This is a genomic window from Salmonella sp. 2020_1395 (genome assembly GCF_043848115.1).
Classification (GTDB): Bacteria; Pseudomonadota; Gammaproteobacteria; order Enterobacterales; family Enterobacteriaceae; genus Salmonella; species Salmonella enterica.
In genome coordinates, this window is the sequence record NZ_JBCMFH010000007.1 from 1 (window position 1) to 57,671 (window position 57,671).

Annotated in this window: 52 protein-coding genes and 1 rRNA gene (1 of these 53 running past the window's edge); 33 read left to right on the forward strand and 20 right to left on the reverse strand. The window is 53.1% G+C overall.

What is annotated here, in order from left to right; all coding sequences use genetic code 11:
- Positions 1-2 precede the first annotated feature (2 nt).
- The 3 genes from rrf (at position 3) to ACH0WD_RS12685 (ending at position 2,365) form a co-directional block, all read left to right on the forward strand.
- Positions 3-118: ribosomal RNA gene (gene rrf / locus ACH0WD_RS12675) — 5S ribosomal RNA — on the forward strand.
- A gap of 386 nt (positions 119-504) precedes the next feature.
- Positions 505-960, forward strand: a complete 456-nt coding sequence (locus ACH0WD_RS12680) for a DUF4385 domain-containing protein (protein ID WP_000985658.1) — start codon at positions 505-507, stop codon at positions 958-960.
- Positions 961-1,063: 103 nt separating this feature from the next.
- Positions 1,064-2,365: an MFS transporter gene (locus ACH0WD_RS12685; protein ID WP_000807814.1), complete on the forward strand. Its 1,302-nt coding sequence runs from the start codon at positions 1,064-1,066 to the stop codon at positions 2,363-2,365.
- Here ACH0WD_RS12685 and ACH0WD_RS12690 read toward each other — a convergent pair.
- From ACH0WD_RS12690 to trxC, 5 genes are all read right to left on the reverse strand, one after another.
- Complete coding sequence (locus tag ACH0WD_RS12690) at positions 2,362-2,685, reverse strand: YfiM family lipoprotein (RefSeq protein WP_001264468.1); 324 nt, start codon at positions 2,683-2,685, stop codon at positions 2,362-2,364. The genes ACH0WD_RS12685 and ACH0WD_RS12690 overlap by 4 nt on opposite strands.
- Positions 2,686-2,727: 42 nt before the next feature.
- Complete coding sequence (pssA, locus tag ACH0WD_RS12695; RefSeq protein ID WP_000949286.1) at positions 2,728-4,083, reverse strand: CDP-diacylglycerol--serine O-phosphatidyltransferase; 1,356 nt, start codon at positions 4,081-4,083, stop codon at positions 2,728-2,730.
- 114 nt (positions 4,084-4,197) lie between these two features.
- A complete protein-coding gene (gene pat, locus ACH0WD_RS12700) occupies positions 4,198-6,858 on the reverse strand; it encodes a protein lysine acetyltransferase (RefSeq protein ID WP_000082651.1) in 2,661 nt (886 codons plus the stop codon).
- 53 nt (positions 6,859-6,911) lie between these two features.
- Complete coding sequence (gene tapT, locus ACH0WD_RS12705; protein ID WP_000183644.1) at positions 6,912-7,592, reverse strand: tRNA-uridine aminocarboxypropyltransferase; 681 nt, start codon at positions 7,590-7,592, stop codon at positions 6,912-6,914.
- 72 nt (positions 7,593-7,664) lie between these two features.
- Entirely contained in the window at positions 7,665-8,084 is a 420-nt protein-coding gene (gene trxC, locus ACH0WD_RS12710) for a thioredoxin TrxC (protein WP_001098732.1), read from the reverse strand.
- Positions 8,085-8,287: 203 nt separating this feature from the next.
- Here trxC and ACH0WD_RS12715 point away from each other — a divergent pair, with 203 nt between their 5' ends.
- Positions 8,288-9,325 (forward strand): tRNA/rRNA methyltransferase, encoded by a 1,038-nt coding sequence (locus ACH0WD_RS12715; protein ID WP_000997368.1) that lies wholly within the window; start codon positions 8,288-8,290, stop codon positions 9,323-9,325.
- A gap of 115 nt (positions 9,326-9,440) precedes the next feature.
- On the opposite strand, the gene ung is transcribed toward ACH0WD_RS12715, so the two are convergent.
- Positions 9,441-10,130 carry a uracil-DNA glycosylase gene (ung, locus tag ACH0WD_RS12720; RefSeq protein ID WP_000179975.1) on the reverse strand — a complete coding sequence of 230 codons (690 nt, stop codon included), beginning with the start codon at positions 10,128-10,130 and terminating at the stop codon, positions 9,441-9,443.
- 318 nt (positions 10,131-10,448) lie between these two features.
- Here ung and grcA point away from each other — a divergent pair, with 318 nt between their 5' ends.
- On the forward strand, positions 10,449-10,832 hold the full coding sequence (grcA, locus tag ACH0WD_RS12725) for an autonomous glycyl radical cofactor GrcA (RefSeq protein ID WP_000627811.1): 384 nt from the start codon (positions 10,449-10,451) through the stop codon (positions 10,830-10,832).
- Positions 10,833-10,893: 61 nt separating this feature from the next.
- Here the strand turns inward: grcA and eamB are convergent, their stop codons facing one another.
- Positions 10,894-11,481, reverse strand: a complete 588-nt coding sequence (eamB, locus tag ACH0WD_RS12730) for a cysteine/O-acetylserine transporter (RefSeq protein ID WP_000188414.1) — start codon at positions 11,479-11,481, stop codon at positions 10,894-10,896.
- A 102-nt stretch (positions 11,482-11,583) separates the two neighbouring features.
- Here eamB and ACH0WD_RS12735 point away from each other — a divergent pair, with 102 nt between their 5' ends.
- Complete coding sequence (locus tag ACH0WD_RS12735; RefSeq protein WP_001747585.1) at positions 11,584-12,483, forward strand: LysR family transcriptional regulator; 900 nt, start codon at positions 11,584-11,586, stop codon at positions 12,481-12,483.
- Between the two features lie 17 nt (positions 12,484-12,500).
- On the opposite strand, the gene srmB is transcribed toward ACH0WD_RS12735, so the two are convergent.
- Positions 12,501-13,835 carry an ATP-dependent RNA helicase SrmB gene (srmB, locus tag ACH0WD_RS12740; RefSeq protein WP_000219174.1) on the reverse strand — a complete coding sequence of 445 codons (1,335 nt, stop codon included), beginning with the start codon at positions 13,833-13,835 and terminating at the stop codon, positions 12,501-12,503.
- Positions 13,836-13,965: 130 nt separating this feature from the next.
- Here srmB and trmN point away from each other — a divergent pair, with 130 nt between their 5' ends.
- Positions 13,966-14,703, forward strand: a complete 738-nt coding sequence (gene trmN, locus ACH0WD_RS12745) for a tRNA(1)(Val) (adenine(37)-N(6))-methyltransferase TrmN (RefSeq protein WP_000083343.1) — start codon at positions 13,966-13,968, stop codon at positions 14,701-14,703.
- On the opposite strand, the gene nadB is transcribed toward trmN, so the two are convergent.
- Entirely contained in the window at positions 14,688-16,310 is a 1,623-nt protein-coding gene (gene nadB, locus ACH0WD_RS12750; RefSeq protein ID WP_000989185.1) for an L-aspartate oxidase, read from the reverse strand. The genes trmN and nadB overlap by 16 nt on opposite strands.
- A gap of 263 nt (positions 16,311-16,573) precedes the next feature.
- On the opposite strand from nadB, the gene rseD reads away from it, so the two are divergent.
- The 12 genes from rseD (at position 16,574) to acpS (ending at position 26,184) form a co-directional block, all read left to right on the forward strand.
- Positions 16,574-16,738 carry a rpoE leader peptide RseD gene (gene rseD / locus ACH0WD_RS12755; protein ID WP_014344135.1) on the forward strand — a complete coding sequence of 55 codons (165 nt, stop codon included), beginning with the start codon at positions 16,574-16,576 and terminating at the stop codon, positions 16,736-16,738.
- A complete protein-coding gene (gene rpoE, locus ACH0WD_RS12760) occupies positions 16,735-17,310 on the forward strand; it encodes an RNA polymerase sigma factor RpoE (protein ID WP_000003307.1) in 576 nt (191 codons plus the stop codon). Before rseD ends, rpoE begins: the two co-directional genes overlap by 4 nt.
- Before the next feature lie 31 nt (positions 17,311-17,341).
- Entirely contained in the window at positions 17,342-17,992 is a 651-nt protein-coding gene (gene rseA / locus ACH0WD_RS12765; protein ID WP_001168374.1) for an anti-sigma-E factor RseA, read from the forward strand.
- Complete coding sequence (gene rseB / locus ACH0WD_RS12770; protein WP_000812021.1) at positions 17,992-18,948, forward strand: sigma-E factor regulatory protein RseB; 957 nt, start codon at positions 17,992-17,994, stop codon at positions 18,946-18,948. The genes rseA and rseB overlap by 1 nt, the downstream gene beginning before the upstream one ends.
- Positions 18,945-19,424 carry a SoxR-reducing system protein RseC gene (gene rseC / locus ACH0WD_RS12775; RefSeq protein ID WP_000589087.1) on the forward strand — a complete coding sequence of 160 codons (480 nt, stop codon included), beginning with the start codon at positions 18,945-18,947 and terminating at the stop codon, positions 19,422-19,424. The genes rseB and rseC overlap by 4 nt, the downstream gene beginning before the upstream one ends.
- 250 nt (positions 19,425-19,674) lie before the next feature.
- Complete coding sequence (gene lepA / locus ACH0WD_RS12780; protein ID WP_000790154.1) at positions 19,675-21,474, forward strand: translation elongation factor 4; 1,800 nt, start codon at positions 19,675-19,677, stop codon at positions 21,472-21,474.
- Positions 21,475-21,490: 16 nt separating this feature from the next.
- Entirely contained in the window at positions 21,491-22,465 is a 975-nt protein-coding gene (gene lepB / locus ACH0WD_RS12785; protein ID WP_000002559.1) for a signal peptidase I, read from the forward strand.
- Positions 22,466-22,738: 273 nt separating this feature from the next.
- On the forward strand, positions 22,739-23,419 hold the full coding sequence (rnc, locus tag ACH0WD_RS12790; RefSeq protein ID WP_001068341.1) for a ribonuclease III: 681 nt from the start codon (positions 22,739-22,741) through the stop codon (positions 23,417-23,419).
- Positions 23,416-24,321: a GTPase Era gene (gene era / locus ACH0WD_RS12795; protein ID WP_000102230.1), complete on the forward strand. Its 906-nt coding sequence runs from the start codon at positions 23,416-23,418 to the stop codon at positions 24,319-24,321. Before rnc ends, era begins: the two co-directional genes overlap by 4 nt.
- An 11-nt stretch (positions 24,322-24,332) precedes the next feature.
- A complete protein-coding gene (gene recO, locus ACH0WD_RS12800; RefSeq protein WP_000399380.1) occupies positions 24,333-25,061 on the forward strand; it encodes a DNA repair protein RecO in 729 nt (242 codons plus the stop codon).
- A gap of 11 nt (positions 25,062-25,072) precedes the next feature.
- Complete coding sequence (gene pdxJ, locus ACH0WD_RS12805; protein WP_000818962.1) at positions 25,073-25,804, forward strand: pyridoxine 5'-phosphate synthase; 732 nt, start codon at positions 25,073-25,075, stop codon at positions 25,802-25,804.
- Positions 25,804-26,184, forward strand: a complete 381-nt coding sequence (gene acpS, locus ACH0WD_RS12810) for a holo-ACP synthase (protein WP_000986043.1) — start codon at positions 25,804-25,806, stop codon at positions 26,182-26,184. Before pdxJ ends, acpS begins: the two co-directional genes overlap by 1 nt.
- Before the next feature lie 111 nt (positions 26,185-26,295).
- Here the strand turns inward: acpS and ACH0WD_RS12815 are convergent, their stop codons facing one another.
- The gene (locus ACH0WD_RS12815) at positions 26,296-26,556 is read right to left on the reverse strand and encodes a YfhL family 4Fe-4S dicluster ferredoxin (RefSeq protein ID WP_001196291.1); all 261 of its coding nucleotides are present in this window, start codon (positions 26,554-26,556) and stop codon (positions 26,296-26,298) included.
- Between the two features lie 37 nt (positions 26,557-26,593).
- Positions 26,594-27,520: a LysR family transcriptional regulator gene (locus ACH0WD_RS12820; RefSeq protein WP_001022463.1), complete on the reverse strand. Its 927-nt coding sequence runs from the start codon at positions 27,518-27,520 to the stop codon at positions 26,594-26,596.
- Between the two features lie 115 nt (positions 27,521-27,635).
- Between ACH0WD_RS12820 and ACH0WD_RS12825 the strand changes: the two genes are divergently transcribed.
- The gene (locus ACH0WD_RS12825) at positions 27,636-28,832 is read left to right on the forward strand and encodes an OFA family MFS transporter (RefSeq protein WP_001276364.1); all 1,197 of its coding nucleotides are present in this window, start codon (positions 27,636-27,638) and stop codon (positions 28,830-28,832) included.
- 21 nt (positions 28,833-28,853) lie between these two features.
- A complete protein-coding gene (locus tag ACH0WD_RS12830; protein ID WP_000684021.1) occupies positions 28,854-29,771 on the forward strand; it encodes an oxidoreductase in 918 nt (305 codons plus the stop codon).
- Positions 29,772-29,809: 38 nt separating this feature from the next.
- On the opposite strand, the gene ACH0WD_RS12835 is transcribed toward ACH0WD_RS12830, so the two are convergent.
- Positions 29,810-30,658 carry a MurR/RpiR family transcriptional regulator gene (locus ACH0WD_RS12835; RefSeq protein WP_000995695.1) on the reverse strand — a complete coding sequence of 283 codons (849 nt, stop codon included), beginning with the start codon at positions 30,656-30,658 and terminating at the stop codon, positions 29,810-29,812.
- A 115-nt stretch (positions 30,659-30,773) separates the two neighbouring features.
- Here ACH0WD_RS12835 and murQ point away from each other — a divergent pair, with 115 nt between their 5' ends.
- The 4 genes from murQ to tadA are packed head-to-tail and all read left to right on the forward strand — an operon-like array spanning position 30,774 to position 34,254.
- Positions 30,774-31,667: an N-acetylmuramic acid 6-phosphate etherase gene (gene murQ / locus ACH0WD_RS12840; RefSeq protein WP_001048541.1), complete on the forward strand. Its 894-nt coding sequence runs from the start codon at positions 30,774-30,776 to the stop codon at positions 31,665-31,667.
- A 10-nt stretch (positions 31,668-31,677) separates the two neighbouring features.
- The gene (locus tag ACH0WD_RS12845) at positions 31,678-33,039 is read left to right on the forward strand and encodes a PTS transporter subunit EIIC (RefSeq protein ID WP_000361660.1); all 1,362 of its coding nucleotides are present in this window, start codon (positions 31,678-31,680) and stop codon (positions 33,037-33,039) included.
- 3 nt (positions 33,040-33,042) lie between these two features.
- Complete coding sequence (yfhb, locus tag ACH0WD_RS12850; protein ID WP_000253558.1) at positions 33,043-33,678, forward strand: phosphatidylglycerophosphatase C; 636 nt, start codon at positions 33,043-33,045, stop codon at positions 33,676-33,678.
- Positions 33,679-33,702: 24 nt separating this feature from the next.
- On the forward strand, positions 33,703-34,254 hold the full coding sequence (tadA, locus tag ACH0WD_RS12855; RefSeq protein ID WP_001134564.1) for a tRNA adenosine(34) deaminase TadA: 552 nt from the start codon (positions 33,703-33,705) through the stop codon (positions 34,252-34,254).
- 50 nt (positions 34,255-34,304) lie between these two features.
- Here tadA and mltF read toward each other — a convergent pair whose 3' ends face one another.
- Positions 34,305-35,849: a membrane-bound lytic murein transglycosylase MltF gene (gene mltF / locus ACH0WD_RS12860; protein WP_000734249.1), complete on the reverse strand. Its 1,545-nt coding sequence runs from the start codon at positions 35,847-35,849 to the stop codon at positions 34,305-34,307.
- The gene (locus ACH0WD_RS12865) at positions 35,850-36,080 is read right to left on the reverse strand and encodes a hypothetical protein (RefSeq protein WP_001667158.1); all 231 of its coding nucleotides are present in this window, start codon (positions 36,078-36,080) and stop codon (positions 35,850-35,852) included.
- 24 nt (positions 36,081-36,104) lie between these two features.
- On the opposite strand from ACH0WD_RS12865, the gene purL reads away from it, so the two are divergent.
- The 5 genes from purL (at position 36,105) to glnB (ending at position 44,587) form a co-directional block, all read left to right on the forward strand.
- Positions 36,105-39,992 carry a phosphoribosylformylglycinamidine synthase gene (gene purL / locus ACH0WD_RS12870; RefSeq protein ID WP_000970051.1) on the forward strand — a complete coding sequence of 1,296 codons (3,888 nt, stop codon included), beginning with the start codon at positions 36,105-36,107 and terminating at the stop codon, positions 39,990-39,992.
- 649 nt (positions 39,993-40,641) lie between these two features.
- Positions 40,642-42,072, forward strand: coding sequence for a two component system sensor histidine kinase QseE/GlrK (gene qseE / locus ACH0WD_RS12875; RefSeq protein ID WP_001747773.1), 1,431 nt, complete (start codon positions 40,642-40,644; stop codon positions 42,070-42,072).
- Between the two features lies 1 nt (position 42,073).
- Complete coding sequence (qseG, locus tag ACH0WD_RS12880; protein ID WP_001054248.1) at positions 42,074-42,838, forward strand: two-component system QseEF-associated lipoprotein QseG; 765 nt, start codon at positions 42,074-42,076, stop codon at positions 42,836-42,838.
- Positions 42,838-44,172 carry a two-component system response regulator GlrR gene (glrR, locus tag ACH0WD_RS12885; RefSeq protein ID WP_024132353.1) on the forward strand — a complete coding sequence of 445 codons (1,335 nt, stop codon included), beginning with the start codon at positions 42,838-42,840 and terminating at the stop codon, positions 44,170-44,172. Before qseG ends, glrR begins: the two co-directional genes overlap by 1 nt.
- A gap of 76 nt (positions 44,173-44,248) precedes the next feature.
- Positions 44,249-44,587: a nitrogen regulatory protein P-II gene (gene glnB, locus ACH0WD_RS12890; protein WP_000717694.1), complete on the forward strand. Its 339-nt coding sequence runs from the start codon at positions 44,249-44,251 to the stop codon at positions 44,585-44,587.
- Between the two features lie 48 nt (positions 44,588-44,635).
- Here glnB and dtpD read toward each other — a convergent pair whose 3' ends face one another.
- From dtpD to hmpA, 5 genes are all read right to left on the reverse strand, one after another.
- Positions 44,636-46,096, reverse strand: coding sequence for a dipeptide permease DtpD (gene dtpD / locus ACH0WD_RS12895; protein WP_000856793.1), 1,461 nt, complete (start codon positions 46,094-46,096; stop codon positions 44,636-44,638).
- A gap of 55 nt (positions 46,097-46,151) precedes the next feature.
- The gene (gene cadA, locus ACH0WD_RS12900) at positions 46,152-48,296 is read right to left on the reverse strand and encodes a lysine decarboxylase CadA (RefSeq protein WP_001100652.1); all 2,145 of its coding nucleotides are present in this window, start codon (positions 48,294-48,296) and stop codon (positions 46,152-46,154) included.
- 82 nt (positions 48,297-48,378) lie between these two features.
- Positions 48,379-49,710, reverse strand: coding sequence for a cadaverine/lysine antiporter (cadB, locus tag ACH0WD_RS12905; RefSeq protein WP_000100008.1), 1,332 nt, complete (start codon positions 49,708-49,710; stop codon positions 48,379-48,381).
- Between the two features lie 360 nt (positions 49,711-50,070).
- A complete protein-coding gene (gene cadC, locus ACH0WD_RS12910) occupies positions 50,071-51,612 on the reverse strand; it encodes a lysine decarboxylation/transport transcriptional activator CadC (protein WP_001747772.1) in 1,542 nt (513 codons plus the stop codon).
- 181 nt (positions 51,613-51,793) lie between these two features.
- The gene (gene hmpA, locus ACH0WD_RS12915) at positions 51,794-52,984 is read right to left on the reverse strand and encodes an NO-inducible flavohemoprotein (RefSeq protein WP_000883139.1); all 1,191 of its coding nucleotides are present in this window, start codon (positions 52,982-52,984) and stop codon (positions 51,794-51,796) included.
- Between the two features lie 324 nt (positions 52,985-53,308).
- Here hmpA and glyA point away from each other — a divergent pair, with 324 nt between their 5' ends.
- A complete protein-coding gene (gene glyA / locus ACH0WD_RS12920; RefSeq protein WP_000919178.1) occupies positions 53,309-54,562 on the forward strand; it encodes a serine hydroxymethyltransferase in 1,254 nt (417 codons plus the stop codon).
- Positions 54,563-54,757: 195 nt separating this feature from the next.
- On the forward strand, positions 54,758-55,897 hold the full coding sequence (locus ACH0WD_RS12925) for a 3-phenylpropionate MFS transporter (protein ID WP_001173729.1): 1,140 nt from the start codon (positions 54,758-54,760) through the stop codon (positions 55,895-55,897).
- On the opposite strand, the gene csiE is transcribed toward ACH0WD_RS12925, so the two are convergent.
- Positions 55,892-57,169, reverse strand: coding sequence for a stationary phase inducible protein CsiE (gene csiE, locus ACH0WD_RS12930; protein ID WP_000982963.1), 1,278 nt, complete (start codon positions 57,167-57,169; stop codon positions 55,892-55,894). The genes ACH0WD_RS12925 and csiE overlap by 6 nt on opposite strands.
- A gap of 125 nt (positions 57,170-57,294) precedes the next feature.
- Between csiE and ACH0WD_RS12935 the strand changes: the two genes are divergently transcribed.
- Positions 57,295-57,671: the 5' portion of a DUF1007 family protein gene (locus tag ACH0WD_RS12935; RefSeq protein WP_000805728.1), read on the forward strand. It continues 262 nt past the right edge of the window; only the first 377 of its 639 coding nucleotides appear in the window; it begins with the start codon at positions 57,295-57,297; the stop codon falls past the right edge of the window.

The following is a 57,671-nucleotide window of genomic DNA, read 5'->3' on the forward strand; positions in this document are numbered from 1 at the left end:
TGCCTGGCGGCAGTAGCGCGGTGGTCCCACCTGACCCCATGCCGAACTCAGAAGTGAAACGCCGTAGCGCCGATGGTAGTGTGGGGTCTCCCCATGCGAGAGTAGGGAACTGCCAGGCATCAAATTAAGCAAAAGGCTCAGTCGAAAGACTGGGCCTTTTGTTTTATCTGTAGTCTGTCGGTGAGCACTCGTTGCGCAGCAACGGCCCGTAGGGTGGCGGGCAGGACGCCCGCCATAAACTGCCAGGCATCAGACAAGTGAAGAAGCCCGTCCGTCTGGACGGGCTTTTTTGCGTGTGTGGTAACTGTAAAATCGTAGGCCTGATAAGCGCAGCGCCATCAGGCAACCGGCACCGTCGGATGGCAGCTCCGCCTTATTCGGCCTACAGGAATTATCCCGCCTACGAAGTTGGTGCTCTTGTAGAACCGATAAGGGCACAACCCACCCAATCGTTAACGATGAACTATCCTTTACACGTGCTTATATAAGCAGTGAGGATTTTCATTGGCTATCAAACCTTTTAACTACCAGCAGGACTTTTCCAGCATCGACTTCCGCCAGCAGCCTGAATTGTATCAGGTTGGACGAGGCGAGCAGGGGGTGCTACTGGTTGAACCCTACAAAAGCGAAATTCTTCCTTTCTGGCGCTATAAAGATAAAGCATCGGCGATGAAATCCGCAGAGCAAATCTACCAGTTGTTCGAAGCTTACCGGCAGCAGGATGATTTCGTTGGTATGGACATGGCGCGTAAATTTATTCAGATGGGATACACCCGCGCCAGGCGATACGCTAACTATAAAGGCGGTAAAAAGTATGCAGAAGACGGCAGCCTGAATACACGGGGTAATGATCCTATTAAGGCCGCGGCGGCAACGGTTTTCAAAGGTTGGTGGGATAAAATTCGTCAGGACGAAGACTATCTGAAACGGAAACGCCAGCATCAGGCACGGTGGGGATAAAAATTAGCAAACAAATAATTAACACTTTATTTACTTTTTGGTCTCGCGTAATCTGAATCTCCAAAATGAAAGGCCGATTAAGCCTGGCAACAAGGAGAACAGTATGGCAGAAATTATTCAGCGTATAGATAAAAACAACGCTGAGGCTCCGGAGATGCGGCGACGCATATGGGCTATCGTGGGGGCCTCTTCCGGAAACTTAGTGGAATGGTTTGATTTCTACGTCTACTCTTTCTGCTCGCTCTATTTTGCACATATCTTCTTTCCTTCTGGTAATACCACTACTCAGCTTTTGCAAACGGCAGGCGTCTTTGCCGCCGGTTTTTTAATGCGGCCTATCGGTGGTTGGCTGTTTGGACGCATTGCCGATCGACGCGGGCGCAAAGCCTCAATGTTGATTTCGGTGTGCATGATGTGCATGGGGTCGCTGGTGATTGCCTGCTTACCTGGTTACGATACCATCGGCACCTGGGCACCGGCGCTGCTACTTATTGCAAGGTTATTTCAGGGACTCTCGGTAGGGGGAGAGTATGGGACCAGCGCGACATATATGAGTGAAGTTGCGCTTGAAGGTCGTAAGGGATTTTTCGCGTCGTTTCAGTACGTTACGCTTATCGGTGGCCAACTACTGGCATTGCTGGTCGTTGTGATTTTGCAGCAGGTTCTGGAGGATGCTGAGCTTCGTGCCTGGGGATGGCGTATTCCCTTTGCGCTGGGCGCCGTGCTGGCGGTTGTGGCGTTATGGCTACGTCGCCAGCTGGATGAAACCTCGAAGCATGAGACTCGCGCATTAAAAGAAGCCGGTTCGTTGAAAGGTTTGTGGCGTAATCGCAAAGCCTTTTTGATGGTGCTTGGTTTCACCGCGGCAGGCTCGCTGTGCTTTTATACCTTCACCACCTATATGCAGAAATATCTGGTAAATACAGCAGGTATGCATGCCAATGTCGCCAGCGGCATTATGACGGCTGCGCTGTGTGTTTTCATGTTGGTGCAGCCGTTATTCGGCGCGTTATCCGATAAGATTGGCAGGCGCACCTCTATGCTATGTTTTGGCGCACTCGCGACGCTTTTCACCGTTCCAATTCTCTCCGCGTTGCAGAATGTGACGTCGCCTTATGCCGCATTTGCTTTAGTGATGTGCGCGCTATTGATTGTGAGTTTCTATACCTCGATTAGCGGGATCCTGAAAGCGGAGATGTTTCCGGCGCAGGTTCGCGCCCTGGGCGTCGGTTTATCTTACGCGGTAGCAAACGCGTTATTTGGCGGCTCTGCGGAATATGTCGCGCTGTCGCTAAAATCTGTCGGTATGGAGAGTTCGTTCTTCTGGTATGTTACCGCGATGGCCGTTCTGGCTTTCCTGGTTTCGTTGATGTTGCACCGTAAAGGAAAGGGCTTACGCCTTTAGTATCGCGCCATTTGCCAGATAGCGTAACCGGTTGTCGCGCCAGCGACATCCCAGACAAAATCTTTCCAGCTCCAGCCGCTGCCTTCCGGGCGGCTGTCCCAGAGTTCTTTTGAGGCTCCGAGACTCAAAGAAAACATCAGCCCTATCGCTGCGCTGCGGTCAGGGCTTACTCCCTGGTGACGCGCATACTCATTACCGGCTGCCGATAGCGTCGCTGATGCCATAAAATGCTGGGCTTTATCCTGACCGCTCCAGTGGTCGTTAGCCAGATGGCTGCACCCGGAGAGAAACAACACCGCAAAAGGAATCAACACGCGCACGCTCACTCCTAAGAGAAAACCCCGTACAGGACGGGGCTTCGATTACAGGATACGGCTAATTAATCTGTCGATGCGGATCCGGCGCAGGCGGCGAATCAATTTACGCACTTTTATCGGATAGTCGGCAATGCTCTGCAGGTCACGATAATGTTTTACGATGGTTGTGTGCGTTCGGATAAGTTCCAGCTCTTTTTCCCGCTGAGGGGCAAGCTCCTGCTTAGGATCGTGGATCAGAATGGCGTTTTCCAGATCCAGACGCCAGGCGCGGGGATTCAGGTTGTTGCCGGTGAGTAGCATCCATTTATCATCTACCCACATCCCTTTCAAATGATAGGTATTGTCGTCATCTTTCCACAGACGCACCACAAGCTGATCGGTATTGACGTAATACTGTAAACGGCTCAGGAAGCGGCGCAGGTTAATCTCATAGAGATAGGGCAGCGCGCCAATGATCTTGAACGGTTCATCTTCCGGAATGTAAAAATCATTCGCGGTTTTATCGCCAACAATGATTTCGACTTTCTTTCCGTCGCGCAGTAGCTGAATAATGTTCCGCACCAGTACCGCTGGTAGATTGAAGTAAGGGGTACAAATGGTGAGCTTATGCTCCGCACAGGGCATGAGATGGAAAATGGTTTTGTTCAGCAGACTGGATTTTCCAAGCCCGACCAGCGGCGTAACGGAGAGTTGCTCGTCATTAGCGTCACCCTGAAAATGATATGACGCATCACGCAGCTCCTGACGGTATAAGCGGATATCGTTTTTAATCTCCGGGCTTTTCGGACGCTGGGTATTATCCAGACGATTCACACCACGGCCATTCATCAGATTTTGCGTCACCCAGTCAAACATGATGTCTGCCATTTGCCGATTGCGAATCAGCTGGTAGCGATCGTAGCGATATTTGTCATGCTGATGGAGATAGACATCGTTCAGGCTGGCGCCGCTGTACAGGACGCTATCATCAATGATAAAGCCTTTAAAATGCAGTACGCCAAGCGCTTCTCGCGTATTAATCGGTACGCCGTAAACCGGGACATCAATGCCGGGGTTTTCCTGCGCCAGTCGGCAATACCAGTCTGCATTGGTATTCGAGGCTGCTGCGCCAATGCGCCCGCGTTGCGCGCGATGCCAGTCGACCAGCACCCTCACGTCCAGTTCAGGACGCTGCCGTTTAGCCGCATAGAGCGCGTCGAGTATACCCTTACCCCCATCGTCCTGTTCCAGATACAGGGCAACGATACAAATACGCTGCGTCGCGCTGGCGATTTTCTCCAGCAGTGTCTCCCGAAAAGTAGCAGGAGTATAAAAGAAATCTACATCATCAACTGACTGAGAAATCTTAGGGAGTTGGGCAAGGTGTTGTTGATGTTTATTACGCTTAAATTTTGACAACATCACAGTGCATTTCTTCTCTGTTCATTGAAGGGTCCTCTGTGCTATGCAGACGACATAAGCGAGCAATAATAACATCAGTACCCGTTAAAGTGGTCAACATTTCCAGTACATTACTCACGATTCATCACATTTGGCCAGATTCAGCGTCAATCCCACGATGCCCTCTTCGAGCTGAATATCGACCTGAAATCCCAGTTTTCTGGCCAGCGCGACCATGCCGCGATTGTTCGGCATCGTAATACCGTTTAGCCGCTTCAATCCGTGATCGCGAGTATAGGCAATCAATTTCTCCATTAAACGGCGTCCTAAACCCAACCCTTTGAGATCTGAACGCACCAATACGGCAAACTCGGCATCTACGTTGTCAGGATCGGAGATCGCGCGCGTTACGCCGAGGATCTCTTCAGCGTTGTCCATCCGCCTCACGGCCACAAAGGCCATTTCTCGATCGTAGTCGATCTGCGTCATGTTGGCTAAATCTTCATGGGTGAATTCGTTGATCTCGCTGAAATAACGGTAGTAAAGATCCTCTTTGGTGACCTGTGCGATGAATTGTCGCAGTTGGGGCTCATCTTCCGGCAGGATAGGACGGAACAGGCAGCGATCGCCATTTTTCATCTCCACCCACTCTTCAAGCTGGTTGGGATAGGGGCGTACCGCAAGTCGACTTTCGTTATCGCCATCAAACGGGGCAATATCCAGCGTCACATCCAGCGCGGTAAACTCACTGGCGGAAGCCAGCAGCGGATGGATATCCAGACGCTGAATTTCCGGGCAGTCGACAATCAGGTTTGAAACCTGGACCAGCAGCTGGCTTAAACCGACAATATCCAGCGGACGCAGCGCGCTACGGGCGCGAATTTTCCGCTGTTTAATGCCCTGAATCACCAGATAGCGCGCCAGATTCATGTTGAGCGGCGGCAGCGCGACGACCGCCTGCTCTTCCGGACGCCACTCTACGCCGCCTTCACCCAACATAATCAAAGGACCAAACACCGGATCGTGCTCGACCACCACTCGAAGCTCCTGCGCGCCGGCGCGGTTAGCCATGCTTTGTACCAGCAAACCGTGAATCCGCGCCTGCGGCCAGGCCATCTTTACACGATCGAAAATGGCGTTCGCGGCCTGTTGTACCTCGCTTGCGGTCCGCAGGTAAAGCATGACCCCCTGAACTTCAGATTTATGCGGAATGTCGGGCGAGCGCAGCTTGAGAGCTACCGGATAGCCTATCTGTTCGGCGATATGCACCGCTTCAGCGCTGTCGCTGGCAATCCAGGTTGGGAGCGTGTGCAGCCCATAGGCGTGTAAAATCGGCTGTACTTCATGGGTATCCAGTGAGGCGGCGCCTTCCGCAATCGCCCGCTGTAACAGATTATGCGCCTCAGCGGTATTGGACGTCAGGTTACTCGGCAACGCTGGCGTTTCCCGCAGTTGCTTCTGGTTACGCCGGTATTCCACCATATGCATAAACGCGGTAATCGTGCCTTCCGGCGTACGGTAGGTTGGTAATCCGGCTTCGCTGAATAGCCGTCTTGCCTCCTGAGACGAGAACTCGCCGCACCAGTTTGTCAGCAGCGTAACAAACTTGCCTCTGGGGTGGCGCTTAATCGTCTCGATCAGAGCATGGGCGCTTTCCGTACCCGGCGCGGCAGCGCTGGGAGAGTGGATAACCATAAGCGCGTCAAAATCCTGACTGGCGAGCAGGATATCCAGCGTTTTGACGTAATGTTCGCTGCTGGCGTCATCACACAGATCCAGCGGATTGGCAATATCAATGTGCGGGGGAAGCGCCTGCCGTAGTTGCAGGCAGGTCTCTTCGCTCAACGTCGCCAGCTTGCCGTTACGCGACCACAACTCATCTAACGCCAGCGCGGCAGGCGCGGCGCCATTGCTGATAATCATCAGTCTGTCGCCGCGTAGCGGACGCATATGGCTCAGTGTTTCGACGGCGGAAAAAAGCTCGTGCGTATCCTGGACTCGCAGCAGGCCTGCGCGCTGGATGGCCGCATCCCACGCAGGGTCCATTCCCGCGCTGGTATTAAGTAAACGCTGGGCAGCCGGGCTTCGGCCGCTTTTAATCACCAGAATCGGTTTGTTACGTGAAGCGCTACGGGCGGCGGAAACAAAACGGCGGGCGTCGCTTAACTGTTCCAGATAGAGCAAAATCGCGCTGGTCTTGCTGTCGCGCGCCAGATAGTCCAGTAGTTCATCGACATCAATATCCAGGCTATCGCCCAGCGCGATAAAGTAGGAAAAGCCCATTTCACGCTGTTGCGCCCAGTCAAGAATAGTATTGGAAACGGCGGCAGACTGGGAAATAAAAGCGAGCTTGCCCTGTTTAATCGGGACGGGAGAAAAGCTGGCATTCAGCCCTTGCCACGGCGCGAGGAGCCCAAGACTGTTTGGACCCAGCAGACGCATTTTATAATGCCGGGCACAGGCAAGAAGTTCTTCATGTTGCGACGTGGGAGCAGAAAGGATAATGCACGTTTTACACCCTTTCGCGCCAAGCGCGTCCAGTAACGCCAAGTTACGGCTGGCGTTAGTGCATAAAATAGCCAGATCGGGGGTGAAAGGAAGACTGGCGATATCCGGCCAGGCCATGACGCCTAAAACGGCTTTCCAGGCGGGCGTCACGGGAAGGACGGGGCCATTGAATCCGCCCGCCAACAAGTTACGCATCATCAGGTAACCCGCGCGGTGGGGCTTCATTGATGCGCCAATCACCGCGATCGATTTTGGTCGCAGTAGCGCTTCCAGTCCTTGCTGGCTCATACCGGTTTCCCTTACACAGAAGTGACCGGATAATTTTAAACGCTTTCGCTATTTTATGCTGTGACGTTTCCCGGATGTTGCGTTTTTCCTGCCAGATAGCGCGTTTTGAAACGGGTGAAATGTTCACCTAAACTGGTTGCCGCCTCGGTATCTCCCGCCAGATCTAACAACGCTATGGCGACTTCGGCGGTGCAATATTGCCCTTCGGCATGGATTTCACGCAGACGATAAGCGGAAAGACGCGATAAATCGACGGAAATGACCGGCAGATGATCCAGATAAGGGCTTTTACGAAACATTTTACGTGCTTCGGGCCAGGTGCCGTCCAGCATAATAAACAGCGGCGTTTTCCCGGCGGGCGGGGTGGAAATGACCTCGCGCGCTTCGCCGGCGTAGGACGCAGGAAAGACCACTATCGGTTGATAATCCGGATGCTGTACCAACTCCAGCAACGCCTGTGGCGGCTCGGTACGCGACCACTGAAACGCCGCGGTATCCGGCAAAATATCGGCTATCAGCCGGCCGGTATTGCTGGGTTTCATCGGTTCAGTGTCAAACATGACCAGACAAAAACGGCTTTTCGCCTGAGAAGGCGTTAACGTATCACACAGGCAAGATTTTAGCGGCAGCAGGCAGCGTTGACAGCGGCGAACCCGATTGCCTCTGGCAAGAAAAGGGCGAGTAGCGCGCGCAAGCCGTTCGGCGCGTAACTGAAGGACAGCGTTATTGGTCATAGAAAGCGTTTGCGGAGAAAAACGCTATTGTGGCAGAGGTGAAAACGGGGCACAAGATGCGCCCCGTGGCGTTTACAGCGCTTCGTTCAGCCAGCTGTCGAAAGGCGCTTTAGGCACTGCGCCATTAAGCATATCGACCACCTGTCCATGTTTAAAAATCATAATCGTCGGGATGCTGCGGATACCGAAACGGGCGCTGAGTTCCCGTTCCGCCTCGGTATTCACTTTGACGAAACGGACTTTACCGCTGCGCTCTTCTGCGACATCCTCGAAGATTGGCGCAAAGTTACGGCAAGGGCCGCACCAGGGGGCCCAGAAGTCGATTACCACTGGAAGATCGTCCTTCAACAGTTTGTCCAGCGTTTCGCCGGTCGCATTAATGACTTCTCCGTCAAACAACTCATGACCGCAGCGTCCACATTTTGCCGCGTCCTGAAGCCGATCGTCGGGGATGCGGTTAATGGCCTGACAATGGGTACAAACGGTGTTCATAGCTAACCTCTGAATACGTCGGAAGACGTCCCGCTACGCGCGGGATGTTTCTATAATGTTACATATTATCGAGGAGTCTGTGCTAAACAACAATGTGTTTTATTCAATGAGTACAATAGTCGCAAGCTTTTAAACGAAATCATGGCTAACCGGATGCACATCGGGTAATCTTCGCGCTTCGCGCAGCGCTGGTGGAGAAAAGCATGAACGATGAATTAAAAAACAAAAGCGGCAAAGTCAAAGTGATGTATGTCCGTAGTGATGATGACTCTGATAAACGCACCCATAACCCGCGTACCGGGAAAGGGGGAGGCCGCCCAGCAAAGTCTCGCACTGACGGTGGACGTCGCCCCGCCCGTGATGAGCGAAATAATCAGAGCCGTGACCGTAAACATGAAACTTCGCCGTGGCGCACCGTGTCCCGCGCGCCAGGCGATGAAACGCCTGAAAAAGTCGATCATGGTGGTATTAGCGGTAAAAGTTTTATCGACCCTGAAGTTTTGCGTCGCCAGCGTGCGGAAGAGACACGCGTCTACGGCGAAAATGCCTGCCAGGCGCTATTCCAGAGCCGTCCTGACGCCATCGTGCGCGCATGGTTTATCCAAAGCGTGACCCCGCGTTTTAAAGAGGCGCTGCGCTGGATGGCGGCGAATCGTAAAGCCTACCATGTGGTGGATGAAGCCGAACTGGCAAAAGCTTCCGGGACTGAGCACCACGGTGGCGTGTGTTTCCTGATTAAAAAGCGTAACGGTACGACCGTTAAGCAATGGGTAAAGCAGGCGGCGGATCAAGACTGCGTGCTGGCGTTGGAAGATGTCGCTAACCCGCATAATCTGGGCGGCATGATGCGTAGCTGCGCGCACTTCGGCGTGAAGGGCGTGGTGGTACAGGATGCGGCGTTGCTGGAGTCCGGCGCGGCGATTCGTACTGCGGAAGGCGGGGCGGAGCATGTCCAGCCGATTACTGGTGAAAGCATTGTTGACGTACTGGATGATTTTCGTCAGGCGGGGTACACCGTGGTGACGACGTCCAGCGATCGCGGTCAGGCGCTCTTTAGTACGACCCTGCCGGAAAAGATGGTGCTGGTCTTAGGCCGTGAATATGACTACCTGCCGGAAGCGGCGCGCGAACCCGACGATCTGTGCGTGAAAATTAACGGCACGGGGAACGTGGAAAGCCTGAATGTGTCGGTTGCGACAGGCGTGCTGCTCGCCGAGTGGTGGCGACAGAATAAAGCGTAAGGGCTGCAGCCCGGTGACGCAACGCGCGCCGGGCCGATTATGTACTTCCTACCGCCCGGTCAGACAAGGCGCTTTCGCGCCGTTATCCGGGCGATAAAACGGCGAGTCGCCAACGTTATTCACTCTCAGCCGGTAATACTGGCGTCCAGTCGATAGTTTTCTCGCCGTGTTGTTCCAGCCATTGGTTCGTTAGCGCAAAATGGTTACAGCCAAAAAATCCGCGGTGCGCAGAGAGTGGCGAGGGATGCGGAGCTTTCAGAATATGGTGGCGCTGTGGATCAATAATCGCGCCTTTCTTCTGGGCGTGCGAGCCCCACAGCAAGAAGACGACCCCTTCGCGGTGTTGGTTAATCAGGCTTATCACTTTATCCGTAAAAGTTTCCCACCCCAGGCTGGCATGAGAATGCGCCTGGCCTGCCCGTACCGTGAGCACCGTATTCAGTAACAGTACGCCCTGGCGCGCCCAGCTTTCCAGATAACCGTGCGCGGGGCGAACAAAGCCGGGAATGGAGGCTTCCAGCTCTTTGTATATATTCACTAATGACGGCGGGGGAGCGATCCCAGGACGCACGGAAAACGCCAGACCATGTGCCTGGCCGGGGCCGTGGTAAGGATCTTGTCCCAGGATCACCACCTTAACGTCGCCCAGTTCCGTAAAGCGAAAGGCGTTAAACACATCTTTTTGCGGCGGGTAGACCGTGATACCCGACTGACGCTCGCCAGCAACAGTGTGAAGCGTATTGATAAAGTAAGGTTGCTGTTTCTCATCAGCCAGCACATCGTGCCAGGTTAACTCAGTCGCCATCTCGCTCTCCTGCGAATTTCCAGTTCCCTTAGCTTAACTGCTTCTTTCTGCAGTGCAAAATCCTGCGTGCTACAAAAACGGTTACCTACAAAAGATAGTTGAAAATTTATGTAAAAAGTTTATAGGTCTGAATGGTGTAAGTTGATGTAAAACAATAAATTCCCTTCATCACCCTTTTTGTGGTGTGGTTTTTATTGATTTAAATCAAAGAATGAAGGGTGATCGAAGGGTATATATACACTCAAGCAACAATGGTTTTACCAATTGGCCGGGATTAGGCCGACCGAAATCAAATAATTTTGCCTGGGGAGGCATCACATGATTACAGGTATCCAGATTACTAAAGCCGCTAACGACGACCTGCTGAATTCCTTCTGGCTGCTGGACAGCGAAAAAGGCGAAGCGCGCTGCATCGTTGCAAAATCCGGCTTTGCTGAAGATGAAGTTGTGGCTGTCAGCAAACTGGGCGAGATTGAATACCGTGAAATTCCGATGGAAGTTAAACCGGAAGTACGCGTTGAAGGCGGTCAGCATCTGAACGTTAACGTTCTGCGTCGTGAAACTCTGGAAGACGCGGTTAAGCATCCGGAAAAATACCCGCAGCTGACTATTCGTGTTTCTGGTTATGCGGTGCGTTTTAACTCCCTGACGCCGGAACAGCAGCGCGACGTTATCGCTCGTACCTTTACCGAAAGCCTGTAAGGCTTATCCGGTAATAACAAGCGGAAGAGGCCGGGCCTTTTCCGCTTTTGTTTTATTTGTGTCAGTAAAAAATCCGCACCGCGCAGTACACCAGCAGTAACGCCAGAATGATATTTAACTGGCGACCATAATGGCGAAACGCCCGCTGAAACAGATGTCCCGCCAGCGCCCAACACACATTACCGAACGTGCCGATCAATGCCAGCAATATACTGACGCCGATGACCCAGTTCAGCGCCTGCGTTTGCGGTAAAACAAATGTAGACAGAGCGGTAATGCCGTACAGAATAATTTTGACGTTCACAAACTGCAGGCCAAAGCTTACCCAAAAGCCAACCGGTTTTGGTCTGGCGTTCTCATCCGCCGCTGGACTGGTGGCAATTTTCCACGCCAGCCACAGGATATACGCAGCCCCCACCCAACTGAGTAAATGAATGATTGCCGGATCGATAACCGCAAGGGAAAACGCGATCCCGGCGCACAGCAGCATGACGACCAAAAATCCCAGACTCATACCTGCCAGTACACGAATACTCTGCCGAAAACCATGTGCAGTTGCTGCGCTAAGCGCGAGAATATTGTTTGGGCCGGGGGTAAGGGCGGTGATTAATGTATAAGTCCAGAAAGCGCTTAAAAGCATTGGTGTCACTTGTCATCTCCTCTGTTTTAGCAGACAGTACCCGATATGAAATATTTAAAAAAATGAATGTTTTTTAATTCTGAATTCGAGATTTTCGATAGGTTGGTGGTTATGGATCTGCGTCGGTTTATTACGCTGAAAACGGTAGTGGAAGAGGGCTCGTTTCTGCGGGCTTCGCAAAAGCTGTGCTGCACTCAGTCGACAGTAACTTTTCATATTCAACAGCTTGAACGTGAGTTTTCCCTGCAACTGTTCGAGAAAATAGGGCGCCGAATGTGCCTGACCACTGAGGGGAAAAAGCTGATGCCGCATATCCATGAACTGACGCGTGTGATGGAGTCGATTCGTGAAGCCGCAAGACAGGATGCGGAACCCGGCGGAGAGCTGCGCGTGGCGACAGGTGAAACCTTACTGGCGTACAAAATGCCGCAGGTTCTACAACGTTTTAAGCTGCGAGCGCCGAATGTCAGATTGTCGCTACAGTCGCTGAATTGCTATGTGATACGTGATGCGTTGCTGAATGACGAGGTCGATCTGGGCGTTTTTTATCGCGTAGGCAATGATGACGCGCTCACGATGCAGCAACTGGGGGAGCAGTCGCTGGCGCTGGTGGCCTCTCCACTGCTACAGGATGCTGATTTTACGCAGCCAGATCAGCATATTCCCTGTAGCTTCATCATCAATGAACCGCAATGTGTCTTCCGCCAGCTGTTTGAAAGTACGCTACGGCAGAGGCGGATTACGCTGGAAAACACCATTGAGCTGTGGAGTATTGAAAGCATTAAACAGTGTGTGGCTGCTAACCTGGGCATCAGCTTTTTACCGCGATTTGCCGTTGAACGAGAACTTAGCACCGGTCAGTTGAAAGAGCTGCCGTTTGGCGCACCGTCGCCGTCGATCATGGCGCTGTGCGCCCATCATGCCGGGAAAGCGGTCAGCCCGGCAATGCAGATATTTATGCAGTGTATGGAGGCGTGTTTTACCGTGGAAGATAAAAAAATGCCGGGTTAACGAACCCGGCATTATCATCACTCTTCGCTGGATTGCTCCTGCATTTTCGTACCGCTTGGCTTGCGGCGCTTACCGATATTTTTTGTATCGCGGTGACGTTTCTTCACGCGCGGCTTCTCTTTTTCTTTCTCTTTTTTCTTCTCGGCGCGTTTCGCCAGCACTTTTTTCGACGGTTTGCCGGTCAGCTTTTCGCTGGGCGCACGCGTGGTCGGGCGAAGCTCATCAATGACGCGCGCTTTTAGCGGCTCTTCGATGTAGCGACCGATTTTCAGCAGCAACAGATGGTCGTGGGCTTCTACCAGCGAGATTGCAGTGCCTTTGCGACCCGCACGGCCTGTACGACCAATGCGATGCAGATAGGTATCGCCACTGCGCGGCATGTCGAAGTTAATGACGTGGCTAACGTCAGGAATATCAATCCCGCGTGCCGCGACGTCGGTCGCGACCAACACGTTAACGCGACCGTCGGTGAGACGCTTAATACCTTCGTTACGTTTGATCTGCGCCATCTCACCTTCAAGATAGCAATTGTTGATCCCTGCCAGACGCAGCGTTTCAGCCAGTTCATGGACGCGTTCACGTTTACGTACAAACACGATAGAACGGGTTGCATCGTCTTGTTTTAGCAGATGCTTCAACAGCGCAACTTTATGTTCGAAATTGTCGGCACGGTAGTACCACTGGTGAATTTTCTTACGCTCGCGGGTTGACGGATTGGCGGAAACCTCAACCGGGTCTTCCAGCAGACGCTCGGCAAAATCTTTAATCGCATCGCCTTCCAGCGTGGCGGAGAACAGCATCGTCTGTTTACGCCAGCGGGTCTCACCAGCGATATGTTCAATGTCCTGAGCGAAGCCCATGTCGAGCATCCGGTCAGCTTCGTCAAGGATCAGTGTTTCAACCGCCCGGCAGTCAAAGTTCTCTTCTTTTATATATTGCAGCAGACGGCCCGTCGTGGCGACCACGATATCCTGGTTTTCGCTAAACACTTCAGCATGGTTCATATAGGCCACGCCGCCGGTAATCGTGGCGATATCCAGATGAGTATGCTTAGCCAGTTCACGAGCGTGATCGGCAACCTGCATTGCCAGTTCGCGGGTTGGCGTCAGGATCAGAATGCGCGGCGGCCCCGATTTTTTACGCGGAAAGTCGAGCAGGTGCTGCAACGCCGGCAGCAGATATGCCGCCGTTTTACCGGTGCCTGTCGGCGCAGAACCGAGTACATCACGGCCATCGAGCGCAGGCGGAATGGCGGCAGCCTGAATGGCGGTCGGGCGAGTGAAACCTTTATCCTGGAGGGCATCCAGCAGGCTTTCGTCGAGTTCAAGTTCGGAAAAAGTCGTTACAGTCATGTTCTACCTCTGTGTGGGGCGCTGATTATAGACGTTACGGCCGCAATCTTCATCTGTTTGTATGGATATCCCTTCTCAGGTATTGTTTTCACTCGGCGCTGTCGCCGTTTTTTTGCAAGGTTGTTTTTACATGTCTCAGTCTGGCTCCGTTCTTCGTCGTAACGGATTTACGTTTAAACAGTTTTTTGTCGCACACGATCGGTGTGCGATGAAAGTGGGAACTGACGGTATTTTACTCGGGGCGTGGGCGCCGGTCGCGGATGTAAAGCGAATTCTGGATATCGGTACTGGAAGCGGTCTGCTGGCGTTAATGCTGGCGCAGCGGACGGATGACAATGTGCCTATTGACGCCGTGGAACTGGATGCCGGGGCTGCCATGCAAGCGCAGGAAAACGTTGCTCACTCTCCCTGGCCGCATCGAATAACGGTGCATACTGACGATATTCAGCGTTGGGCGCCTCGCCAGACGGTACGCTTTGATCTTATTATCAGCAACCCGCCTTATTACGAACCCGGTGTGGAATGCGCCACGCCGCAGCGGGAGCAGGCGCGTTACACCGCTACGCTGGATCACCAGACGTTATTGGCTATTGCGGCGGATTGTATTACCGAAGACGGCTTTTTTTGCGTAGTCTTGCCGGAACAAATAGGTAACGCTTTTACACAGCAAGCGCTCAACATGGGATGGCATTTGCGATTACGTACTGACGTTGCGGAAAACGAAGCGCGCTTGCCGCACCGGGTTTTGCTCGCATTCTCCCCGCAAGCCGGAGAGTGCTTTAGCGACAGATTAGTAATTCGCGGGTCAGACCAGCATTATTCTGAAAGTTATACGGCGCTGACCCAGGCATTTTATCTGTTTATGTGAGGCGTTAACGGCGAAAGGATCGATGGGCCTGATTCAGCCAGTTGTTGCGGATAATCCAGCGTAAAGTGCAGCCCCCGGCTCTCTTTACGCATCATCGCGCAACGCACAATCAGTTCGGCCACTTGCACCAGATTGCGCAGCTCCAGTAAATTATTCGAGACGCGAAAGTTGGCGTAATATTCGTCAATCTCTTGTTGCAACATAGTAATACGCCGTAGGGCGCGCTCCAGCCGTTTCGTCGTGCGCACAATCCCCACATAGTCCCACATCAGCAGGCGCAGTTCATGCCAGTTATGCTGAATCACCACCCGCTCATCGGCGTTCTCCACGCGACTTTCATCCCAGGCGGGAAGGGCGTTAACGCTGTGGACAGAAGGCATTCGCCTGTCGATATCCATTGCTGCGGACCAGCCGTACACTAAGCATTCCAGCAACGAGTTGGACGCCATACGGTTAGCGCCGTGCAGGCCGGTGTAACTGACTTCGCCAATGGCATATAAGCCGTCTACATCGGTACGACCATAATCATCGACGACCACGCCGCCGCAGGTATAGTGCGCGGCAGGAACAATGGGAATCGGTTCTTTGGTTAAATCCATCCCCAAATCAAGCAGTTTCGCATAGATCATCGGGAAGTGCTGGCGGACAAAATCGTCAGGCTTGTGGCTGATATCGAGAAACATACAGTCTGCGCCGAGTCGTTTCATCTCATGGTCAATAGCGCGGGCGACAATATCGCGCGGCGCCAGTTCCCCGCGTTCGTCAACGTCCGGCATAAACCGTGAACCGTCCGGACGTTTAAGGTATGCGCCTTCGCCACGCAGCGCTTCGGTAAGGAGAAAATTACGCGCCTGCGGGTGATAAAGGGCGGTGGGATGAAACTGGTTAAATTCCAGATTAGCGACCCGACAGCCTGCGCGCCAGGCCATCGCGATACCGTCGCCGGAGGAAATATCCGGGTTAGTGGTATATTGATACACCTTTGAGGCGCCGCCGGTCGCCAGCACCACCGACTTCGCATGACAGGTTTCAACCCACTCTTTATTGCGATTCCAGATCCAGGCGCCGACGACCCGGCGAGGCCCCGGCAGACCCATTTTATCGGAGATAATTAAATCAACGGCGTTGCTGCGTTCCAGCACCTGAATATTAGGATGATTTTGTGCCCGACTGACCAACGTGGTTTCGACTTCCTTTCCGGTAGCGTCGGCGGCATGAAGGATACGGCGATGACTATGGCCGCCTTCACGCGTGAGATGATAGCTCTCCTTGCCGTTTGGCTGGACATGCGTATCAAACAGGACGCCCTGATCGATAAGCCACTGCACGCAGGTACGAGCGTTGCTGGCGACAAACTCCACCGCGTGGCGATCGCAAATTCCGGCGCCGGCAATCAGCGTATCTTCGACATGCGACGCAATACTGTCGGTTTCATCAAACACGGCGGCAATACCGCCCTGCGCATAAAACGTGGAGCCCTCGCTCACCGGCCCTTTACTCAGGACGATAACCTTATGTTTTTCAGCCAGACGCAGCGCCAGCGAGAGTCCGGCCGCGCCGCTGCCGATAATTAACACATCACAGGACAGTTCAGGAGTTGTCATCATGGTTCTTGTTTAATTTACTAAACATGGTTGCGGCAGATTAGCACTATATGGCGCTAAAAAGCACGTAATGATTTCGCTGGTGTTGTGCTTATTAAACATAAAATAAAAATACGGCGAGAGATAAACGGCAAAAAATATTTTATAGGGCAGGGTGTTAGCGTCGGATTTTGTAGTGAAATAAAGATGCTGTTAGGTTACTCTGCAAACGACGAAATGGGCATTTCTGTACAGATAGTGCGTTGTTCAGCATCTGTAGACTTATAATGGAAGATAAGACCTGTCTACAACATGACAAACAAAAACAAATGCGTAACGGAACTTTACGAAACATAGACACTCTAACCTGTTGCTTGCTCATAGTGCGGCTTATGGAGTGGCGTTTCGAAAGCGCGTGGAAATTTGGTTTGGGGAGACATTACCTCGGATGAGCGAGCAGTTAACGGACCAGGTCCTGGTTGAACGGGTCCAGAAGGGAGATCAGAAAGCCTTTAACTTACTGGTAGTGCGCTACCAGCATAAAGTGGCGAGTCTGGTTTCCCGCTATGTGCCATCGGGCGACGTTCCCGATGTCGTACAGGAATCATTTATTAAGGCCTATCGCGCGCTGGATTCTTTCCGGGGGGATAGCGCTTTTTATACCTGGTTGTATCGTATTGCGGTCAATACCGCGAAGAACTACCTGGTTGCGCAGGGGCGTCGTCCGCCTTCCAGTGATGTAGACGCGATTGAAGCAGAAAACTTTGAAAGCGGCGGCGCGCTGAAAGAAATTTCGAACCCTGAGAACTTAATGTTGTCAGAAGAACTGAGACAGATAGTTTTCCGAACTATTGAGTCCCTCCCGGAAGATTTACGTATGGCAATCACCTTACGGGAGCTGGATGGCCTGAGCTATGAAGAGATAGCGGCTATCATGGATTGTCCGGTGGGGACGGTGCGTTCACGTATCTTCCGGGCGCGGGAAGCTATTGATAATAAAGTTCAACCGCTTATCAGGCGTTGACGATAGCGGGATACTGGAAAAGGTATTAGGCATGCAGAAAGAAAAACTTTCCGCTTTGATGGATGGCGAAACGTTGGATAGTGAGCTGCTCAAAGCGCTTACGCACGACCCGGAAATGCAGAAAACCTGGGAGAGTTATCACCTGATCCGCGATTCAATGCGGGGGGATACGCCTGACGTTCTCCATTTCGATATATCCGCTCGCGTGATGGCCGCTATTGAAAACGAGCCAGTACGTCAGGTGTCGCCATTAATCCCTGAGGCCCAACCCGCTCCGCAGCAATGGCAGAAAATGCCGTTCTGGAAAAAAGTGCGTCCGTGGGCGGCGCAGCTTACCCAAATGGGCGTGGCGGCGTGCGTTTCACTTGCAGTTATCGTCGGTGTCCAGCACTATAATGGGCAATCTGAAACATCCCAACAACCTGAAACGCCGGTTTTCAATACCCTGCCTATGATGGGGAAAGCCAGCCCGGTAAGTCTGGGAGTGCCTTCTGAAGCAGCGCCTGTCGGCAGTCAGCAACAGCAGGTACAGGAGCAGCGTCGTCGCATTAATGCCATGTTGCAGGACTATGAACTGCAGCGCCGACTGCACTCCGAACAGCTTCAGTTTGAGCAGGCGCAAACCCAGCAAGCCGCGGTACAGGTGCCAGGAATCCAAACTTTAGGAACGCAATCGCAGTAATGAAGCAACTTTGGTTTGCCATGTCCCTTGTGGCGGCTAGCCTGTTCTTCTCAGTAAACGCCTCGGCCGACCCTGCGTCCGGGGCGTTATTGCAGCAGATGAACATCGCCAGTCAGTCACTGAATTACGAGCTGTCATTCGTCAGCATCACGAAACAAGGCGTTGAATCTCTGCGTTATCGACACGCACGCCTGGATAGTCGCCCGCTTGCGCAATTGCTACAGTTGGACGGTCCCCGCCGGGAGGTCGTACAGCGTGGTAATGAAATCAGTTATTTTGAACCGGGCCTTGAGCCGTTCACCCTGAACGGTGATTATATTGTCGATTCTCTGCCTTCCCTGATTTACACCGACTTTAAGCGCCTGGCGCCTTACTACGACTTTATTTCCGTCGGTCGCACCCGTATCGCAGACAGATTGTGCGAAGTTATCCGCGTTGTGGCGCGCGATGGTACGCGTTACAGCTATATCGTCTGGATGGACATGGACACTAAACTGCCGATGCGCGTTGATCTGCTGGATCGCGATGGCGAGACGCTGGAGCAGTTCCGCGTTATTGCGTTCACGGTGAGTCAGGATATCGGCAGCAACATGCAGGCGCTGGCGAAGGCGAATCTGCCGCCGCTGCTTTCTGTTCCCGGTGGCGAAAAAACGAAATTTAACTGGAGTCCATCCTGGGTGCCGCAAGGCTTTAGCGAAGTTTCCAGCAGCCGTCGTCCGTTGCCGACGATGGATAACCTGCCTATCGAATCGCGGCTTTATTCTGACGGTCTGTTTAGCTTTTCCGTCAATGTGAACCGGGCGACGCAAAACAGCAGCGATCAGATGCTGCGCACCGGGCGCCGAACGGTTTATAGCAGCGTTCGCGACAACGCGGAAATCACCATTGTCGGCGAGCTTCCGCCGCAAACGGCGAAGCGCATTGCCGACAGTATCAAATTCAGGGCAGTACAATGATTAAAGAGTGGGCAACCGTTGTCTCCTGGCAGAATGGTCAGGCGGTGGTGAGCTGCGACGTTAAAGCGTCATGCAGCAGCTGCGCCTCCCGTGCGGGATGCGGCAGTCGCGTGCTGAATAAATTAGGGCCGCAAACCACGCATACCATTGTTGTGCCAAGCGCGGAGCCGCTGGCGCCGGGGCAGAAAGTCGAGTTGGGCATCGCCGAAAAAAGCCTTTTAGGTTCGGCGTTGCTGGTCTATATGTCGCCTTTAGCAGGGCTATTTCTTTGTGCGGCGCTTTTTCAGATGCTGTTTGGATCTGACCTTGCCGCATTAAGCGGGGCCGTGCTGGGCGGCGTGGGCGGTTTTCTGGTTGCCCGCGGCTATTCCCGAAAACTGGCGGAGCGCGACGCCTGGCAGCCGGTGATTTTAAACGTTGCCCTCCCGCCGGACCTTGTTCGCGTCGAAACTACCTCAATCGAAACGCGCCAGTAAACGTTTTGCCCAACGGTACACCTGCCGCGTTGGGTTGTTGTCCCGATAAACATGCGCTTTTCCTGCGTTGCGGTGTTTTACAGGAAAAAGCGAGGCGTTTTCCAGTTCCCGCTCTCCTTACACTATGAACATTTCCTCGCCTTAGCGTTGTAGTGTAGAATGCGGCGTTTCAGTTAAAACAGACGTTAAGCTCAGAACAGCGACCTCTAAAGTCTGGTCAACCAGGCGTAAGGCATAATAATTTATCTCTATGAAGAACATACGTAACTTTTCGATCATTGCTCACATTGACCACGGTAAATCGACGCTGTCTGACCGTATTATCCAAATCTGCGGTGGCCTGTCTGACCGTGAAATGGAAGCTCAGGTACTTGATTCGATGGATCTTGAGCGTGAGCGCGGTATTACTATTAAAGCCCAGAGTGTGACGCTGGATTTTAAAGCGTCTGATGGTGAAACTTATCAACTGAACTTTATCGACACGCCGGGACACGTTGACTTTTCCTATGAAGTTTCCCGTTCGTTAGCCGCCTGCGAGGGCGCGCTGCTGGTGGTGGATGCCGGCCAGGGCGTAGAAGCGCAAACGTTGGCGAACTGCTACACCGCGATGGAAATGGATCTTGAAGTGGTGCCGGTGCTTAACAAGATTGACCTGCCGGCCGCCGATCCGGAGCGTGTGGCGGAAGAAATCGAAGACATTGTCGGTATCGATGCGACGGACGCGGTACGCTGCTCCGCCAAAACGGGTGTCGGCGTGACGGATGTTCTGGAACGCCTGGTGCGCGATATCCCGCCGCCGCAAGGCGATCCGGACGGCCCGCTGCAGGCGCTGATTATTGACTCCTGGTTCGATAACTACCTGGGCGTGGTATCGCTGGTGCGTATTAAAAACGGCACCATGCGTAAAGGCGACAAAATTAAAGTGATGAGCACCGGGCAGACCTACAACGCTGACCGCCTGGGGATTTTCACGCCGAAGCAGGTTGATCGTACCGAGCTGAAGTGCGGCGAAGTAGGCTGGCTGGTCTGCGCCATTAAAGATATCCTCGGCGCGCCGGTTGGCGATACCTTAACCTCAGCGCGTAACCCAGCGGAAAAAGCGTTGCCGGGCTTTAAAAAGGTGAAACCGCAGGTCTATGCAGGTCTGTTCCCGGTCAGCTCCGACGATTATGAAAGTTTCCGCGACGCGCTCGGCAAGCTGAGCCTGAACGATGCCTCACTGTTTTATGAACCGGAAAGCTCCTCGGCGCTGGGCTTTGGTTTCCGCTGCGGCTTCCTCGGCCTGTTGCACATGGAGATCATTCAGGAGCGTCTGGAACGCGAATACGATCTGGATCTGATCACCACTGCGCCGACCGTGGTTTATGAAGTAGAAACAACGGCGAAAGAGACTATCTATGTTGATAGCCCCTCCAAGCTGCCGCCGTTGAATAACATTTATGAACTGCGCGAGCCTATCGCCGAATGTCATATGCTGTTACCACAAGCCTATTTAGGTAACGTTATTACGCTGTGTATTGAGAAACGCGGCGTACAAACTAACATGGTGTATCACGGTAACCAGGTCGCGTTGACCTACGAAATCCCAATGGCGGAAGTGGTGCTCGACTTCTTTGACCGTCTGAAATCAACGTCGCGCGGCTATGCGTCTCTGGATTATAACTTCAAGCGCTTCCAGGCTTCCGATATGGTGCGTGTTGATGTGTTAATCAACAACGAGCGTGTCGATGCGCTGGCGCTGATCACGCACCGTGATAACTCGCAAAGCCGTGGTCGCGAGCTGGTGGAGAAGATGAAAGATTTGATCCCACGCCAGCAGTTTGATATCGCGATTCAGGCGGCGATTGGTACGCATATTATTGCCCGTTCGACGGTAAAACAGTTACGTAAAAACGTGCTGGCGAAGTGCTACGGCGGCGATATCAGTCGTAAGAAAAAACTGCTGCAGAAACAGAAAGAAGGTAAGAAACGCATGAAGCAGATCGGTAACGTCGAGCTGCCTCAGGAGGCGTTCCTCGCCATTCTGCATGTCGGTAAAGACAATAAATAATCCCTAAGGAGTTGGCATGGCGAACATGTTTGCCCTGATTCTGGTGATAGCCACACTGGTGACGGGCATTTTATGGTGCGTTGATAAGTTTGTTTTCGCGCCAAAACGTCGGGCGCGCCAGGCTGCCGCGCAAACGGCGTCGGGAGATGCGCTGGATAACGCTACGCTCAATAAAGTGGCGCCTAAGCCGGGCTGGCTGGAGACCGGGGCGTCGGTTTTCCCGGTTCTGGCGATCGTTCTGATCGTTCGTTCATTTCTTTATGAACCCTTTCAGATCCCGTCAGGCTCAATGATGCCGACACTGCTTATCGGCGATTTTATTCTGGTGGAAAAATTTGCCTACGGCATTAAAGATCCGATCTACCAGAAAACCCTGATTGAAACCGGTCATCCAAAGCGCGGGGATATTGTGGTATTTAAATATCCGGAAGATCCTAAGTTAGATTACATCAAACGCGCCGTCGGTTTGCCGGGCGATAAAATCACTTATGATCCGGTTGCGAAAGAGGTGACGATTCAGCCTGGCTGTAGCTCCGGTCAGGCGTGCGAAAACGCGCTACCGGTTACCTACTCTAACGTTGAGCCGAGCGATTTTGTACAGACCTTTGCCCGCCGTAACGGCGGAGAAGCGACCAGCGGTTTCTTTGAGGTTCCGCTAAACGAGACAAAAGAAAACGGCATTCGCCTGACCGAACGTAAAGAGACGTTAGGCGATGTGACCCACCGCATCCTGATGGTGCCGATAGCTCAGGATCAGTTGGGCATGTATTACCAACAGCCAGGACAACCGCTGGCGACCTGGGTTGTACCGCCGGGGCAATATTTCATGATGGGCGACAACCGCGATAACAGCGCGGATAGCCGTTACTGGGGATTTGTTCCGGAAGCGAATCTGGTCGGTAAAGCGGTCGCTATCTGGATGAGCTTTGACAAGCAGGAAGGGGAGTGGCCGACAGGCGTACGCCTGAGTCGTATCGGCGGTATTCACTAACTGTGACGAAATGATCGTTCACGCTGCCGTCTTTTTAGCGGCAGCGTGAATTATTTCCTGGATAAATTCCCTCAGACTAACGACATCCCCTGTCGTTGTGTATAGAATATTCCCCCGAAGTTTTAGGTTGGCGCCGTTTGGTCGCCACGGCACACGAAACAGCGTTGGTTATAGACAACCTTCTTTCCGCTGCAGCGATGCGGCAGGACAGATGACGTGTATCAGGTCTGTTTCGTGTGCTGGATTGTTGACGCATTCATTTATTGGTATCGCATGAACCCCATCGTAATTAATCGGCTTCAACGGAAGCTGGGCTACACTTTTAATCATCAGGAGCTGTTGCAGCAGGCATTAACTCACCGCAGCGCCAGCAGTAAACATAACGAACGCCTGGAGTTTTTAGGCGATTCAATCCTGAGCTTCGTTATCGCTAACGCGCTTTATCACCGTTTTCCACGGGTGGATGAGGGAGATATGAGCCGTATGCGCGCCACGTTGGTACGTGGTAATACGCTGGCGGAATTAGCCCGTGAGTTTGATTTAGGCGAGTGCCTGCGTTTAGGGCCGGGCGAATTAAAAAGCGGCGGATTTCGTCGGGAGTCCATTCTGGCGGACACCGTGGAAGCGTTAATCGGCGGAGTATTTCTCGATAGCAATATCCAGACCGTCGAGCAGTTAATCCTTAACTGGTATAAAACCCGTCTGGATGAGATAAGTCCGGGCGATAAACAAAAAGATCCTAAAACGCGCTTGCAGGAGTATTTGCAGGGTCGCCATCTGCCGCTGCCATCTTACCTGGTTGTGCAGGTACGCGGCGAGGCGCACGATCAGGAATTTACTATCCACTGCCAGGTCAGCGGCCTGAGCGAACCGGTGGTTGGCACGGGTTCCAGCCGTCGTAAGGCGGAGCAGGCTGCCGCCGAACAGGCGCTGAAAAAACTGGAGTTGGAATGAGCACTGACAAAACTTACTGCGGATTTATTGCCATCGTCGGACGTCCGAACGTTGGCAAATCCACCTTGCTGAACAAACTGCTTGGGCAGAAGATTTCGATCACTTCCCGTAAAGCGCAGACCACGCGCCACCGCATTGTCGGTATTCATACCGAAGGCCCGTATCAGGCAATTTATGTCGATACCCCGGGACTGCATATGGAAGAAAAGCGGGCCATTAACCGTTTGATGAATAAGGCGGCGAGCAGTTCGATTGGCGACGTTGAGCTGGTGATTTTCGTTGTGGAAGGCACCCGTTGGACGCCGGACGACGAAATGGTCCTGAACAAACTGCGCGATGGCAAAGCGCCGGTTATTCTCGCCGTTAACAAAGTGGATAACGTGCAAGAAAAAGCCGATTTGCTGCCGCACCTCCAGTTCCTGGCAAGCCAGATGAACTTTCTTGATATCGTACCGATCTCTGCTGAAACGGGTATGAACGTCGATACCATTGCCGGTATCGTGCGTAAACATTTACCGGAAGCTATTCACCACTTCCCGGAAGATTACATCACCGATCGCTCTCAGCGCTTTATGGCGTCTGAAATCATCCGTGAAAAGCTGATGCGTTTTCTCGGCGCCGAGCTGCCGTATTCCGTTACCGTTGAGATTGAACGTTTTGTTACCAACGAACGCGGCGGCTATGATATCAACGGGCTGATCCTCGTCGAGCGCGAAGGGCAGAAGAAGATGGTGATTGGCAACAAAGGCGCCAAAATCAAAACCATTGGTATTGAAGCGCGTAAAGACATGCAGGAGATGTTTGAAGCGCCGGTACACCTGGAACTGTGGGTGAAAGTGAAATCCGGCTGGGCCGATGACGAACGCGCTCTGCGCAGTCTCGGTTACGTAGACGATCTGTGAGTTAACACAGCGTGGAAGGGTGGCAGCGCGCATTTGTCCTGCACAGTCGCCCCTGGAGCGAAACCAGCCTGATGCTGGACGTCTTCACGGAAGAATCGGGGCGCGTGCGCCTTGTCGCCAAAGGCGCGCGATCTAAACGTTCCAATCTGAAAGGCGCGTTGCAGCCTTTTACGCCGTTATTGCTACGCTACAGCGGACGCGGCGAGGTGAAAACCCTGCGCAGCGCCGAGGCAGTTTCTCTGGCGCTGCCGTTAAGCGGTATTACGCTCTATAGCGGCCTGTATATCAACGAACTCCTCTCTCGCGTACTGGAATATGAAACGCGCTTCTCCGAACTCTTTTTTGATTATCTGAACTGTATTCAGGCGCTGGCGGGAACCACCGGCTCGCCTGAACCGGCGTTGCGACGTTTCGAACTGGCGTTGCTGGGACATCTGGGGTATGGCGTCAATTTCACCCACTGTGCAGGCAGCGGCGAACGGGTGGATGACACCATGACCTACCGTTACCGCGAAGAAAAAGGCTTTTTCGCCAGCGTCGTCATCGATAACAACACCTTTACCGGACGGCACCTGAAAGCGCTGGAGGCGCGGGAATTTCCGGATGTAGATACCCTGCGTGCCGCTAAACGCTTTACCCGTATGGCATTAAAGCCGTATCTTGGGGGAAAACCGTTAAAAAGCCGGGAGCTGTTCCGGCAATTTATGCCCAAACGCACAGTAAAAACGAAGAAAGATTAACGAGGATTGTCATGGCTGAATTACTGTTAGGCGTCAATATTGACCACATTGCCACGTTACGTAATGCGCGCGGCACCGACTATCCGGATCCGGTACAGGCGGCGTTTATTGCTGAACAGGCAGGCGCGGACGGCATTACCGTACACCTGCGCGAAGATCGTCGCCACATTACCGATCGCGATGTGCGCATTCTGCGTCAGACGCTGCATACGCGTATGAATCTGGAGATGGCGGTGACCGAAGCGATGCTGGCGATCGCCGTAGAAACCAGGCCGCATTTCTGTTGTTTGGTGCCGGAAAAACGCCAGGAAGTCACCACCGAAGGCGGTCTGGATGTGGCCGGACAGCGCGATAAAATGCGTGATGCCTGTGCGCGCCTGGCGGCGGCTGGCATCCAGGTTTCGCTCTTTATCGATGCCGATGAAAGGCAAATCAACGCGGCGGCGGAAGTCGGCGCGCCGTTTATCGAAATCCATACCGGCTGCTATGCCAACGCAGAAACCGATGCGGAACAGGCAAAAGAGCTGGCGCGTATTGCCAGCGCCGCGACCCTGGCAGCCCGTCTGGGGCTAAAAGTAAATGCGGGTCATGGCCTGACCTACCATAACGTCAAAGCTATTGCCGCACTGCCGGAAATGCACGAGCTCAATATCGGTCATGCCATTATTGGTCGGGCGGTGATGACGGGGCTGAAAGAGGCGGTGGCTGAAATGAAACGTTTGATGCTGGAAGCGCGCGGCTAATGGCGATTCTCGGCCTGGGAACGGATATTGTAGAGATTGCCCGCATTGAGGCAGTGATCTCCCGTTCCGGCGAACGTCTGGCAAGGCGTGTGCTCAGTGACAACGAGTGGGCTATCTGGGAGACGCATCAGCAGCCGGTGCGTTTTCTCGCCAAGCGTTTTGCGGTCAAAGAGGCGGCAGCGAAAGCTTTTGGCACCGGCATCCGCAACGGTCTGGCGTTTAATCAGTTCGAAGTGTTTAACGATGAGCTGGGAAAACCACGTTTGCGGCTGTGGGGCGAGGCGTTAACGCTGGCGGAGAAACTCGGTGTGGCGCACATGCATGTCACGTTGGCCGATGAACGCCATTACGCCTGCGCTACGGTCATTCTGGAAAGTTAGATTTGCCGGATGGCGGCGTAAACACGTTATCTGACCTACAGGCCGATATATTGTCGGCCTGATAAGCATAGCGCCATCAGGCATTGTTGCGTTGGAAGTGCGTTAACCCGCTTACAGTTTATCTGCGTGATGCATCAGAACAAACTTATCCCACAACTGTTCTTCGGTTTCGACATGGGCGGGATCCTGCAAAATCGTATTGGGGATCGGGCAGACTTTCTGACAGGTCGGCGTTTCGTAATGGCCTACACACTCGGTGCATTTGTCGCTGTTAATCTCATAAATGCTGTCGCCCATTGAAATCGCCTCATTCGGGCACTCCGGCTCGCACATATCGCAATTGATACATTTTTTGGTGATTAACAGCGCCATCAGGAAATTCTCAGAAACAACACAAATCGGGCGGGCATTATACGCCTATTTTCTGCTCGGGCCAGCTCTTTTCTGGCGCTGATTTGTTATCTACAGTGTAAAAATTTTTGATCTGCTTGAGCAGGCAGATGGTTGCGTTATCCAGTGAAAGGTCATTACTGTGCACCAGCATGACAGGAATAAAGAATGCGGGGATGCCCAGTGAAACCAGGCGAACATTTTTGGGTGTCGATAAATGGGTTAGCGAGCGGGTAATAAATGCGATGCCAATCTGCGCTTCGGCATACTCAAGGCATGAGTAGTGGTTATCCAGTTCGCAGATGACGTTAGGGACGACTTTGCGGTTATTAAATTCTGTGGTGATGATCCCTCTTAATAGCAGAGAGTCATTAAGCACGATAATGGGCTGGTCGTTTAAATCTTTTAAATGCAGACGTTCGCGTGTCGCCAGAGGATGAGAAAGTGGGATTGCAGCGATAATTTCATCTTCAAACAGCATGGTCGAGCTTAGCTGGGCAGGGAGCGCTGTTCGATAAACAATGCCAATATCAACGGCGCTATCCGTCAGCTTTTTAATGGTTTGCTCAGTTGAGAACTCTTTAACATTTAAAGATATTTCCGGATGGTGCGCCATAAAGTTGCGAAAAGCGGGCAGGACCAGGTAGCTGCCTGACACCCCGATTGAAATAGTATCGCGCTGTTGGTCCTGATAGGGAAGAAGTTCATTTTCTGCATTTTTTAAATCCAGCATTATTTTGTTAGCGTGTCGTTGCAAAATAATGCCTGCTTTTGTTAATTTAATTCCTCTACCTTTTCGCTTAAATAATATTGTTTTAAGTGATGACTCAAGTTGTTTGATTTGCTGACTTAATGATGGCTGAGTGATAAACAGGCGACTGGCTGCCCGACCATAATGTAATTCATCACACAATATCAGGAAGGAATGTAGTTGTTTGATATTCATTAAAATTTAATGCCAATCGATTGGGTTTTGTTATAACGATTATAAAAAATACCAAATTGTTTGCCTATTTTGCTTTTTTTAAACTGTGATCAGTGCATTTTAAAAAGGGAAAATTATGTCGGCATCAATCAACCGCTGGGGAATGCTTGCCGCTCACGTGTGCATCAATTTTGTGCTCGGGGGCGTCTACGCATTTAGCTATTTCAAAACACCACTCATGGCGCAATATCACTGGGATCCGGCTACGCTGGCGTTAGCATTCTCTATCAACATGGGGATCATTCCTTTACCGATGATTTGGGGCGGGAGAATGATCGACAATGGTAAAGGAAAGCAGGCGATAGTTATCGGCGGTATCCTGTTTTCTTTAGGTTTTATCTTGTCCGGGTTTGTGGATAATTTGCCCATGCTGTTTTTAACCTACGGCGTCATTGCCGGGTTGGGATCGGGCCTGGCTTTTACGGGTAATCTTAATAATATTCTGAAATTTTTCCCTGACCGTCGCGGTCTGGCTAGCGGTATCGTACTGGCGGGTGTTGGCGTCGGGACGCTACTTTGCACCCGCCTGGCCGAATATTTTATGGCGCAAACTCACGATGTTAGTCGGGCGTTGTTATATCTGGGTATTGTTTATCTGGTGGTTATTTTTATCGTCCAGTTCTTTATTCGTAGCGCGCCAGCAAAAGATAGTGGAGGAATTAAAGCGTCGCCACTGGATAAAGACTATCGGCACATGCTGAAAGATCTGCGCTTCTGGCTGCTGTTTATGATTCTGGCGCTGGGCGTGTTCTCTGGGATGGTAATTAGCTCAAGCTCTGCGCAAATTGGTATGACGCAGTACGGTTTACTGTCCGGTGCATTAGTCGTTAGCCTGGTATCGATATTTAACTCGATCGGTCGCCTGTTCTGGGGAGGGTTAACTGATAAATTAGGCGGCTATAATACGCTGGTTATTGTTTACCTCTTTACTTGCTTGTGTATGCTGCTGTTATTTTTCTTCAATGGCAATACTTCGGTATTTTATTTCAGCGCTCTGGGCGTGGGCTTTGCTTATGCCGGTATATTAGTTATCTTCCCTGGTTTGACCAGCCAGAATTTTGGTATGCGTAACCAGGGACTAAACTACGGCTTTATGTATTTTGGTTTTGCCGTCGGTGCGGTTATTGCTCCTTATGTAACGTCCGCTATTGCAAAATATACCGGAAGCTACAATACAGTATTTATTTTGACCACGGTGCTATTGCTTATTGGAGTCGTGTTGACCCTGATAACGAAAAAATATGTCGCAACGGTTTTAGCCAAAATTCATTAATCAGATAATAAGGAAATAAAAATGAAAATTGCAATCGCAGGTGCAGGCGCTATGGGATGTCGTTTTGGCTATATGCTGCTGGAGGCCGGGCACGACGTGACGCTTATTGATGGCTGGCAGGAGCATGTCGACGCTATTCGTAGCAAGGGGTTGTTTGTCGAAACGGAAACGACTCAGAAGTATTACCCCATCCCTGCTATGTTGGCTGATGAATCCCAGGGGGAGTTTGAGCTGGTTATTCTGTTTACCAAAGCCATGCAGCTGGATAACATGTTACAGCGTATCAAGCCGTTACTGCCAGCCGCGAAAGTGGTGATGATTTTATCTAACGGTCTGGGAAATATTGAAACGCTGGAGAAATATGTCGATCGGCAGAAAATCTATGCGGGTGTGACGTTATGGTCCAGCGAACTGGAGGGGGCTGGGCATATTATGGCCACCGGTACCGGAACGATTGAACTGCAGCCGATTGCCAGCCAGGATTCGGCTCAAGAGGCTAAGGTCATTGCCACCCTTAATAGCGCTGGATTGAATGCTGAAATAAGCCCTGACGTATTATTATCGATCTGGAAGAAAGCAGCCTTTAATAGCGTAATGAACACCTATTGCGCGTTACTGGATTGTAATGTCGGCGGATTTGGTCAGCGGCCTGGTGCTTTAGATTTAGCGCAAGCGGTAGTTGATGAGTTTGTGTTAGTTGCTGCCAGCCAGAATATTCCGTTGACTGAGCAAATGGTGATGAATACGGTGAAGAAAGTGTTCGATCCGCGTGAGAGCGGCCACCACTATCCTTCTATGCATCAGGATTTACATAAAGGCCGACTGACTGAAATCGACTATTTAAATGGTGCGATTGCGCGAATCGGCGCTCAGAACAATATTGCCGTACCGGTTAACACACTCCTGACGCAATTGATTCACGCTAAAGAAGCGCAATAAACTTGATGGCTCTTCTGCATGAGGCGGAAGAGTCATTTTCAAACCAGTTTTTTTACCAGCGCCTCGCTATGGCGAATACGCTCCGGCGCCCGCTCTAAATCCTGTTGTACCAGCGTCATAAACAGTAAGTCGGTCAACATCATTTGCGCATGTGTTGAGGAGATAGCGGCGCTGCGCGTCGCCTGCTCTTCAGCAATCGTATACAGACAGCGGGTGGCGCGCTGCTGCAAGGCGTTGGGAGAAAAACCGGTAATGGCCAGGATTTTCGCGCCTGCGCGTAATGTTTCGTCCGCCGCCAGGTTCAGCTCGCGCCGCTCCCCGGAATAAGAGATCGCCAGCAGCAGATCCTCCGGCGCCAGCGCCTGCACCGTCGCCAGCAGGGCGTGCATATCGCGCTCAACCACCGCGTTAATGCCAATCTTCAGTAGCTTCCAGGCAAAATTTTGCGCCACCAGCCCAGAGGCGCCAATCCCGGTGATCACAATACGGCGGGCGTGGCGCAGCATCGTGACGCTTTCTAACAGCTTTTCTTCACTGTTAACGTCCAGCGTGGCGTGCATCGCCGCCACATTCTCTTTAATTAATTTTTCTCCGACCAGGCGCATCGGATCGTCGCCGCGAATCTGGTTATGAACGGGAACGGAATGCGGATTAGGATTGCTGGCCAACGCTTCGCTGATAGCCAGTTTCAACGCCGGAAACCCTTTAAACCCCAGTTTTTGCGCGAACTTGACTACGCTGGATTGGCTGACGCCCGCTTCGGCCGCCAGTTGCTGTGAGCTCAGATGCCGCGCCGTATCCGGTTGCGCGAGCAGATAATCCGCCAGTTTCCTGTCGCTTTGCGCGAGATCCGGATAACGCTGGCGAATACGAATCAAACAGTTCATGAGCAGCTCCTGCGAAACGTGATGGCGACGACAAAACGAAATTTCACTCGCCTGTGGGAATATTCTATTCCATCATGGACGCTTATTATGAATTAAAAATTCCAGAGGGACAAAAATGAATCTTGGTACCTTAGTGTCTGAAACCCGTAACCCGCAAACGATGGATCTGGATGCGTTGTCTACTCCTGAATTAGTTAAGCGTTTTAATGAACAGGATACGCGGGTAGCGGAAGCAGTAAAAGCCACTCTGCCTGACGTTGCGCGTGCGGTGGATGCCGCTGCGGCGGCGCTGAAGTCTGGCGGACGTATCATCTATATGGGCGCGGGCACCAGTGGTCGGCTTGGCGTACTGGATGCCTCAGAATGCCCCCCGACGTTTGGCGTTCCGCACGGTCTGGTCGTCGGGCTGATTGCCGGTGGGCCGGGCGCGTTGCTGAAAGCGGTCGAAGGCGCGGAAGACAGCCAACAGGCAGGCGAAGACGATCTTGTCGCACTAAATCTGCAAGAACAGGATCTGGTCGTGGGGCTCGCGGCGTCGGGTCGTACACCCTATGTGATTGGCGGCCTGCGCTATGCGCGACAGTCCGGTTGTACCACTGTTGCCGTCTCCTGTAATCCAGATTCGCCTATTGCGCGGGAGGCTAATATCGCTATTTCGCCCGTTGTCGGGCCGGAAGCGCTTACCGGCTCCACGCGGCTGAAATCCGGCACCGCGCAGAAAATGGTGCTCAATATGATTTCTACCGGCGCGATGGTGAAGTTCGGCAAGGTCTATCAAAACCTGATGGTGGATATGAAAGCCACCAACGTCAAACTGGTCGATCGCGCGTGTCGGATGGTCGTTGAAGCGACCGGGATAGGTCGTGAAGAGGCGGAAACGTTGCTGAAACAGACCGATTTTGAGGTTAAGCCCGCCATTTTGATGGCGCTTACGGGGCTGGATGCTGCAGCCGCCAGGGAAAAACTCGCCGCTCATCAGGGCTTTTTAAGGGCGGCGTTAGAACACTAAAGAGGTGTGTATGGATAAGACGGCAGCGCTCGCCAGCGACATTTTACGTGGTATCGGCGGAGAGCAAAATATTCTGCGCCTGGAAAACTGTATGACGCGAGTCAGGGTGGAGGTACAGGACGACAGCCAACTGGATATTCCGCGCTTAAAAGCGTTGCCTGGCGTCAGTGGATACGTAAAGCAAGGGGAGCAACATCAGCTGATCGTTGGGCCGGGGAAGGCTGCGCAGGTGGTTGATGCGATGCGCGTGCAGATTGCCGCAGGTGGTGTAAAGCCGGACGATGCTATGGCGCGTACCAAATCCGAGGCGAAAGCGAAGTATAAAGCGCCGATGAGCGATGCGTTGCGTAAGCTGGCGAATGTTTTTATACCGCTTATCCCCGCCTTTATCGCATCCGGCTTGATTACCGGCATTATCAACATTCTTAAACGTCCGGATATCGTCGGCGATGTTGCCGTCCACTATCCTAACCTGCTGGGCCTGATGGGGATATTTGGTAGCGCGGTGTTCGCTATCATGAACATTCTGGTTGGCGTCAATACCGCGAAAGTCTTTGGCGGATCGCAGGCGTTAGGCGGCGTGATGGCGGGGATCCTTTCCAGCCCGCAACTGGCGCAGATTACGCTCTTTGGCGAGGCGCTTCAGCCGGGACGGGGCGGCGTGATCGCCGTCCTGCTGGTGGTAGCGTTAATGTGCTGGATTGAGCGCCAGTTCCGTAAGCTGCTGCCGGGGTCGCTGGAGTTAATTCTTAACCCTTTATTGACGACTGTTATCACCGGCGCGGTAGCGATTGTCGCTCTGCAACCGCTTGGCGGCTGGATTTCAGACGCTATCGCTCACGGCGCGTCCTGGGCTATCGATCGCGGCGGTTTTCTGGTGGGCGCGGTGTTAGCCGGAACCTTCCTGCCGTTGGTACTGACCGGGCTGCATCAGGGGCTGGTGCCTATTCATGTGGAGCTGGTGCAAGCGCACGGCTATAACGCGCTGTTTCCCATCCTGGCGATGGCGGGGGTTGGTCAGATAGGCGCGGCCATTGCCGTACTGATGAAAACCCGCAATGCGCGGCTCAAAAAGGTGATTAAAGGCGCGCTTCCGGTCGGACTGCTGGGGATTGGCGAGCCGCTGATTTTTGGCGTCACGCTGCCATTGGGTAAGCCATTTATTGGCGCTTGCCTTGGCGGCGCGGTAGGCGGGGCGTTGATCAGCTACTGGAAAGTGGCGACGGTAATTACCTTTGGTATTTCAGGTTTGCCGCTGGCATTAACAATTGTTGCCGGAAAAGTCCTGTTCTATCTGTTAGGCTATTTAATAGCGGTAATTGCCGGGTTTATTTTTACCTGGCTGCTGGGGTTCAATGATCCAGAGGAGTAAGGTTTGGTCAGCCACGAGCGTCGTGTCGTCTTTTTTGATTTGGATGGAACGTTACATCAACAGGATATGTTCGGCAGTTTTCTGCGTTATTTGCTGCGCCGTCAGCCGCTAAATGCGCTGCTCGTACTGCCGCTGTTGCCCATTATCGGTATCGGTTTACTGGTAAAAGGGCGTGCGGCCCGCTGGCCGATGAGTCTGTTATTGTGGGGCTGTACTTTTGGCCATAGCGAAACGCGTTTGCAGGCGCATCAGGCGGATTTTGTCCGTTGGTTTCGCGCTAACGTCACGGCGTTTCCGGTTGTACAGGAGCGTCTGACCACCTATCTATTGAGCTCTGACGCGGATATCTGGCTTATTACCGGTTCTCCGCAATCATTGGTAGAGCAAGTCTATTTTGATACGCCGTGGTTGCCGCGCGTTAACCTCATCGCCAGTCAGATGGCGCGACGGTATGGCGGCTGGGTATTAACCGTGCGCTGTCTGGGCCATGAAAAAGTCGCGCAACTGGAACGTAAAATCGGTACGCCGCTGCGTCTTTATAGCGGCTACAGCGACAGCAAACAGGATAACCCGCTGCTTTATTTTTGCCAGCATCGCTGGCGGGTGACGCCGCACGGCGAGTTGCAGCAGCTCGAATAGTGAAACGCATAGCGTCTGTGTATAATGCCGCCCGCTTTCATTACCGGAGTTACCTCTTTGTCTGATGTCGAATTAGATCACGAATACTGGATGCGCCACGCGCTGACGCTGGCGAAACGCGCCTGGGACGAACGCGAGGTTCCGGTTGGCGCGGTATTGGTGCATAACCATCGCGTCATTGGCGAAGGCTGGAACCGACCCATTGGCCGCCACGATCCTACTGCGCATGCTGAAATAATGGCGCTGCGTCAGGGCGGTCTGGTATTGCAGAATTACCGGTTACTGGATACCACGCTGTATGTCACGCTGGAACCCTGTGTGATGTGCGCAGGCGCTATGGTGCATAGCCGCATTGGACGCGTTGTCTTTGGCGCGCGCGATGCAAAAACCGGCGCGGCCGGATCGCTAATTGATGTGCTGCACCATCCGGGAATGAATCACCGGGTCGACATTATTGAAGGGGTGCTGCGCGATGAATGTGCGACGCTGCTCAGTGATTTTTTCCGTATGCGTCGTCAGGAAATTAAAGCCCTGAAGAAAGCCGACCGTGCGGAAGGCGCGGGGCCGACAGTATAGCGCAATGCCGGATAAGACGTTGCGCGTCGCCATCCGATAAGACCATCGCGCTATTTTTCTTCTTTCTTCTGCGGCGTAAACAGTAAAGACGGCGAATGCGTCAGGTAGCCTGATGACTGCGATAAAAACGACAGGAGGGGGAAGGGCGCTTTATTCAGCTCCTCCGGCGACACCGCCGGGTAATCCTGCGCCAGTTTCATAGCTTCCGCTTCCTGCTTTTCTTTTTCCTGCAAATACCCCACCAAACTTATCTGGTATTTACGGATATTTTCCACATAAGCATAAGCCTCATGTCCACGCGCGTAACCGTAGGTTAGCTTACTGTAATACGGTTTTTGGCTTAACAGAGGCAAACGCTGCTTCACATCGGTCCAGCTATCCGGATTGCCTTTGGTTTTTACCGTCAGCGATCTGGCGTCGAGCATGTGCGCATAACCCATATTGTAGGCGGCTAAAGCAAACCAGATACGCTCGTCTTCCGGAACGGTTTCGGGAACTTTAGCCATCATATCTTCAAGATAGCGAGCGCCGCCGCTGATGCTTTGCTCCGCATCGGTACGGTCGGTCAGCCCCAGACTTTGGGCGGTATTTTTAGTCAGCATCATCAGGCCGCGCACGCCGGTTGGCGAGGTCGCCAGCGGGTCCCAGTGTGATTCCTGATAAGAAATCGCCGCCAGCAGGCGCCAGTCTATCTCTTTGGCATATTTTTTAAATAACGGTTCCAGCTCCGGCAGGACGTTATCTACCGCTCGCAGGAAAGAGCGGGTATCAACGTAGTCGAAATCATCGCCATGTCCCAGATATTTCTCTTCGATCCGCGCCAGAGAACCGTCTTCATTGATCGAATTGAAAAAATCGAGCAGCGCGGCGGAGAGCGTATTATCGTCGTCCAGTCGGCTAAACCAGGTCACGGGCTGTTCATCCGTGACATCCAGCGCCACGGCCAGCTCGGGATGAACGCGCTGAAACAGACTGATCGCCACTGAATCGGCAATGGTGTAATCCAGTTTGCCGCTGATGACCTCTTCCAGCAGCGTCGTCGAGCCTTTTTTATCATCCACTTTCCAGCTCAGGTCGGGAAACTTTGTCTCTTTTAAACGCTGTAAGTCATTGACCACGACGTGCCCTGGCGCAATGGTAAGCTGATTCTCGTTAACGGTCGCCAGCGAACGTGGGCGATATTGTCCGACCCGGTAAACGAGCTGTTGCGAAACCGAATAATACATGGGGCCGGGCTGATAGTTTTTAACGCGCGCGCTGTCGTAGACCAGCCCTGCCGCGAGCAGGTCGGCATTGCCGTTATCCAGATCGTCAAACAACTGGCTGATATTCTGGCGCACCGTCACTTTCAGCTTCACGCCGAGATAGTTGGCGAACTGCTGCGCCAGTTCATAGTCCAGACCATATTTTTTACCGTTGATAACGGAATAGGTTAATGGCGAGTCGATCGTACTGACGCGCAGTACCCCCCGGGCTTGAATCGCGGCGATATGGTTTTCGGTTTTACCGAACCAGGGGATTGAGGGCCAAAGGGCTGCTGCCAGCAGCAGCGTCAATATGCCGATGAACAGATAATTAATCTTTAATTTTTTCAATTAGTTAATTCTCTGGATCGTGCGTTGCCTCGGGCTGAAAAAGATGTTTTGCTGCAATAGATAAGTCATTAATGAGCGGCATTTTGCGTAACAATGCGCCAGTTGGCAACTTATTCGCAACGATAGCCGCACCGTATGACAAGAAAAAGCGGTGATTTTATTTCTACGCAAACGGTTTCGTCGACGCGTCAGATTCTTTATAATGACGGCCGTTTCCCCCCTTGCGCACACCGAAGCTTAGAAGACGAGAGACTTATGATGGAAATTCTGCGTGGTTCGCCTGCACTGTCTGCATTCCGTATCAATAAACTGCTGGCGCGCTTTCAGGCTGCCAACCTCCAGGTCCACAATATATACGCTGAGTATGTCCATTTTGCTGACCTGAACGCCCCGTTAAATGATAGCGAGCAGGCGCAGCTTACCCGTCTGCTGCAATACGGCCCGGCGCTTAGCAGCCATACGCCGGCGGGTAAACTCCTGTTGGTCACACCGCGTCCTGGTACCATCTCCCCCTGGTCTTCAAAAGCAACGGATATCGCCCACAACTGCGGCCTGCAACAGGTTGATCGTCTGGAGCGTGGCGTAGCGTACTATATCGAGGCTTCGACGTTGACGGCGGAACAGTGGCGACAAGTGGCCGCAGAGCTGCACGACCGTATGATGGAGACGGTGTTCTCTTCTTTAACCGATGCGGAAAAACTGTTTATCCACCATCAGCCTGCGCCGGTTTCCAGTGTCGATCTGCTGGGAGAAGGCCGTCAGGCGTTAATTGACGCCAACCTGCGTCTTGGTCTGGCGCTGGCGGAAGATGAAATCGACTATTTGCAGGAGGCGTTTACCAAACTGGGACGCAACCCGAACGATATCGAATTGTACATGTTCGCCCAGGCGAACTCCGAGCACTGCCGCCACAAGATTTTTAACGCCGACTGGATTATCGACGGTAAACCGCAGCCGAAGTCGCTGTTTAAAATGATTAAAAACACCTTCGAAACCACGCCGGACTATGTGCTCTCTGCCTATAAAGACAATGCCGCGGTGATGGAAGGATCTGCGGTGGGGCGCTACTTCGCCGACCACAATACTGGCCGTTACGATTTTCATCAGGAGCCCGCGCACATTCTGATGAAGGTCGAAACGCATAACCACCCAACCGCCATCTCTCCGTGGCCGGGGGCGGCGACCGGTTCCGGCGGCGAAATTCGTGATGAAGGCGCCACCGGGCGTGGCGCGAAACCAAAAGCCGGGCTGGTGGGCTTCTCCGTTTCCAACCTGCGTATTCCGGGCTTTGAACAGCCGTGGGAAGAGGATTTTGGCAAGCCGGAACGTATTGTCACCGCGCTGGATATCATGACCGAAGGTCCGCTGGGCGGCGCGGCGTTTAACAACGAATTTGGTCGCCCGGCGCTGACCGGTTACTTCCGTACTTATGAAGAGAAAGTGAACAGCCACAACGGCGAAGAGCTGCGCGGCTACCATAAGCCGATCATGCTGGCGGGCGGGATCGGTAATATTCGCGCCGATCACGTGCAGAAAGGCGAGATCGTCGTGGGCGCGAAGCTGATCGTCCTTGGCGGCCCGGCGATGAATATCGGCCTCGGCGGCGGCGCGGCATCGTCAATGGCCTCCGGCCAGTCTGATGCGGATCTCGATTTTGCCTCTGTTCAGCGCGATAACCCGGAAATGGAACGCCGCTGCCAGGAGGTGATCGACCGCTGCTGGCAGTTGGGCGACGCTAACCCAATCTTGTTTATCCATGATGTGGGCGCGGGCGGTCTCTCCAATGCGATGCCGGAGCTGGTGAGCGACGGCGGGCGCGGCGGGAAGTTCGAACTGCGCGACATTCTTAGCGACGAGCCGGGCATGAGCCCGCTGGAAATCTGGTGTAACGAATCCCAGGAGCGCTATGTGCTGGCGGTCGCGGCTGACCAGTTGCCGCTGTTCGATGAACTGTGTAAGCGCGAACGCGCGCCGTATGCGGTCATTGGCGACGCTACCGAAGAACAGCATCTCTCGTTGCATGATAACCATTTCGACAATCAGCCGATCGACCTGCCGCTGGATGTCCTGCTGGGCAAAACGCCGAAAATGACCCGCGATGTGCAAACATTGAAGGCGAAAGGCGATGCGCTGAACCGCGCGGATATCACTATTGCCGACGCGGTAAATCGTGTTCTGCATCTGCCGACCGTGGCGGAAAAAACCTTCCTTGTCACTATTGGCGACCGTACCGTCACCGGTATGGTGGCGCGTGACCAGATGGTTGGCCCGTGGCAGGTCCCGGTGGCTGACTGCGCGGTCACTACCGCCAGCCTCGACAGCTACTACGGCGAAGCGATGTCGATTGGCGAGCGCGCGCCGGTGGCGCTGCTGGACTTTGCCGCCTCCGCCCGTCTGGCCGTCGGTGAAGCGTTGACTAACATTGCCGCGACGCAGATTGGCGATATCAAGCGCATTAAGCTTTCCGCTAACTGGATGGCGGCAGCCGGTCATCCTGGCGAAGATGCCGGTTTATATGACGCGGTTAAAGCGGTGGGAGAGGAACTCTGTCCGCAGCTTGGCCTGACGATTCCGGTGGGCAAAGATTCGATGTCGATGAAAACCCGCTGGCAGGAAGGCAACGAACAGCGCGAAATGACCTCGCCGCTGTCGCTGGTGATTTCCGCGTTTGCCCGCGTGGAAGACGTGCGTCACACCCTTACGCCGCAGCTGTCAACGGAAGATAACGCCTTGCTGCTGATCGATCTTGGCAAGGGCCACAACGCGCTGGGCGCAACGGCGCTGGCGCAGGTCTATCGTCAGCTTGGCGACAAACCCGCGGACGTGCGTGACGTCGCGCAACTGAAAGGCTTCTATGACGCCATGCAGGCGCTGGTCGCTGCGCGTAAATTACTGGCCTGGCACGACCGTTCCGACGGCGGTCTGCTGGTGACGCTGGCCGAGATGGCCTTTGCCGGCCACTGCGGCGTGCAGGTCGATATCGCCGCGCTGGGCGATGACCATCTGGCCGCACTGTTCAACGAGGAGCTGGGCGGCGTGATTCAGGTACGCGCTGAAGACAGAGACGCGGTCGAAACGCTGTTGGCGCAGTACGGTCTTGCTGACTGCGTCCACTACCTTGGTCAGGCCCTGGCTGGCGATCGCTTTGTGATTACCGCTAATGATCGGACGGTATTCAGCGAAAGCCGTACTACGCTGCGTGTCTGGTGGGCGGAAACCACCTGGCAGATGCAGCGTCTGCGCGACAATCCGCAATGTGCTGACCAGGAACACGAGGCGAAAGCGAATGATGCCGATCCGGGCCTCAACGTGAAGCTGTCGTTTGATATTAATGAAGATATCGCCGCGCCGTACATTGCGACAGGCGCACGACCGAAAGTCGCTGTACTGCGCGAGCAGGGGGTGAACTCTCACGTGGAGATGGCGGCGGCGTTCCATCGTGCGGGCTTTGACGCGATTGACGTCCATATGAGCGACCTGCTGGGCGGTCGTATCGGTCTGGGCAACTTCCATGCGCTGGTGGCTTGCGGCGGCTTTTCCTACGGCGACGTGCTGGGGGCGGGCGAAGGCTGGGCGAAATCCATTCTGTTTAACCATCGGGTGCGCGACGAATTCGAAACCTTCTTCCATCGTCCGCAGACGCTGGCGCTGGGCGTGTGCAACGGTTGCCAGATGATGTCGAATCTGCGCGAACTGATCCCGGGCAGCGAACTGTGGCCGCGTTTTGTACGTAACCATTCTGACCGCTTCGAAGCCCGCTTCAGCCTGGTGGAAGTGACGCAAAGCCCATCGCTGCTGCTGCAAGGAATGGTAGGCTCACAGATGCCGATTGCGGTTTCCCATGGGGAAGGGCGCGTTGAGGTGCGGGACGATGCGCATCTTGCCGCGCTTGAGAGCAAAGGCCTGGTCGCCCTGCGCTACGTTGATAACTTTGGTAAGGTGACCGAAACCTATCCGGCTAACCCGAACGGTTCGCCGAACGGCATCACGGCGGTGACGACCGAAAATGGTCGGGTGACGATTATGATGCCGCATCCGGAGCGCGTATTCCGCACCGTCGCCAACTCCTGGCACCCGGAAAACTGGGGCGAGGATAGCCCGTGGATGCGTATCTTCCGTAATGCGCGTAAGCAGCTTGGTTAATTAGCCCGATAGCCATTAAGCCCCTCTTCACGAGGGGCTTTTTTGTAGACGGCGTTTATCAGGCCCACGGGGAAGCGTAGTTGTAGCTACCGTCTTGAACGTCAAGCGGTAGGCCGGATAAGGCGTTTACGCCGCCATCCGGCAATAAACTAGTGCTTATGCCGCAAGATTAAAGTGTCGGGAAATCCCGACATGAGTGGGGGATAGGTTGTCGCCAAAAAGAGACATTTAACTATTTGATTTTAAATTGTTTTATTTTTAGGTGTTGCAGGTGTTGCTGATTGGCGACAGAAAGGGCGAAAAACAGACAGAGCCATTTTTAGCATGAATAACGATATTTTTCATATCTATCATTGTGTTAACAAAGTCTTTTGAATGTTGGCACAATTACTGCATAATGATAACCAGTGGCTCATTCACCTTCTTATGTCAGCCCCTTAGGGACGTGCTACATAAACTTCGAATGACGCACAACAAGGTGCCTGCCGTCCAACTTCTGATAATAGCGTAGCTTTATCAACCTCCGGGCGAAACGTCGAGTTAGGCACCGCCTTATTCCATAACAAAGCCGGGTTTAGCCCGGCTTTGTTGTATCTGGCGCTTCCCTCGGTTAGCATCTTTTTTATTCTTCTTTTATGTGAGCGACACGTTGAAGCGCTGGTCTGTTTTCCCCCGTTCTTTACGACAATTGGTCATGCTGGCCTTTTTGCTGATCCTGCTGCCGTTGCTGGTTCTGGCCTGGCAGGCGTGGCAAAGCCTTAACGCGTTAAGCGATCAGGCTGCGGTGACTAACCGCAGCACGCTTATTGACGCCCGGCGCAGCGAGGCGATGACCAACGTCGCGCTGGAGATGGAGCGAAGCTACCGACAGTATTGCGTGCTTGACGATCCGACGCTGGCAAAAGTGTATCAAAGCCAGCGTAAGCGCTATAGCGATATGCTGGACGCCCATGCCGGCGTCTTGCCGGATGATAAGTTGTATCAGGCGTTACGCCAGGATTTAAACGCGCTGGCGCAATTGCAGTGTAAAGATAGCGGCCCGGAAGCGGCAGCGGCCGCGCGTCTGGAGGCCTTTGCCAACGCGAATACGGAAATGGTGCAGGCGACGCGTACTGTGGTTTACTCGCGCGGGCAGCAGTTACAACAAGAAATCGCCGAGCGCGGACAATTTTTCGGCTGGCAGGCGCTGGTGCTATTTCTGGTGAGCCTGGCGATGGTGCTACTTTTTACCCGCATGATTATCGGGCCGGTGAAAGGAATTGAACGGATGATTAATCGCCTGGGCGAAGGCCGTTCTTTGGGGAATACCGTCACCTTTACCGGTCCGCGTGAATTACGATCGGTGGGGCAGCGCATTATCTGGCTGAGTGAACGTCTGGCGTGGCTGGAATCCCAGCGCCATCAGTTTCTACGTCACTTGTCCCATGAGCTGAAAACCCCGCTGGCCAGTATGCGCGAGGGGACTGAGCTGCTGGCCGATCAGGTGGTTGGGCCGCTGACGCCGGAGCAAAAAGAGGTGGTCGATATTCTGGATGGCAGCAGTCGTAATTTACAAAAATTGATTGAGCAATTGCTTGATTACAACCGGAAACTGGTAGACAGTGCCACAGAGCTGGAAGCGGTCGATATCGCGCCGCTTGTGGATATGGTGGTTTCCGCCCACAGTTTGCCTGCCCGCGCTAAAATGATGCATACCGATGTCGACCTGGAGGCCGAACGCTGCATAGCAGAGCCCATGTTGCTGATGAGCGTGCTGGATAATCTCTATTCCAACGCGGTGCACTATGGCGCTGAATCCGGTAACATTTGTATCCGTAGTCGTTCTCAGGGCTCCACGGTTTATATCGATGTGGTTAATAGCGGCGAGCCGATTCCGCAAACCGAAAGAGAAATGATTTTTGAGCCTTTTTTCCAGGGAAGCCACCAGCGAAAAGGGGCGGTAAAAGGCAGTGGGTTAGGGCTGAGTATCGCCAGAGATTGTATTCGTCGAATGCAGGGAGAGATCCAACTGGTGGATGACAAAGCGCAGGAGGTTTGTTTTCGCATCTCGCTGCCGCTGCCTGCATCTGACAAACACTAATATGAATTTAAGCCTGGTGCGTATGTCACACGTTTTAGTCCAAACTATTAAACGATGCCTTTTGCGGTGGGGAATACCGGTGGGCATATCGTGTCTGGCGCTGACCGCATGTGTTCCCCATGCTTCACAGCAACTGCCCGGTAGCGCAGCGCAGGACACGCTCCCCCATTATCAACTGGCGGATTATCTCCCGACGGCGTGCGCGGATATCTGGTCGCTACGCGGGCAGGCGGTGGAGACGAATCCGCTGTACTGGCTACGCACGATTGACTGCGCCGATCGTCTGATGCCGGTTCAGTCGCGCGCAGAGGCGCGCGCGTTGACGGATGATAACTGGCAGAATGCCTTCAGGCGCGGGATTTTACTGGCGGATGCAAAAATTACGCCGCCGGAGCGGCGCGCCATCGTGACCCGTCTGGAGGCGTTAAGCGCGCAAATACCGGCTCAGGTACGGCCCGTCTACCAAATCTGGCATGACGGTCAGGCGCTGCAACTGGCGCTTTCTGCCGAACGTCAGCGTTATAGCAAACTCCAGCAAACGTCAGATAGTGAGCTGGATGCGCTGCGCCAGCAGCAACAGGCCTTGCAAACGCAGCTCGATCTTACCACCCGTAAGCTGGAGAGTTTAACCGATATTGAGCGCCAGCTTTCGACACGAAAACCGTCAGGGAATTACAACGCCGATACGCCGCATACGAATGACAAACCCGCGACGTCTGAAGATGGCGCGGCGCCGTCGCCGTCACAAGATGAGGTAACGCCATGATAAGCCGTAAACCGGCGCACCTGCTGCTGGTCGATGACGATCCCGGATTACTGAAATTGCTCGGTATGCGCCTGACCAGTGAAGGATACAGCGTCGTGACCGCAGAGAGCGGCCAGGAAGGACTACGGGTACTACATCGGGAAAAAGTGGATCTGGTAATAAGCGACCTGCGCATGGACGAAATGGATGGTATGCAACTGTTCACAGAAATTCAGAAAGTACAGCCAGGAATGCCGGTTATCATTCTGACGGCGCATGGTTCCATTCCGGATGCGGTGGCCGCTACCCAGAAAGGCGTATTCAGCTTTTTGACGAAGCCGATCGACAGAGACGCGTTATATAAAGCGATAGATGAAGCGCTGGAACAGTCCGCTCCCGCGACGGACGATAGCTGGCGCAACGCTATCGTTACCCGTAGCCCGCTGATGCTGCGACTGCTTGAACAGGCGCGCATGGTCGCGCAGTCGGATGTCAGCGTATTGATTAACGGACAAAGCGGCACCGGAAAAGAGATTTTCGCACAGGCGATTCATAATGCCAGCTCGCGCAGTAACAAGCCGTTTGTCGCCATCAACTGCGGCGCGTTGCCGGAACAGTTGCTGGAGTCCGAATTATTCGGCCATGCGCGCGGCGCCTTTACCGGCGCAGTGAGCAATCGTGAAGGGTTGTTCCAGGCGGCGGAAGGCGGCACGCTGTTTCTGGATGAAATTGGCGATATGCCCGCGCCGTTACAGGTGAAGCTGCTGCGGGTGTTACAGGAGCGCAAAGTCAGGCCGCTGGGCAGCAATCGCGATATTGATATCGACGTGCGAATTATTTCCGCGACGCACCGCGATCTGCCGAAGGCGATGGCGCGGGGCGAATTTCGTGAAGATTTGTACTACCGGCTGAATGTCGTGAGCCTGAAAATTCCGGCGCTGGCGGAGCGTACCGAGGATATTCCGCTGCTGGCTAATCATCTGCTCAGACAGTCGGCACAGCGGCATAAACCGTTTGTTCGCGCCTTTTCTACTGATGCAATGAAACGGCTGATGACGGCAAGCTGGCCGGGCAACGTGCGCCAACTGGTCAACGTCATTGAACAATGTGTGGCGTTAACCTCTTCGCCGGTGATCAGCGATGCATTGGTCGAGCAGGCGCTGGAAGGCGAAAACACCGCGCTGCCAACTTTTGCCGAAGCGCGAAACCAATTTGAACTGAACTATCTGCGCAAGTTACTGCAAATTACCAAAGGTAACGTGACGCACGCGGCAAGGATGGCGGGGCGCAACCGCACGGAATTCTATAAGCTACTCTCCCGTCACGAACTGGATGCGAATGATTTCAAAGAGTAGTTTTCATGCCGTAAAGTAGCGCGAAATATGTTACGTTTAACCGATCAAAACACAGGCGACCTTTTCAAGGAATAGCATGAAAAAGATTGATGCGATTATTAAACCCTTCAAGCTGGACGATGTCCGTGAAGCGCTGGCCGAGGTAGGTATTACCGGCATGACGGTCACTGAAGTCAAAGGCTTTGGCCGTCAAAAAGGCCACACCGAGCTGTATCGCGGCGCGGAATATATGGTGGATTTTCTGCCGAAGGTAAAAATTGAAATCGTTGTGCCTGACGACATCGTGGATACCTGTGTTGATACCATCATTCGTACCGCGCAGACGGGGAAAATCGGTGACGGTAAGATCTTTGTCTTTGATGTCGCCCGCGTTATTCGTATCCGTACTGGCGAAGAAGACGACGCGGCTATCTGATGTGCCGATTCGCTGCCCGTCTCCTCCTTGTGGGCAGCGAACCACCGTTTAATCGCCCTGCGGTAGCGCCGATGTAGTCCGGGTGCAAACCCATCTCAGGCCGACAATGGCGACGATCAGCGCCACGCAACTTAGCGTCCACTCGCCCATTTGCGAGAAAAAGTGTCCGTAGGCGGCTACCGCCGTATCACTAATTTGCGATTCCGTGGTTTGTTGCGCGACGACGCCAGCCAGCCAGTTAGCGACCGCGCCGGTCGCCAGCATATAAATACCGGTTAGTACGCCCGTGACGCCAGGCAGGTTGAGGCGGGTAATTTGCGCCATCGCGACCGGATCAATAAACAGCTCCGCAAAGCCCATCAGCGCCAGCCCTGCGATCATCATTCCCATTGATGCCTGCCCATCTAACCGGGCCTGATGCGCGTTTAGCGCCAGCAGCATAAAACCGCCGCCCATTAATACCAGCCCCACGGCAAATTTAAGCCAGACGCGCAGCACCGAGCGGGCGCTCTCTTTCGGGCTGCTCAGCCACGCCAGCACCACGCCCGCCGCCATCACCGCAATCGCATTGACCGACTGGAACAATGCGGTGGGGACGGTCATGTTCAGCCAGTGGCGGTTGACAAAACGGTCGATGAATAAACTGATCGAACTTCCGCCCTGCTGCGCCAGAACCCAGAAGAGAGTGCCGGTGATCATTAACAGAACGATTTGCCACAAGGCGCGACGGTGTTCGGGAAATTTAACCATAATACGGGCGATAAGTTGCGCCGCGAAGACGCAGACAATGGCCAGCACATAGCCAGACCAGTTATTTTCCAGCAGGAGGGTGAAGAATACCGGCGCGATACACAGCATTAATACTAGCCAACCCCAGGTTGGAAGGGCGAATTTAACCGCCCGCAGCGCGGGGCGATTAACCCCACGCGTCTGCTGAAAGTGGCGATGACCGCTTAAAAAGATGAGCAGGCCGATGAACATTCCCACGCCCGCCAGCGCAAAGCCGACATGCCAGCCATACCACTGCGCCGCCAGACCACAGGCGATCGGCGCGGCTATCGATCCAATATTCCCGGCGGCGTAGAGCAGCGAGAATCCCCCGTCGCGGCGGTTGTCATCAGGGGCGTAAAGTTCGCCCAGCAGACAGCTAATATTGGATTTAAACAAGCCGTAGCCGCAGATAATAATGGCCAGCGCCGCATATAAACTCAGCGTTGAATCAGATTCTAAGCCCAATACCACATGACCCAGCGTCATCAATAAGGCGCCGGTGATAACCGCCACGCGGTTGCCAAGCAGGCGGTCGGCAAGCCAGCCGCCAAGAATAGGGGTAACGTAAACTAAAGAGGCGTAGGCGCTGAAGAGGTTGATCGCGTGGCTGTCATTAAAACCAAGCTGGTGGGTAAGATAAAGGATGAGTAAGGCACGCATGCCGTAAAAGCTGAAGTATTCCCAAATTTGAATCGCCACGATGTAAAAAATCGCGCGCGGTTGTGAGGGTGTTTTCATAAAGTCTCCTTGCTGCGTGAAAAAAGGGAAGTGGCAAGCCACTTCCCTTTGGTACTTATTTCGTATTTTCTTTCAGCACCTTAACGGTGTAACGTCCGTCTGCCTGACGATAGGCGCCGTGGATATCGGTTTCGAAGCCCGGATAGTGGGCGCCGATTTCGCACAGCATTTGCAGGAATTCCAGTACCGGACGGCTTTCCTCGGTGATCATTTCACCAGGCATCACCAGCGGCACTCCCGGAGGGTAAGGAAGGATCATGTTGGCGTTGACGCGTCCAACCATCTCTTCAAGATACACCTCTTCCGTTTCGCCATGCAGCTCTTTCTGGAACGCAGTATACGGCGTCATCACCATTTTCGGCAGCACTTCGAACGCACGGTACATTAAGTCCGGCAGATTATGATGTTCGACCAGTTTATGAATATTCTGCGCCAGTTCCTGGATGCGCATATTTTCATAAAACTCAGGCGCTTCGCGGTACAGTGCCGGCAGAATGTTTTTGACGCGCAGGTTCAGGTCAAAGGCGCGTTTAAATTCAGTGAGCGCGCGCAGCAGGCTCAGAGCTTTGGTTTTGTCGATACCAATGCTGAACAGGAACAGCAGGTTGTATGGACCGGTTTTTTCTACGATGATGCCGCGTTCATCGAGATATTTGGCGACCAGACTTGCCGGAATACCGAACTCATCCATCGTACCGTCTTTCTTCATCCCCGGCGTCAGGATAGTGACTTTGATCGGGTCGAGGTACATGTGTTCGTTATCGATATTTTTGAAGCCATGCCATGCGCTATCTGAACGCAGCGGCCAGCACTCAGCTCCATCGATATGTTCCGGCTGCCATACGTCAAAGAACCAGCCGTCAGATTCGCTTTTCAGGCGTTTAATTTCTTTACGGAATTTAATCGCACGTTCAATAGAGCCGTTAATCAGGCGTTTACCCGCATTACCTTTCATCATCGCCGCTGCGGTTTCAGTAGACGCTACGATACCGTAGTGCGGAGAAGTGGTGGTATGCATCATGTAGGCTTCGTTAAAGGTTTCTTCGTTAATGTCGCCTTTAACATGAATCATGGATGCCTGTGAAAACGCCGCCAGCAGTTTATGCGTGGACTGGGTTTCATAAATGATTTTGCCTTCTACACGGTCGCCGCTCATACCGCATTTACCCTGATAAATAGGGGAGAAATTGGTATAAGGCACCCAGGCGGAGTCAAAATGAATGGACTTCACGTCCAGAGTTTTCTTGATGTAGTCAGTGTTATACAACAGACCGTCATAGGTTGAGTTAGTAATAACAGCATGGACCGGCCAGGTTGCGTTAGGCGTCTCTTTTACCCGTTTAGCGATAGTGGCGTGCTGGAACTCGCTTTGCGGAATACCGCCAAGAATACCGTAGGCGTTACGGGTTGGGCGGAAATAAATCGGCGTAATGTCGCTCATCATCATCAGATGGGTCAGCGATTTATGGCAGTTACGGTCAATCAGTACCGTGCTGCCTGCCGGCGCGGAGTACATACCGACGATTTTGTTCGCCGTAGAGGTGCCGTTCGTCACCATGTAGCTACGTTCGGCGTTAAAGACGCGGGCGATATACTCTTCCGCTTCTTTATGCGGGCCGGAGTGGTCCAGCAGTGAACCCAGTTCGGAAACGGAAATCGAAATATCGGATTTCATCGTGTTCGGGCCGAAGAAATCATAAAAGATGCTGCCGACGGGGCTTTTCTGGAAAGCGGTCCCGCCCATGTGGCCAGGCGTACAGAAAGTATATTTCCCTTCGCGCACATATTTGAACAACGCTTTTGTCAGCGGCGGCAGAATATTGTCGATGTATTCATCGGTATTCTGGCGAATTTTCGCCGCGATATCGGCTGCGGCGCCTAAAGCATATTCAAAGAAGCGAACCTGCATTCTCAGATCGTTGAGGCTGACGTCCAGCGTAGAGTAGCTGTTGGCGAAGGCGTACAGCGGCATATACTCGTTCAGCTTGCTAATCTCTTCGCAAAGCTCAAGGTTATATTTATCCCAGTCGAAAATGACGCCGCAAAGGCGGGAGTTATTTTCAATCAGCTTCAGCAGGTCTTCTCGGTCGTTTGGATAGACGATACGGAAATTTAAACCTTCCAGTGCACGATGCAGTTCACGAATAGGCTCTTCTTTAAAGTAGACGCCCATGTGGTTCATGATAGCAATAACGTTCATAGTCTTGTTCCTGGTAAAGTGGGCCCCTCCCGCTACGCTATAGCAGGTGACGAAAGGGGCTTTGAGAAAAAGGAGTTAGCGGTTAAAGCGCTTCAGCCGTATTGTTGTCGCTGTCGTTGTTCTGGCGCTGGTGCATTTTGCGACCGTAGAACATCAGGATGATCAGACTGACGATAAAGGTGCCGGAGAGTTCGAAGGAGCTGGCGCCCATCAGTGCGATGAAGCAAAATGCGCAGCCCAGTACAGAACAAATCAGGCTTACCGAGTTACGGATGTTGAACCCTTCGAAGCGAATCAGGTCAACACAGGAGTAGAAGTACGGCAGCATGGTAAGCAGTACGGCAATCCCGGTCAGTTCGCCGAACAGGTCGGACGCTTTACCGCCGCTGGAGTTCATGATGGTGATCAGAATCATCAGCGCCGTCATTTTCACCGCAGCCAACAGCAGACCTTTTTTCGGAATACCGTTTTTATCCATTTCACCGTAAATTTTCGGGAAGTTGCCGTCGTTGGCGGCGCGAACCCCAGCCTGGCCGACCAGCATCATCCAGGAGCCCAGAGACGTCAGGCAGGCGAAAGCGGTAAAGGCGGAAACCAGCGGCGCAGCCCAGCCACCCAGAATCGTGGAGGTACTGATAGCGAACGGCGCGCCGGAAGAGGCCATAACGGAAGCAGGGAACATCCCGGCGATAACCTGAGTCGCGGCGATATAGATGATGCCTGCCAGCGCGGTACCCAGCATGGTTGCCAGCGGTACGGTGCGTTTCGGGTTTTTCACCATGCCGGTGCTGACGGCGGCAGACTCAACGCCAACGAACGCCCACAGGCAGAGCAGAATACTTTTAACAATGGCGTGAGAGTCGGTCGTCGTGGACGTGTTCCAGTTCGCGTGATAGGTCGCGATATCGAACCAATGCCAGCCGGCGACTGCAGTCAAGACTACCGGGATCAGCACCAGAAATAGGCCAATCGTTGTCAAGCGGCTGACCCAGGCCCCGCCCAGCATATTAATAAAGGTGAACAGCCAGACGATAGCAATACAGGCAATACCTGCCGGTATTGGATTATTTAATGCCGGGAAGAACGTAGAAAGATAAGAAACAGCGGTAATGCCGATGGCTAAGTTACCAATCCAGTTTGCGTGATAATAAAGAACGCCGGTCTGGAAACCAAACGCCGGAGATATTTCCCCAGCATAAGCGATAGGGCCACCCTGTTGAGGGTTTTTGGTTGCCAGCCTCGCATAAACATAAGCCAGCGACATTGCCCCAATAATAGAAATTACCCAGCCCCAGATGGCAATGCCACCAATACTGGCAAGGTTGGCGGGTAATAATGCAATCCCGCTCCCCATCATATTACCGGCAACGACGCCAGTACAGGCAAATAGCCCGATCTTTTTGACAGAACTCATGTTCATTTCTCCTGAGCTGTATTTTTAAGAACCGGGCTTATGCTTCATATATGCTGCGTGCCCGTTCAACTGTCGACAAGATTAACGAATGGGTTGAGATAAGTCCTAAAGAAAAAGTGAAATAAACACAAACATGAAAAAACTGATAGATTGATTTTTTTGAATTAACATATAAATATCATGGAAAATATCATGAAAGGATAAACATCGTTTAATTACAAAGAGTTATATTTGCATTTCTTTGCGATGAATATGTTGCCAAAATTAACATAAGCTATTTTTGGCAACATGTTTTTCACAAAATAAAAGCGAAAAATTTAATATCTTTTCGCTTTTATTTGTCATAGTTCAGCGTTAAATTTAATCTTCTGCCAGAAAACTATTCAGATAAGGGACAATTTTCTGAACGGATGTCTGAAATACGCCATTTTCGATCCAGTACAGCGTGTTTTCACCTGGACGTAAATTAAAGGCGGTCAGATAGGCATCAGCGGCCAGACGATTCTCACCTTTCATTTCGTAAACTTTCCCCAACAGGACATAGTTAAACCACGACATTTCAAGCTCGATGCTTTTATTGATTTCCTCATACGCTGCATCGATATCACCTTTGCCCAAAAGATCAACGGTCTTGATTTTATAATAAACAGACGTTTTCTCAACGCCCGGAATTTGATCTATTTTTTTAAACTCTTCGTTCAGCGCAGCCACTTGTTCTTTATCAAACGGCTGTTGTGATTGCCGTAATACATCTACCAGCACTTTATATTCATAGGCATAGTTGAAATCAGGCGTTTCCTTAATAATGCCATTCAGAATATCGCTGGCTTTACTTAGCGCCTGCGCATCGCCGCTCAGAATAAGCTGGCGCGCCTCATAAAAACGCATCAGCGCGGTATTTTGCGGCGTTCTGAACAGGGCCAGTTGTTCTCGCATACGATTAGGCCAGGGCTGTGTTAAAACGAAAGACAGGCTATTAAACAGATCATCCTGGATGGACAACTGGTTAGTATTGGTGACGAAATAACGCTTATCCAGCATGGTTGAACCATCGGCGTTATCAATGAGCACCACAGACATAAAGCACTGCTGCGCCCGATAGTGGCGCTGATTGACAAACTGAATGGTTAACGTCTTACCGGAGCTGCTTGGCTCATTGACCCGGTAATTGGTTTTATCGTGCACCATAAAGGTCGAGTAGGTGTTCAGCAGGTCGGTGATTAAGCCGCCCAGACCGATGGCGTAGGACTCCTGCGAGACCCAGTTATTACAGGAATTGCCGCCTTCAAAACGAACATCTATATCTCGTGGGTTAAGTAATAACCGCGTTTTTGTTACCGCGGCATTATGATCTACCACCGACATCACGATAAACACCACCAGCGTCGCCAGCGAGAGCAGGAACATCACCCACGTCCAGAAAGCGGCGATACGCGGCTTTTTCGCCTTTTTAGTCGGCGTTTGCAAAGAGGCGGGCGGCACAGGCGCAGCGGCAGGAACCCCCTCTGTCGGTTCTGCATTCGTCGCTGCGATCGGCGGCGGCGACGTTGATGGATTATCGATCTCATCGCTATTTTCTTCGCACCAGATAACCGGCGCCGTCAGCTTATAGCCGCGTTTAGGTACGGTAACGATGTATTCAGCATTGCTGTCTCCGCCATCTCTTAATGATTTGCGTAGTTCAGAAATGCTTTGGGTGACAACATGGTTGGTCACGATGGTGCGCATCCAGACATGATCAATAATGTTATCCCGGCTTAACACTTCATCCGGATGATGCGCAAAATACATCAGAAGATCGATCAGCCGTGGTTCAAGAGTAATCTGGCGTCCCTGACGACTGATCTGATTAACAGAAGGTGTAACCAGCCACTCTCCAATGCGTACAACAGGTTGCTGCATAAAAAGATGCCCTAACGAGCTAAGTCAAACGTTAATAATAACACGATTTGCACAGACTTTTTTTATTCCCCTTTTTTGTAAAAGAAAGGCATAAAAAGCAGCGCAATAAGCAGGGGAACGGGGAGGAAAACGGGCGTTCGCCTTAACGATAACGCCCGTTTTTTCAGAGGATTTCTTGCAATTACAGCACTTTATGCGGGCCGAAGCATTCGTAATGAATGTTTTCGTTATTCACGCCAAGTGAAACCAGTTGTTTTGCGGCAAACTGCATAAAGCCTACCGGGCCGCAAAGATAGAACTGCATTGCCGGATCGCTGATCGCGGCTTCCAGTTTGCTTAAATCCATCAGCCCTTCGCTGTCAAAGACGCGTTGGGTGCGATCGGCCTCGGTTGGCTCGCGGTACCAGGTATGGGCAGTGAAACGCGGCAGTGTACGGCCCAGCTCGCTCACTTCGTCGGCAAACGCATGGACGTCGCCGTTCTCCGCCGCGTGGAACCAGTTCACCTGCGCGGTATGCTGTTCTTTCGCCAGCGTATCGAGCATCGCCAACATCGGCGTCTGGCCGACGCCAGCGGAAATCAGCGAAACGGGGGTATCAGCGGCGACATTCATAAAGAAGTCACCTGCCGGCGCAGCCAGATGCACCACATCGCCTACGCTGGCGTGATGGTGTAACCAGTTTGATACCTGGCCGCCGTCTTCACGCTTCACGGCAATACGGTACCCTTTGCCATCGGGTTTACGGGTCAGTGAATATTGGCGGATCTCCTGATGCGCAAAACCTTCCGGCTTCAGCCAGACGCCCAGATACTGCCCGGGACGGTATTCCGCCACCGTACCGCCGTCGACCGGTTCAAACTCAAAGCTGGTGATCAGTGCGCTACGCGGGGTTTTCGCAACGATGCGGAAGGGGCGCGTGCCTTCCCAGCCGCCGTCTTTGCTGGCGTTCTCGTGATAAATCTCGGCTTCCCGATGAATAAAGACGTTAGCCAGTACGCCATAGGCTTTGTCCCACGCGTCCAGCACTTCCTGGCCCGGGTTGAACATTTCGTCCAGCGTCGCCAGCAGATGTGTCCCGACGATGTTGTACTGCTCCGGCTTAATCTGGAAGCTGGTGTGCTTCTGCGCGATTTTTTCTACCGCCGGCAGCAACGCCGGTAAATTTTCGATATTGCTGGCGTAGGCCGCGATAGCATTAAACAGGGCTTCACGCTGATCGCCGTTACGCTGGTTGCTCATATTGAAGATTTCTTTGAGCTCCGGGTTATGCGTAAACATACGGTCGTAGAAGTGGGCGGTCAGTTTCGGTCCTGTTTCAACCAGCAGGGGAATGGTGGCCTTTACTGTAGCGATGGTTTGTGCGTCAAGCATACGTGCTTCCTTTATGTGAAAATCTAATGATGTATATCAAATGCATCTTATAAAAATACCCTTGCATTGTAAATGGATCTTCTCTGCTTTACGTTATGGATGTAACAACGTGAAAAATCTGCATCACAAAGCTGAAAAGAAATCCGTTGAAATTCGTCAGACTCTCGTTCAGGAAACCCTTATCTGACGCACAGGTAATCGTTTGCGTAAAAACCTTTGTCAAGACCTGTTATCGAAGAATGATTCGGTTATACTGTTGGCCGAAGTCCCACGGACTGCCTTTTCAGGCACAAATTTTATTGTTAGCTGAGTCAGGAGATGCGGATGTTAAAGCGTGAAATGAACATTGCCGATTATGATGCCGAGTTGTGGCAGGCTATGGAGCAGGAAAAAGTACGTCAGGAAGAGCACATCGAACTGATCGCCTCCGAAAACTACACCAGCCCGCGCGTGATGCAGGCGCAGGGGTCTCAGCTGACCAACAAATACGCTGAAGGATATCCGGGCAAGCGCTACTACGGCGGTTGCGAATACGTTGATGTCGTAGAGCAGCTGGCTATCGACCGCGCGAAAGAACTGTTCGGCGCCGACTACGCTAACGTGCAGCCGCACTCCGGTTCTCAGGCTAACTTCGCTGTTTACACCGCGCTGCTGCAACCGGGCGATACCGTTCTGGGTATGAACCTGGCGCAGGGCGGCCACCTGACTCACGGCTCCCCGGTTAACTTCTCCGGTAAACTGTACAACATCGTACCTTACGGTATCGATGAGTCCGGTAAAATTGACTATGACGAGATGGCGAAGCTGGCCAAAGAGCACAAGCCGAAGATGATTATCGGCGGCTTCTCTGCCTACTCCGGCGTGGTTGACTGGGCAAAAATGCGTGAAATCGCTGACAGCATCGGCGCATACCTGTTTGTCGACATGGCGCACGTGGCGGGCCTGATTGCCGCAGGCGTTTACCCGAACCCGGTTCCGCACGCTCACGTTGTCACCACCACCACCCACAAAACCCTGGCGGGTCCGCGCGGCGGCCTGATCCTGGCGAAGGGCGGCGACGAAGAGCTGTACAAAAAACTGAACTCCGCCGTGTTCCCAAGCGCGCAGGGCGGCCCGCTGATGCACGTGATCGCTGGTAAAGCGGTAGCGCTGAAAGAAGCGATGGAGCCGGAGTTCAAAGTTTACCAGCAGCAGGTGGCGAAAAACGCCAAAGCGATGGTGGAAGTGTTCCTGAACCGCGGCTACAAAGTGGTGTCTGGCGGCACTGAGAACCACCTGTTCCTGCTGGACCTGGTGGATAAAAACCTGACCGGTAAAGAAGCTGACGCCGCGCTGGGCCGTGCTAACATCACGGTGAACAAAAACAGCGTGCCGAACGATCCGAAGAGCCCGTTCGTGACTTCCGGTATCCGTATCGGTTCTCCGGCGGTCACTCGTCGCGGCTTCAAAGAAGCGGAAGTGAAAGAGCTGGCTGGCTGGATGTGTGACGTGCTGGACAACATCAATGATGAAGCCACCATTGAACGCGTGAAAGCGAAAGTACTGGATATCTGCGCCCGCTTCCCGGTTTACGCGTAAGCGCTTATGTTGTGAAAATGGCCCGATGGCGCTGCGTCTGTCGGGCATTACTTATGCGCCATAACGTGACGCCGCCGGAAGTCATTATCCGGCGGCGTTGTCGTTTGAACTTCTCCCTCCGCTTGTTAACCTTATGTTACCCTTGCCAGCGCAACCGTTTACCGCCAGACTATCGCCTCCAAACGGGAGGGAATCATGGCATTGCATTCCACGCGCTGGCTGGCGCTCAGTTATTTCACCTACTTCTTTAGTTACGGTATTTTTCTGCCCTTCTGGAGCGTCTGGCTCAAAGGTCTTGGGCTAACGCCGGAAACCATCGGTCTTCTTCTGGGCGTGGGTCTGGTCGCGCGTTTTCTCGGTAGTCTGCTCATTGCGCCTCGCGTAAGCGATCCTTCGCGGTTGATCTCCGCGCTGCGCGTACTGGCATTGCTGACGCTGGTATTTGCGCTGGCATTTTGGGCAGGAACGCATGTCGCGTGGCTAATGGTGGTGATGGTTGGGTTTAACCTCTTCTTTTCACCACTGGTGCCGCTGACCGATGCGCTGGCCAATACCTGGCAAAAGCAAATTACCCTGGACTATGGTCGGGTGCGGCTGTGGGGGTCCATCGCCTTCGTGATAGGGTCGGCGCTGACCGGTAAGCTGGTGAGTTTATACGATTACCAGGCGATTCTGGCGCTACTGACGCTCGGCGTCGCCTCGATGTTGCTGGGTATGTTGTTACGTCCCAGCGTGCCGCCGCAAGGGGAAAGCCGTCAGCAGGAGAGCGCAGGCTGGCCCGCCTGGCGTACGCTGGTGGCACAAAGTTGGCGTTTTCTCGCCTGCGTCTGTTTGCTGCAAGGGGCGCACGCCGCCTACTACGGTTTTAGCGCCATCTACTGGCAGGGGGCTGGCTATTCAGCATCGGCGGTCGGCTATTTATGGTCGTTGGGCGTGGTGGCGGAAGTGATCATTTTCGCCCTGAGTAAAAAGCTATTTCGCCGGTTTAGCGCCCGCGACTTGCTGTTGCTTTCCGCTGTGTGCGGCGTGGTACGCTGGGGACTGATGGGCTGGAGTACGGCGTTGCCGTGGCTGATTGTGATACAAATCCTGCACTGTGGCACGTTTACCGTTTGCCATCTGGCCGCCATGCGCTATATCGCTGCGCGTCAGGGAAGCGAGGTGATTCGTTTGCAGGCCGTCTATTCCGCTGTGGCGATGGGCGGCAGTATCGCGATTATGACGGTATTTGCCGGTTTTCTGTATCAACATCTGGGCGGCGGCGTATTCTGGATTATGGCGCTGGTGGCATTGCCCGCTATCTTCCTTCGGCCCAAAGTGGTTGCCGCGTCATGATTCCAGGATCTTGCGGATCTGCTGCTGCTGGTGCTCTGTGAGGGTGCGATCCGCATGAATTAATGGCGGTGAGAAGAGCGGTAGCGGCGTGGCGTAAGGGGTAACAATCAGCGCTACGCCGCGCGGGCATCCCTCTTTTTGAAACGCCTGGAGCGATATCCGTCTGATATTCAGCGGCAATAAGGTCAGTTCACGCAGTTGCTGCTCAATATGCGTCTCCAGCGCATCATTTTTATCCGCTAACAATACGATCTGTCTCTCATGCAAATCGTTATCCTGCATTAGCCAGGCGCCGAAAATCACTGCCACCAGCCCCGTCTCTTCCTCGGAAAAGTGGATACCATATTCGGCTTCAAACCCGGCGAGCGCCTCACGTGTGGTGCGAACCAGACGCGGATAAAGACGGTTGAACTCTTCCGGAAGCGTATTATCGATGCCAATCGTGAATAAACTTCGGTTCAGCGCCTGGGCGAGATGGACATACAGCTGATCGTTAAGCCCTTGTTCGTCGCTGAAGCGTACGTTCCCTTTTTCTCGAAAGCGCAGCACCAGCCGCGCCACCTCCAGTCGCAGTTGCTGCGCCCGTTGATGCGTGTCGCGAATCGGGTCGGGGAGGCGAATCATTGAAAACAGTAACGCCATAAACAGCGCTTCATTGAGCGGTGCGGCCTGCATCACGTGGCGCTGCCAGTGACGACCAATTTCCTGGGCGAGTGGATATTCCGCGCACGACTGCGCCCAAATCTGCTGCACAGGGTTGAATTCCGGGGTGATGCCCGCATGGTGTTGTAGCAGACAATACTGTAAAAAGAGACGCAGGAACTGCACGTCGCGATGTTCAAATGGTTTTTGCAACCGGCGGGCGCACAGATTGATGAGCGCGTGCAGATTAATATCGTCATACAGCGGACGCGCGATACCGCGCTGCTTTAGCGCGTTTTTTAAGGCCGGGGTAAACTGTTGCGTGACGAAGGTCGGGCATAAGCGCAGGCCGCGCCTGAGCCAGTGTAAAAGGCAAAGGCGCTGATCGAGTGCTGTACCTTCGATCCGATAGCAACCGTTCTGGCATGTTGTGATGGCAAGGCGATGATAGCGCTGGATCTCCAGGCTTGTCTCAGTGATATCCTCACGGGCAGTATCATCATCAACGCCATTAAGCGCGCTGAAGATTTCCACCGTGGCAATTGGCTCCGGCTGGAAAAGCGTCAGCAATACCTGACAGCGGCGCTGGGGAGCGGAAAGTACAGATGGTGGGGCAATTGTCGGCATCATCTGTCAGGTCTCCCGTTAGTTTGTCTGGTAAGGATAGCTAAAGTTTGCGTGTGAAAAATGTGATAAGCGTGCTTTTAGGCCAGGAATGCTGAGGAACGTCACAGAATTTTTATCGCGAGGAACAGATGAAGCCAGTGAAACGCAGCGCCTTAACACTATTTCTTGCCGTTTTATCTTTCGTGGCGGCGGCGCATCCGCACAGCTTCATCCGTCTGCAAACGCAGGTGGTCAGTGAAAATGAGCAATTTGTGGCGTTAAAAATGCGCTGGACAATGGACGCGCTGACGTCCGCAGATCTGCTGTATGACGCCGGAAACGCGGCACCGGGGTCAGAAATATGGAAAAAGTTGGCGGCGGAAGTGATGGCTAACGTACTTGGGCAGCACTACTTTACAGAAGTGTGGCGCAATGGCGCGAAAGTGAAGTTTAAAAACAGGCCGACAGAATACGGTATGACGCGTGACGCGCATCAGGCGGTATTGACCTTTACGCTGCCGCTGGC

Bases quoted from the DNA above. Each gene is read 5' to 3' on its own strand.
- ACH0WD_RS12685 (WP_000807814.1), top strand. From the start codon at position 1,064: ATGGCAGAAATTATTCAGCGTATAGATAAAAACAACGCTGAGGCTCCG.
- pssA (WP_000949286.1), bottom strand. From the start codon at position 4,083: ATGTTGTCAAAATTTAAGCGTAATAAACATCAACAACACCTTGCCCAA.
- pat (WP_000082651.1), bottom strand. From the start codon at position 6,858: ATGAGCCAGCAAGGACTGGAAGCGCTACTGCGACCAAAATCGATCGCG.
- tapT (WP_000183644.1), bottom strand. From the start codon at position 7,592: ATGACCAATAACGCTGTCCTTCAGTTACGCGCCGAACGGCTTGCGCGC.
- trxC (WP_001098732.1), bottom strand. From the start codon at position 8,084: ATGAACACCGTTTGTACCCATTGTCAGGCCATTAACCGCATCCCCGAC.
- ACH0WD_RS12715 (WP_000997368.1), top strand. From the start codon at position 8,288: ATGAACGATGAATTAAAAAACAAAAGCGGCAAAGTCAAAGTGATGTAT.
- ung (WP_000179975.1), bottom strand. From the start codon at position 10,130: ATGGCGACTGAGTTAACCTGGCACGATGTGCTGGCTGATGAGAAACAG.
- grcA (WP_000627811.1), top strand. From the start codon at position 10,449: ATGATTACAGGTATCCAGATTACTAAAGCCGCTAACGACGACCTGCTG.
- ACH0WD_RS12735 (WP_001747585.1), top strand. From the start codon at position 11,584: ATGGATCTGCGTCGGTTTATTACGCTGAAAACGGTAGTGGAAGAGGGC.
- srmB (WP_000219174.1), bottom strand. From the start codon at position 13,835: ATGACTGTAACGACTTTTTCCGAACTTGAACTCGACGAAAGCCTGCTG.
- trmN (WP_000083343.1), top strand. From the start codon at position 13,966: ATGTCTCAGTCTGGCTCCGTTCTTCGTCGTAACGGATTTACGTTTAAA.
- nadB (WP_000989185.1), bottom strand. From the start codon at position 16,310: ATGATGACAACTCCTGAACTGTCCTGTGATGTGTTAATTATCGGCAGC.
- rseD (WP_014344135.1), top strand. From the start codon at position 16,574: ATGGAAGATAAGACCTGTCTACAACATGACAAACAAAAACAAATGCGT.
- rpoE (WP_000003307.1), top strand. From the start codon at position 16,735: ATGAGCGAGCAGTTAACGGACCAGGTCCTGGTTGAACGGGTCCAGAAG.
- rseA (WP_001168374.1), top strand. From the start codon at position 17,342: ATGCAGAAAGAAAAACTTTCCGCTTTGATGGATGGCGAAACGTTGGAT.
- rseB (WP_000812021.1), top strand. From the start codon at position 17,992: ATGAAGCAACTTTGGTTTGCCATGTCCCTTGTGGCGGCTAGCCTGTTC.
- rseC (WP_000589087.1), top strand. From the start codon at position 18,945: ATGATTAAAGAGTGGGCAACCGTTGTCTCCTGGCAGAATGGTCAGGCG.
- lepA (WP_000790154.1), top strand. From the start codon at position 19,675: ATGAAGAACATACGTAACTTTTCGATCATTGCTCACATTGACCACGGT.
- lepB (WP_000002559.1), top strand. From the start codon at position 21,491: ATGGCGAACATGTTTGCCCTGATTCTGGTGATAGCCACACTGGTGACG.
- rnc (WP_001068341.1), top strand. From the start codon at position 22,739: ATGAACCCCATCGTAATTAATCGGCTTCAACGGAAGCTGGGCTACACT.
- era (WP_000102230.1), top strand. From the start codon at position 23,416: ATGAGCACTGACAAAACTTACTGCGGATTTATTGCCATCGTCGGACGT.
- pdxJ (WP_000818962.1), top strand. From the start codon at position 25,073: ATGGCTGAATTACTGTTAGGCGTCAATATTGACCACATTGCCACGTTA.
- acpS (WP_000986043.1), top strand. From the start codon at position 25,804: ATGGCGATTCTCGGCCTGGGAACGGATATTGTAGAGATTGCCCGCATT.
- ACH0WD_RS12815 (WP_001196291.1), bottom strand. From the start codon at position 26,556: ATGGCGCTGTTAATCACCAAAAAATGTATCAATTGCGATATGTGCGAG.
- ACH0WD_RS12820 (WP_001022463.1), bottom strand. From the start codon at position 27,520: ATGAATATCAAACAACTACATTCCTTCCTGATATTGTGTGATGAATTA.
- ACH0WD_RS12825 (WP_001276364.1), top strand. From the start codon at position 27,636: ATGTCGGCATCAATCAACCGCTGGGGAATGCTTGCCGCTCACGTGTGC.
- ACH0WD_RS12830 (WP_000684021.1), top strand. From the start codon at position 28,854: ATGAAAATTGCAATCGCAGGTGCAGGCGCTATGGGATGTCGTTTTGGC.
- ACH0WD_RS12835 (WP_000995695.1), bottom strand. From the start codon at position 30,658: ATGAACTGTTTGATTCGTATTCGCCAGCGTTATCCGGATCTCGCGCAA.
- murQ (WP_001048541.1), top strand. From the start codon at position 30,774: ATGAATCTTGGTACCTTAGTGTCTGAAACCCGTAACCCGCAAACGATG.
- ACH0WD_RS12845 (WP_000361660.1), top strand. From the start codon at position 31,678: ATGGATAAGACGGCAGCGCTCGCCAGCGACATTTTACGTGGTATCGGC.
- tadA (WP_001134564.1), top strand. From the start codon at position 33,703: ATGCCGCCCGCTTTCATTACCGGAGTTACCTCTTTGTCTGATGTCGAA.
- purL (WP_000970051.1), top strand. From the start codon at position 36,105: ATGATGGAAATTCTGCGTGGTTCGCCTGCACTGTCTGCATTCCGTATC.
- qseG (WP_001054248.1), top strand. From the start codon at position 42,074: ATGAATTTAAGCCTGGTGCGTATGTCACACGTTTTAGTCCAAACTATT.
- glnB (WP_000717694.1), top strand. From the start codon at position 44,249: ATGAAAAAGATTGATGCGATTATTAAACCCTTCAAGCTGGACGATGTC.
- dtpD (WP_000856793.1), bottom strand. From the start codon at position 46,096: ATGAAAACACCCTCACAACCGCGCGCGATTTTTTACATCGTGGCGATT.
- cadA (WP_001100652.1), bottom strand. From the start codon at position 48,296: ATGAACGTTATTGCTATCATGAACCACATGGGCGTCTACTTTAAAGAA.
- cadB (WP_000100008.1), bottom strand. From the start codon at position 49,710: ATGAGTTCTGTCAAAAAGATCGGGCTATTTGCCTGTACTGGCGTCGTT.
- cadC (WP_001747772.1), bottom strand. From the start codon at position 51,612: ATGCAGCAACCTGTTGTACGCATTGGAGAGTGGCTGGTTACACCTTCT.
- hmpA (WP_000883139.1), bottom strand. From the start codon at position 52,984: ATGCTTGACGCACAAACCATCGCTACAGTAAAGGCCACCATTCCCCTG.
- glyA (WP_000919178.1), top strand. From the start codon at position 53,309: ATGTTAAAGCGTGAAATGAACATTGCCGATTATGATGCCGAGTTGTGG.
- ACH0WD_RS12925 (WP_001173729.1), top strand. From the start codon at position 54,758: ATGGCATTGCATTCCACGCGCTGGCTGGCGCTCAGTTATTTCACCTAC.
- csiE (WP_000982963.1), bottom strand. From the start codon at position 57,169: ATGATGCCGACAATTGCCCCACCATCTGTACTTTCCGCTCCCCAGCGC.